The sequence below is a fragment of the Gemmatirosa kalamazoonensis genome, from assembly GCF_000522985.1.
GTDB classification, from domain to species: Bacteria; Gemmatimonadota; Gemmatimonadetes; order Gemmatimonadales; family Gemmatimonadaceae; genus Gemmatirosa; species Gemmatirosa kalamazoonensis.
Map to the genome: position 1 here is coordinate 57,672 of NZ_CP007130.1, position 57,671 is coordinate 115,342.

Consider the following 57,671-nt stretch of genomic DNA (forward strand, 5'->3'; position numbering starts at 1 on the left):
GGCATCCCGGCGGACAAGCAGCGCTCGATCTTCGAGCCGTTCGTGCAGGTGCGCGCGGATCTCACGCGCACGGCCGAAGGCACGGGGCTCGGCCTCGCGATCAGCCGCGACCTCGCGCGCGGCATGGGCGGCGATCTCACGGTGGCGAGCGCGGTCGGCGAGGGCAGCACGTTCACGCTGACGCTTCCGCGAGCGTGGAGCGTCGAGCGTGGAGCGTAGAGCGTAGAGCGGGGAGAAGACGTCGCTCCACGCTCTACGCTCTACGCTCTACGCTCAACGCTAGGGCTTCGACACGCGCGGACGCTGCTGGTACGTGATGATGAGCACGAGGTCCTGGTCGCCGAGCACCTTCATGCCGTGCGAGCTGCCCGCGCGGGTGAGCAGCGCCGTTCCGGGGCCGACCTCGCGCGTGACGCCATCGAGCGTGTACGCGCCGCGGCCGCTGAGCACGTAGTAGATCTCGTCGTCCTTGTGCTCGTGGTAGCCGATGCCGGCACCCGGGTGCAGCGCGCGCTTGCGGAACACCGTGGTGAGCCCGGGCGCTCTCGCGAAGAACGAGTAGCCGGTGGACATGCCGCCGCCACCGTGCGTCCCCGGCTCCTCCTTCGCGACGGTCGAGTCGTGCTCGATGGTGGATCCGTGGGCCAGCACCTGCGCACCCGCCGGCGCGGCGCACAGGCCTAACGCGACGAGCAGGAGCGGTCGCTTCACTGGCCCGTTCTCCGGATGCGCGCCGCGTAGCCGCCGCCCGGCGCGAGGTGGAGCTCCACGCGCGTGCCGCGCGTCACGGAGCGAGACGTCTTGCGGTAGTCGGTGCCGTCGCGGTCCGCGTTCGGTCCGTCCTCCCACGCGTCGAGCGTGTACGGGCCGTCGCCGAGGAACGAGAGGTCGAGCGCGAGCGTGCGCGCGCGGTCGTTCGTCATCGCGCCGACGTACCACTCGCTGCCGCTGCGGCGCGCGACGAGCACGTGCTCGCCGACACGGCCGTCGAGCGCGCGCGTCTCGTCCCACGTCGTCGGCACCGCCTCGAGGAACTCCATGGACTCGGCCTCGCGCAGGTACTGCGTGGGACTGTCGGCGAGCATCTGCAGGGGGCTCTCGTAGACGACGTACATCGCGAGCTGGTGGGCGCGCGTCCCCTGGCTCATCGGGCGCTCGAACACGGCGCGGAACTGCCGCGGCTGCGCGTTGATCATCGCGCCGGGCGTGTAGTCCATCGGGCCGGCGAGCATGCGCGTGAACGGGAGCGTGACGTCGTGCGTCGGCGTGACGAGCGTGCTCCACTTGTCGTTCTCGAGTCCCTTCACGCCCTCGAAGCTCAGCACGTTCGGGTACGCGCGATTGAGCCCCGCCGGCTTGTGCGCGCCGTGGAAGTCGACCGTGAGATGCCGCGCCGCCGCCTCGCGCGCCGTGCGCCAGTAGAAGTCGACGATGGCCTGATCGTCGCGCTGCATGAAGTCGACCTTGATGCCCTTCACGCCCCATCGCCGGAACTGGTCGAGCGCGGGCGTCATCTGCAGGTCGAGCGTGTGCCACACGACCCACAGGATGACGCCGACGCCCTTGCTCTCGCCGTAGCGCACGAGCTCCGGCACGTCGACGCCCGGCGTGACGGACATGAGGTCGCCGAGCTTGTACCAGCCCTCGTCGAGGATGATGTACGGGAGGTGGTACCGCGCCGCGAAGTCGATGTAGTACTTGTACGTGTCGGTGTTCACGCCGGCGCGGAACGGCACGCCCGTCACGTTGAGCGCGTTCCACCAGTCCCACGCCACCTTGCCGGGACGGATCCACGAGACGTCCGTCAGGCGGTTCGCGGGCGCGAGCCGGTATACGAGCTCGCTCTCGAGCAGCTCGCGGTCCTCGTCGGCGACGAACAGCACACGCCACGGGAACGTGCGCCGTCCGGCGGTGCGCGCGAGATACGGAAAGCGGTCGGTGACGTCGACGTCGCGATCGTTTCGTGCATGCTCGGCGCGCGCGGCCTGCGGGAAGACGCCGTGCAGCGTGCCCGGTCCGCCGCTCGCGAGATACATCCCGGCGTAGCTCTCGAGGTCCGACTCGGTGATGGCGACCTTGGCGGCGCCGACGTCGACGAGCAGCGGCAGGAGGCCCATCTTGCGCCCCGCGATGCTGTCGATCGGCACGCGGCCCCACGCCGGCTCCTGATGCGTCATGAACGTCGAGTCGAGCCCCACCACCGCGGTCGGGTTTCCCTCGAAGCGGAACGTCGCCTCCTCCGACTGCACGGTGACGCTGTCCGGGAGGCTCGTGATCCACCGGTACGCGACGCCGTCGTCGTACGCGCGTGCCTCGAGCGCGTAGCCGCCGCGGAAGTCGACGTGCACCTCGCCGTACCGCTCGCCCACGATCGCGTTCTTGACGGCGACGACGGGCCTGACGGAGTCGCTGACCTGCCGCGTGCGCGCCCCGCTCGGGCGTGCGTCGTGGCCCAGCACTCGGCCGTCGCCCAACGTGAGCGAGATCGGCGACGGCGCGACGAGCGTGCGGCCGCGATGCGTCACCGTGTACGTCACCTGCGGTCCGACGGCGAGGGCGATCACCGTCTCGCCGTCTGGGGATCGCGCGGAGTAGGTGCGGGGCTGCGCGCCGGCCGTCGCGGCGGCGAGGGCGAGCGAGGCGGCGCAGCGAATCGATCGGAGTCTCATCGTCTCACGAGGCTGTGTGGTCTCACGCGGAGGCGCGGAGAACGCGGAGAACACCAACGACCAAGCAGTGGTGTTCTCCGCGTTCTCCGCGCCTCCGCGTGAGACAGCTTTCATCGGGTGATGCGCAGCAGCTCCGCCTCCGTCCACGGCTTCTTGCGGCCGGCCGTCGCGGCGCGGATCTCCTTCACCTGCGTCGGCTCGATCGGGTCCGCGTCGTTCCCCCACGAGCGCCGCACGTAGGTGAGCACGTTCGCCACCTGCTCGTCGGTCAGCGTGCCGCCGATGGGGGGCATGAGCATCTCGCCCTCCTTGCCGTTCAGCACGATGCGGATGAGCCTAACGGGAGTGCCGAGCACGAAGCGCGAGCCGACGAGCGGCTTCGCGACGCCGGCGAGGCCGCCGCCGTTCGCCTGGTGGCAGCCGGCGCACGTCGACGTGTACTGCTGCCGCCCGGCCTCGTAGCGCGCCTGCTCGTCCGCGGTGAGCGCGCGGGCCGCCGGCGCGGCGGCGCCGCCCTTGCCGGGCCACGTGAGCGCGTCGGCGACGGCGCGGGCCTGCGCGCGGATCGCGCTGTCCGGGCTCTCCGCCGCCGCGAGGAGCGCCGCAGGTCGGTTAGGCAGCGCGATCGGTGGCGCCGCCGTCGGACGTGGTGGCCCCTCGGGCGCCGCGCCGCTCGCCGCGCCGCCCGCCGCGGCACCGGCCGGCGGCTCGAAGCTCGGCCGCGGTCCACGCGGCGCCCGCTGTCCACTGCGCGGGTTCGCGCCGGTGAGCAGCGCGAGCCGCTGCCAGCGCGGGCGCGACGGCTGGCCGGCGAGCGTGAGCAGCCGGCCGATCGCCGCCGCGTCGCGGGAGCGCACGATCGACGCCGCGATCGACTGCACCGCGGCGGCGTGCTCGCCGCGCGTCGCGAGCAGCTTCTCGAGGAACGCCGTCTCGCGTCCGCGCACCGCGCCGGCGACGAGGTCCGTCACGATCGGGTCGTCGCCGTAGCGGCTCGCCACCGTCACGAGCGCGGCGTCGCGCCGCGTCGCGGTGAGCTCGCCGAGCGACGCCGCGAGCTGGCGGCGGACGAGCGGCGTGCGGTCGTCGGCGAGGCGCAGCACGGCGTCCTGCAGCGGGTGCGACGCGCGCGCGAGCCACGGCTCGCTGATGCGCACCGCCGCCGCGCGCACGTACGGCGACGAGTCGGCGAGCGCGGTTTCGATCGTCAGCGGGTCCGACTCGCCGAGCCCGTCGAGCGTCCACAGCGCGTGCAGCCGCGCGCGGTCGTCGCGATGCGAGCGGATCATCGCGCGCAGCGCGTCGGCCACCGAGCGGTCGCCGCGCTCCACGAGCAGCTGCTGCGCCTTGAAGCGCCACCACCCGTTCGGGTGCGCGAGCAGCGGCACGAGGTCGGCCGCCGACGCACGCGACAGCTGCGGCGCCGGCCCGCGCTGGGTGCTCGTGTGCACGATGCGCCAGATGCGGCCGAGGCCGACCGGCTGCTCCATGCCGCGCTCGCGGATCTTCTGCTCGAGGTAGTCGGTGATGTACGCGCGGTGCTGGATGATGCCCCGGTACATGTCGACGACGTACAGCGTGCCGTCGGGCGCCGACGAGAGGTTGACGGGGCGGAACCGCTGGTCGCTCGCCGTCATGAAGTCGGCGCGCTCGTACGCCTTGCGCGCCCGCGCGAAGCCGTCGCCGCTGTCCTCGATGACGAACCGCGCGACGAGGTTCCCCGCCGGCTCCGTGACGAACACCGACCCGCGCAGCTCGTCAGGCAGCCGGTCGCCGACGTACACCGTGGGGCTGCCGGCGGACGTGAACATCGCGAGCGAGCTGTCGCCGCGGAGCACGCCCTCGCGGTAGCCGCGGTTCACGGCGGGTGTCTTGTGGTCGGGCCACACCGACGTGTTGCGCGTCACCTGCTCGTACACGCCGCGCCGCAGCCCGGCGTTGCCGCCGCGCGCCGCGTAGTGCTCGGGGATGTAGTCGGTGCGGAGCGGGTCCTCGTTGCTGTTGCGGAACAGTCGCCCGTAGTCGTCCGACGACACGCCCCACTGGCCTTCCTCCGGCGCCGGGCGGAACGCGAACGAGCCGTCGGGCTGCAGACGGAACTCGCCCGCGTAGTTCGCGTTGTGCAGCCAGTTGTCGAGACCCCACAGCAAGCCGTTCGCGTTGTGCTCGGGGTTGGAGCTGAGCGTGCCGTAGTCGCCGCGCACGAGCGTGCGCACGTCGGCGCGCAGGTCGGCGTTCGTGTCACGCGCGAAGTACAGGTTCGGCGGCGCGCCCACCAGCACGCCGTGCTGCATGACCTTGATGGTGCGCGGCAGCACGAGGCTGTCGAGGAACACGGTCTTGCGGTCCATGACGCCGTCGTCGTTCGTGTCCTCGAGCACGACGACGCGCCCGATCGGCCGGTCCTCGCCCTTGCCGTCGATGTTCGGCATGAACGCGCGCATCTCGACGACGTACATCCGCCCGTCGGCGTCGAAGTCGATCGCGACCGGATCCTGCACGAGCGGCTCCGCGGCCACGAGCTCGGCCCGGTAGCCGTCGACGAGCCTGAACGTGCGCGCCTCGTCCTGCGGCGACCGCACCGGCGTCACGCCAGTGTCGACGTACAGCGCCGCGAGCGGGTTCGCGGCGGGCGCCGGTGGCGCGGTGGACGCCGGGGTCGGCATGGCCGCGGCTGGCGCGGCGGCGGGCGCGGGTTGCGGCACCGGCTCGTGCCGGCAGCCGACGAGCAGCGACGCGACGAGCAAGGCTCCGCCGAACGGGCCGGAGCGGAACGACATCTCCATCTTCATGTCCACGACTGGTTGATGAACGTCGCGCCTCGCGTGACTCCACGTACGAGTGTGGGTGGGACTGAAGCAGGGACTGAAGGAGGACTGAAGAAGGACCAAACAATGCTTTCTTGCGGGTGGTCCTTCTTCAGTCCTCCTTCAGTCCTTCTTCAGTCCTCCAATAAGAACGTACGTGGAGCCATGCCGGGCGCGTCTCACAGCCGGATCTCCTGCCGCCCCGCGTGCAGCGGCGCTTCGCGGCCACGCCATACAAAGGTACCGGAAAGACCGGCCGGCAGCGTGACCTCGCCGCGGACGCCCGTCGCGCCGACGCGCTCCAGGCGCACCTCCACGTCGCCGAGCGGGTGGGGCACGCGCCCCTCGGCGCGGTGCAGCGGGCCCAGGCTCGGCGCCACCCGCACGCGGCGGAATCCGGGCGCCGACGGCCGCACGCCGAGCACCGTGGCGAGCAGACCGTAGTTCGGATGCGCGCTCCACGCGTGCGAGTCGGAGCGCGTCGGCTCGGGCGTCTCCGGTGTCGTCGTGAGGCCTAACGCGAGCATCCCCCGCCACGGCGCGAGCTGCTCCACGTAGCGCTCGCCGAGCCCCGCCTCGCGCAGCGCCTCCAGAACGTAGAAGCCGTAGTAGTAGCTCGCCCGCACGAGCGTCGTGTCGGCGAGCACGCGCTCCATCACCGTGCGCCGCTCGGCCGCCGGCACCGCGCCGGACAGCACGGCCATCACGTTCGTCTGCTGGCTGAACGAGGCCGAGTCGGGTGCGTCGGCGAACAGGCCGCGCGCCGGGCGCCACGTCCGCGCGCGCACCGCGGCGGTGATCCGTGCGGCGAGCGCGCGCTCGCGCGAGCCCTCGGCCGGAAGGCCCAACGAATCCTCCATCTGCGCCGCGCGCTGCAGCGCGTAGACGAACAGCAGCGACGTCATGGCGGAGTGCCCGCGGTCGGCGCCGGGCGGAACGCCGTTCCGCCACGCAGGCGTCCAGTCCACGTAGTTCCACCACGGCGTCGGCCCCACCATGCCCGTGGAGTCGACGTGCCGCTCGTACCACGCGAGCACGCCGCGTACGCCGGGCAGCAGCGCGCGCACGAACGCGGGCTCGTCGCGGTGCATCCAGTAGTCGTGCACCATCGCCACCCAGATCAGCGAGAACGGCGGGATGATCTGCACGAGGCACGACGGGTACCGGCTCTGGGTGATCCCCTCCGGGAGACGCGACCGGTCGAACTGCACGATCGCCTCGCGCATCAGCCGCGCGTCGCCGCCCACGTACAGCGAGATGAGCGACTGCACGCGCGTGTCGCCGACGTACTGCAGCTGCTCGTAGTACGGCGTGTCGAAGTACGTCTCCCACGCGTCGAGGCGCGCGCCGCGCCAGTTCATGCGCCACATGTCCGCGAGCCACGGCAGGTCGCTCGCGAAGCGCGCGCGCTCCACGAGCGGGTAGCCGGTGAACACGCCGCTGACGTCGTGCACGCTGAGCGGCTCGGCGGCCGTCTCGACGTCGAGCTGCACGTAGCGGTAGGTGCGGAACCACAGCGCGCGGAAGCGCCGTCGCTCGGCGCCGCCGCCCGGGCGCACGACGTCGCGCACGCCGGCGATCGTCTTGCCCTCCACCGAGTCGCGGTTGCCCTTGCGTCCCTGCGCGTCGCGCAGTGCCTCGGCATAGGTGAGCGTGATCGAGCTCCCCGCGCCGCCGCTCGTCTCCACGACAGGATACGCGTTCGTGAGCTGGCCGTTGTCGAGCAGCAGCGTGGCGCGCGTGCGCGCGGGGATGACGAGCGCCCCCGTCCCGCGCAGGAACGCGTCGCCCGCGCTCACGCCCTGCGCGCGCCGCACCGACGCGAAGCGCACCGGCGCTTCCTCCATCGGCGGGATCGTGCGCGGCTGGAGCTGCCACGGCGCGGTGCCCGGCGCGCCGAGGTCGCCGACGCCGTAGAGCTGCACGCGTCCGATCACACCGCCGCCCGCGCCGGTCGCGATCGTGCGCCAGCGCGCGTCGTCGTAGTCGACGCGCTCCCATCCCCACGGGTACGCCGCGCCGTCGACGTTCTCGCCGGGCGGGGCGGCGTAGTAGCCGCGCACGTCGGCGAACGAGATCGGGATCGGCCGATACGCGGAGTCGCGCAGCACCTTCCATCCCGGCCCCGTGTTCGCCGCCGCCTCCGCCGCGCCGTCGCCCTGCACGAGGAAGCCGGTGCGCGTGCCGCACTGCGCCACCGGGCGATACGCGCCCCAGTTCCACACCTCGGCCGCGAGCACGTTGCGCCCCGCGCGCAGGAACGGCGCGAGATCCACCGTCTCGTAGCGCCAGTGCGGCACGTCCGAGCGCTGCGGGCCGCTCGCGACCGACGTGCCGTTCACGAACAACCGATAGCGGTTGTCGGCCGAGACGTGGACGACGAATCGCGACGGCGCGGCGCGGAGGTCGAGCGCGCGGCGGAAATGGTATACGCCGTACACGTCGCCCGGCGCGTCGGGGTCGGCGATCCAGCTCGCGGGCACGGCGAACGGGCGCGGGACGTCGGTCGTCTGGGCCGCGATCGGCGCCGTGCCGAGGGCGATCGTTAGGCAGATCGTCAGGAAGGGACGCGGCGAGTACGTCTGGGGATCTCTGGGATCACGAGGATCTCGCGATGGAGCAAAAGCGAACGATCCCAGGATCTCGTCGATCTCGAAGATCCCCAGAAGCACTCGTCTAGGATCCCATCCCTCATCGCTCCCGGTCGGCCCTTTCATCGCTTGTAGACGCGCACGTAGTCCACGACCATCCGCTGCGGGAAGCTCGTCGTCGCGTCCGGATCGCCCGGCCACGCGCCGCCGACGGCGAGGTTCAGGAGCACGAAGAACGGGTGGTCGAAGACCCACTGCGACGTCGCCGGGATCACGCCGCTCGTCGTGCGGCGGTACTGCTGCCCGTCGACGAGCCATCGGATCTCGCCCGGCTCCCACTCCACCGCGAAGACGTGGAAGTCGTCCGCGAACGCGCCGCGGTCGAGCGCGTACGGCCCACCGATGCCGTTGCCGCCGGAGTAGCCGGGGCCGTGGATCGTGCCGTGCACGACGTTCGGCTCCTTGCCGATGTTCTCCATGATGTCGATCTCGCCGGAGCGCGGCCAACCCACGGTGTCGATGTCGCGGCCGAGCATCCAGAACGCCGGCCAGATCCCCTGGCCGCGCGGGATCTGGATGCGCGCCTCGAAGCGGCCGTAGGTCTGGTCGAACAGTCCCTGCGTCTTGAGCCGCGCCGACGTGTGCGTACACGCGCCGTACCAGCACCGGTAGCCGGACGTCGGCGACTCGGCGCGCGCGGTGATGACGAGATGCCCGGCGCCGTCGAGCGACACGTTCTCGGGGCGCGTCGTGTAGAACTCGCGCTCCTGGTTTCCCCAGCCGCCGCCGCCGGTGTCGGCGGTCCACTTCGCGCGGTCGAACGTCGCGCCGGCGGGGCCGTCGAACTCGTCGCTCCAGGCGAGCGCCCACTGCGCGGGCGGCGTGGCGGGGGTCACGGGCGTCGTCGGCGTGCTCGTCGTCGTCGTCGTGGCGTGCGGTGCCGTGCTCGACGCGCACGCGGCCAGCACGGCCCCGGCCAGCAGGGTGGCGAGCGCGGCTCGGGCGATGGTGCAGCGCGGCATGTTAGGCAGGGGCAGGGAGACCGGGCGAGGGACGCCGGAAATCGGGCCCGCGGTCGAGCGGCGCGCAAGCCCGGCGCAGCGCCCGCGCAGCGCCCGCGCGGGGCACTCGCTTGACACCCCGCGGTCGCCGGGAATCTTGTCCCGTTGTCGCACATAGGGAAGTTCGTGAGCAGATGTGCGTTCACCCCGGTCGGTGGTGTCCATGCGGATCGTCCTCCTCGCCCTGCTGGTGACCACGGCGTGCGCGTCCGGGCGCGCGGGTGGCCCGGCCAGCCGGCCTAACGATCCCGACGCGCGCGCGTGGATCGACCTGTTCGACGGCCGCTCGCTCGCCGGCTGGACGCCGAAGATCGCGAAGCACGACGTCGGCGAGAACTTCGCCGAGACGTTCCGTGTGCGCGACGGCGTCATCCAGGCGCGCTACGACGGCTACGGTGGGAGCTACGGCAACCAGTTCGGGCACCTCTACTACGACCGCCCGTTCTCCTACTATCTCCTGTCGCTCGAGTACCGTTTCCTCGGCGACCTGTATCCCGGCGCGCCGTCGTACACGCTGCGCAACAGCGGCGTCATGATCCACTCGCAGGACCCGCGCACCATGCCGCGCGACCAGAACTTCCCGATCTCGGTCGAGGTGCAGTTCCTCGGCGGGCTCGGCGACGGCAAGGCGCGGCCCACGGGCAACATGTGCTCGCCGGGCACCGCGGTGGTGTTCAACGGCCGCCTCGACCCGCGACATTGCATCAACTCGACGTCGAAGACGATCCACGGCGACGCGTGGGTGCGCACGGAGGTGCTCGTGCTCGGCGACTCCATCGTGAAGACGATGATCGACGGCGACACCGTGCTCGTGTACGAGAAGCCGCAGATGGCGGCCGGCGTCGTCACGGGATTCGACCCGAAGATGCTCGTGCCCGGCAAGCTCCTGACTGGTGGCTTCATCGCGCTGCAGGCCGAGGGGCATCCGGTCGACTTCCGGAACGTGCGCGTGTTGAACCTCGAGGGGTGCACGGACCGGCGCGCGACCAATTACAAGTCCTATTACGTGCACTCGAACCCGTCCGCCTGCACCTACCGATGAGACTCGCCCGCTACCCCCTGCTGCTCGCTCTGCTCGCGACGCCGGCGCTCGCCCAGCCGCGCGGCAACCCGACCGCGCGCCCGGCGACGATTCCCGCGAGCGGCGCGGTGCCGCGCGAGCCCGCCGTGGAGCAGAAGCTGCGCGACGAGGTGAAGGCGCCCGACGGCTTCACGCTCACGCTGTTCGCCGGCCCGCCGGTGGCGATGTACCCGACGTGCGTGGCCGAGTCGCCCGACGGCGCGCTGTTCGTCGGTGTCGACCCGAACCTGTCGCTGTCGCAGCTCAAGGGCGTCGGCCGCGTGATGCGCCTCGTCGACGACGATCACGACGGGCGCGCCGACCGGTACACGACGTTCGCCGAGATGGACAGCCCGCGCGGCGTCGCGTTCGACGGCAGGACGCTGTACGTGATGCACCCGCCGAACCTCACCGCGTATCGCGACACCGACGGCGACGGCGTGGCCGACTGGCAGCAGAACATCGTCGAGGGGCTCGGCTTCGACCTCGACTTCCGCGGCGCCGACCACACGACCAACCAGATCGCGTTAGGCATCGACGGCTGGATCTACGTCGCGGTCGGCGACTACGGCTACCGCAAGGCGGTCGGCACCGACGGCACGCAGATCTCCCACCGCGGCGGCTCGGTGGTGCGCGTGCGCCCCGACGGCACGCACCTCGAGATCTACGCCACCGGCACGCGCAACATCTACGACGTCGCGATCGATCCGCTGCTCCACGTCTACGCGCGCGACAACACGAACGACGGCGACGGGTGGGACACGCGCCTGCACTACCTCGCGCCGGGCGCGAACATGGGCTACCCGACGCTCTACCAGAACTTCAAGACGGAGCACTTCCCGTCGCTGTACGACTACGGCGCGGGCGCCGGCGTGGGCTCGGTGTTCGTGCAGGATCCGTCGCTGCCGCCGGAGTACGGCAACACGCTCTACACCGGCGACTGGACGAAGAACCGCATCTACCGCCACCCGCTGTCGCCGAAGGGCGCCAGCTTCGACGCGCGGCAGGAGGAGTTCCTCACCGTCGTGCGCCCGTCGGACATCGTCGCCGACGCGCAGGGGAGCCTGTTCGTCGCGAGCCTGTCGGGCGGCCAGTTCACGTACAACGCGGACACGGTCGGCTACGTGTTCCGCGTGCGCCGCAGCGACGTCGCGCCGGCCGCGCTGCTGCCGATCGACAAGGCGCCCGACGCGCAGCTCCGCACGATGCTCGCCTCGGGCAACGCGCTCGTCCGGCTGCACGCGCAGCAGGAGATCCTGCGCCGTCCGGCATCCGACGCGACCGTGCGTGCGCTGCAGAGCGCCGTCGCCGACGCGAAGGCGTCGGCCGAGGCGCGCGCGGCGGCGATGTTCACGCTGAAGCAGCTCGTCGGCGCGCGCGCGAACGCGGCGCTCGAGCAGGCGGCCGCCGACGCGAGCGCGCCGGTGCGCGAGACCGCCGTGCGCGCGCTCGCCGACCGGCCCGACCAGGCGGAGGGCGTCCACACCGCGCTGCTCGTGAAGGCGCTCGGCGACGCCGACGCGCACGTGCGCGTGCAGGCGCTGAACGCGCTCGTGCGGCTCGGCGCGACCGACGCGGCCGACGCCATCGCACCGCTCGTGGGGAGCGACGACCAGGCGCTGCAGCACCTCGCCGTCCACGCGCTGGTCGCGTTGGGCGCGCGCGACGCGGCGCTGAAGGTGGTCGACGGCGGTACGCCGGCGGCGCGCGACGGGGCGCTGCGAGCGCTCGCCATGATGTACGACCAGCCGACGGTGACCGCGCTGCTCGCGCGCCTCGACCGCGCCGATGCGGCATCGCGCGAGCCGCTGCTGCACACGCTCGCGCGCCTCTACGATCGCGAGGGCTTCTGGGCCGGCGACTGGTGGACGACGAAGCCGGCCCATCTCGGCCCGTACTTCGATCCGACCCCGTGGGAGGGGAGCGCGCGCATCCGGCCGGCGCTCGCCCGCGCGCTCACCGCCGCGCGCGGCGACGCGCTCGACCGGATCGCGAAGGACTTCGCGGCGAACCAGGTGCTGCCGCGCGGCGCGCCGGCGTTCCTCGCCGCGGTGCCCGCGAACGAGCCGCTGCGTGCGCAGGCGATCGACGCGCTCGTCGGCCGGGCGCAGCTCGACGCCGAGTCGGTGACCCTCGCCCAGCAGCTCGACGCGCGTGGGCCGGCGCTGCGGGCCGCGGTCGCGCAGCTGCTCTCGGGCGAGAGCGCGCTCGGCGCGGGCACGCTGCCGCTCCTGCGCACCGTCGTGCTCGACGCGAAGCTCGACGCGGCGGTGCGCGGGCAGCTGCTGACGGCGTTGAGCCAGGTCCCCGGGCCCTCGGCGCGCGACGCGGCCGCCGAGGTGTTCGGCCGGCTGATGCCGGTGCCGGGGCTGCCCGCGGCGGCCACCCCGGCCGCGGCCGCCTCCGCGGCGCCCACGCCGCCCGCCGGCTCGGCCGGCGCGGGCGATCCGGTGGAGTCGGCGTGGCGCCGCTACGTCGGCGACCGGCGGCGGCTCGCCGATCTCGACTGGTTCATCGCGCAGGCGCGCTCGGGCACCCCGGCGCAGCGCACGCTGGCCTACGCGGTGCTGGTGCAGTCGGTACGCACGCCGCGCACGCCGGCCCCGGTGCGGGAGAAGGTCGCCCCGGTGCTGGAGGCGGCGTGGCGCGACCCCGCCTCGACGCCGAGCCTGGTCCAAGCGATTACACTCATGCACGTCGAGAGTCAGTACGCCGACAGGCTGCAGGCGGTCGGCCAGCAGCAGAAGAAGCCGTGACCGGCCCCCGGCCCACAGAGGAGGAGTGATGAGCGAATCACGCACGAGCCGTCGGTCGTTCCTGGTGGAGCTGGCGGGCGTCGCGTTAGGCGGCGGCGCGCTCGCGGCGTGCGCGAAGCACGCGTCGGGAGGGGTGCGCCCGTCGCCGGACCGCGTCGGCATCCAGCTCTACACGGTGCGCGACCTCATGCAGCAGGACTTCGAGGGCACGCTGGAGCGCGTCGCGCAGGCCGGGTACAAGGAGATGGAGTTCGCCGGCTACTACAACCGCACGCCGGAGCAGGTGCGCGCGGTGCTCGACCGGCTCAAGCTCGTGTCGCCGAGCGCGCACATCGGCGCGCAGCTGCTGAAGGAGAACGTGCAGCGCGAGATCGCGAGCGCGAAGACGATCGGACAGTCGTACATCACCATCCCGTCGTACGGTTTCCCGAGCAACGCCGGCGTCGACGCGTGGAAGGCGGCGGCGGCGGAGTTCAATCGCTGGGGCGCGGCGTGCCGCGACGCGGGGCTCAAGCTCGCGTACCACAACCACAACCGCGAGTTCGCGCCGATCGACGGGGCGACGTCGGGGTTCGACGTGCTCGTGCGCGAGACCGATCCCGCGCTCGTCGACTTCGAGCTCGATCTGTACTGGGCGACGTACGCGGGGCAGGACCCGATCGCGCTGTTCGGGCGCTACCCGGGCCGCTTCGCGATGTGGCACGTGAAGGACATGCGCGACCCGCAGGGCGCGAAGACGATGGCGCCTGTGGGGCTCGGGACGATCGACTTCAAGAGCATCTTCGCGCACGCGTCGCAGTCCGGGATGCGCCACTACTTCGTGGAGCACGACACCGCCGCGCAGTGGCCCGGCGGCGCGATCGCCAGCATCACCGAGAGCGCGCGCTACCTCAAGCAGCTCCTCGCATGAGACGCGCGCTGCCGCTCCTCCTCGTCGCCCTCGCCGGCTGCGCGAGCGCCCACGGCGCCGCGCGCGCGACGACCGACCCCGACGCGCGCGAGTGGATCCAGCTCTTCAACGGCCGCGACCTGAAGGACTGGGACATCAAGTTCGCGAAGCACGACCTCGGCGACAACTTCAACGACACGTTCCGCGTCGAGGACGGGCTGCTGAAGGTGCGCTACGACAAGTGGACCGCGTTCAACGGCGAGTTCGGGCACATCTTCTACAAGAAGCCGTTCTCGTACTACCTCGTCGCCGCGGAGTACCGCTTCGTCGGCGACCAGGTGACCGGCGCGGGGCCGAGCCTCGCGTGGGCGAAGCGCAACAACGGCATCATGATCCACGGCCAGAGCGCGGAGAGCATGGGGAAGGATCAGGACTTCCCGATGTCGCTCGAGGTGCAGCTGCTGGGCGGCCTGAGCGACGGCAAGCCGCGGTCGACGGGGAACCTGTGCACGCCGGGCACGAACGTGCACTTCGGCGAGAAGCTCATCACCGCGCACTGCACGAACTCGCGCTCGAAGACGTACGACGGCGACCAGTGGGTGCGCGTGGAGGCGCTCGTGCTCGGCGACTCCGTGATCAAGCACATCGTCATGGGCGACACGGTGCTGGAGTACCGCAAGCCGGAGATGGGCGGTGGATCGGCGAACAACATGAAGCCCGGCGTGAAGATCGACGGCACGCCGATCACCGGCGGCTCGATCTCGCTGCAGGCCGAGACCGCGCCGATCGACTTCCGCAAGGTGGAGCTGCTGAACCTGGAAGGGTGTATGGACGCCAAGGCCTCGAACTACAAGCGCTACTACGTGAAGGCGGACCCCGCGGCTTGTCGCTACGGTGGCGGAGCGCGGCCATGAACGCGCGCGTCGCGCTGGTCGCGTTAGGCACCGCGCTCGCCGCGACGTCGGCGTCGGCGCAGGCCCCGTCCGACGGCAAGAAGATCTTCGGTGCGACGTGCGCCGCGTGCCACCAGGCGACGGGCGAGGGCGTGCCGGAGAAGTACCCGCCGCTCGCCGGCAGCGAGTGGGTGACCGGCGACGAGGGGCGCCTCGTGCGCGTGATCCTGCACGGGCTCCAGGGCGACGTGGAGGTCGAGGGCGAGACGTTCAACGGCGCGATGCCGGCGTGGGGCCCGACGCTGAGCGACCCCGACATCGCCGCGGTGGCGACGTACATCCGCGCGAGCTTCGGCAACAAGGCCGCGCCGGTGAGCACGGCCACCGTCACGCAGATTCGCGCCGCCACGAAGTCGCGCGCCACGCCGTGGACGGCGCAGGAGCTCGCGCAGGTGCTCCAGGTGAAGAAGTAGGCGCCGGCGTGCGTCGCTGGTCGGGCCGCGCGCTGCAGGTCGTCGCGTGGCTCCTCGTGCTCTGCACGATCGTCCAGATCTTTCTCGCCGGGCTCGCCGTGTTCGTGGGGCCGCAGTGGTGGCCGCGCCACCGCGCGTTCGTCGACGGCTTCCAGTACCTCGCGCCGCTCGCGCTCGTGCTCGCCTACCTCGCGCGCACCACGCGCGGTCCCAAGGTGATAGGCTGGGTCATGCTCCTGCTGCTCTGGCTGCAGTACACGACGATCGAGCAGCGGCTGGTGCCCGGCCATCAGGCGTGGGCGGCACTGCATCTCGTCGGAGGCGTGCTGATCTTCTGGCTCTCCACCGAGTTGGCCCGGCGCGCGACCGTTCGTCCGCCGTACCACGACTCCACCACGAGGGGGCCTTCATTCAACGAATCGGGAGAATTCGAGGAACCTCCGCCGGTCCCGAAGGGGGTTCCTTGAATTCTCCCGATTCGTTGAATTGAAAACGATAGAACGTGGAGCCGTGCCGGCGCGACGGACGGGAGCGCTCGCACATCATGTCGTCCCTCATCCGGTGCCCACGATGTTCATGACGTCGAGACGATTTCTCCTCGCGGCGGCCTTCTCGGCCGGCCTCGGCGCGCCCGCCCAGGCCCAGTTCGGGCAGCCGAACATGGGGACGGGCCCGAAGCTGCCCGCGAGCGGCGCGATCACGCGCGACACCGCGTACGAGCGCAAGGTGCTCGAGAACATCACGGCGCCAGCCGGCGCGACGATGACGCTGTTCGCCGGACCGCCGATCGCGATGTACCCGACCGCCGTCGCGCCGTCGCCCGACGGCTCGGTGTACGTCGGCGTCGACCTCAACCTCGCGCAGGGGGCGGTGAAGGGACGCGGCCGCGTCATGCGCCTGGTCGACACCGACGGCGACGGGCGCGCCGACCGGTACACGACGTTCCTCGACGTCGACAGCCCGCGCGGCATCGTCGCCGACGGCAAGACCGTGTACGTGATGCATCCGCCGAACCTCACGGCGTACCGCGACACGAACGGCGACGGCATCGCCGACGACTCGACCGACATCGTGAAGGGGATCGGCTTCGGGCTCGACGTGCGCAGCTCGGACCACTCGACGAACAACATCACGCTGGGACCCGACGGCTGGATCTACGTCGCCGTCGGCGACTACGGCTACCTGAACGCGACGGGGAAGGACGGCAACACGATCACGCGCCACGGCGGGAGCCTCGTGCGCGTGCGCCCCGACGGTACGGGGCTCGAGATCGTCACCGTCGGCACGCGCAACATCTACGACGTCGGCATCGATCCGTTCGGGCACGCGTTCACGCGCGACAACACGAACGACGGCGGCGGGTGGGACACGCGCTTCCACTACCTGGCGCCTAACGCGAACATGGGCTACCCGTCGCTCTTCCGGTACTTCCGCGAGGAGCACATGCCGTCCATCGCCGACTACGGCGCGGGGTCCGGCACCGCGGGGCTGTGGATCCAGGATCCGGGCGTGCCGGATCAGGTGAACAACTCGCTGTTCACCGGCGACTGGACGACGAACCGCGTCTACCACCACGTGCTGACCCCGAAGGGCGCCAGCTTCGCGATCGAGCAGCACGACTACATGACCGTGCCGCACGCGATCGACATCGCGATGGACGACCGGTCGCACCTGTACGTGGGCAGTCTCATCGGCGGGGTGTTCAACTACGCCGGCGATACGGTCGGCGCGATCGTGCGCGTCTCGTTCCCCGGAAAGACGCCGTCGAAGCCGCCGACCTGGGCGTCCGCCAGCGTGGCGCAGCTCGTCGACGCCATCGTCTCCGACAACGCGGTGCACCGCATCTGGGCCCAGCAGGAGCTCGCGCGCCGCGGTGCGTCGGCGGCGACCGTCACGCGGCTCGGCCAGCTCGCGGGCGACCGCGCGCGCCCGGCGTACGCACGTGCCTCGGCGATCTTCGCGCTGAAGCGCCTCGCCGGCGAGCGCGCGAATCCGACGCTCGTGCGGCTCGCCGACGACCCGGTGGTGCGCGAGGTCGCGCTGCGCGCGCTCACCGACGACCGGACCCACGTCGCGAACGTGCCGGTGAACCTGTTCGTGCAGGCGCTGCAGGACACGAGCTACTTCGTCCGCGTGCAGGGGCTCAACGGCCTCGTGCGACTCGGCGCGCGCGACCGCGCGCAGGCGATCGTGCCGCTGCTCACGAGCCCCGACTCGGCGCTCGCACACCTCGCCGTGCAGTCGCTCGCGGCGCTCGGCGCGCGCGACGTGGCGCTCGCCGCGCTCACCGCCGCGGGCAGCTCGCCGGCGCTGCGCACGCGCGCGCGCATGGTGCTGCAGCAGCTGCACGACAGCGCCACGGTCGGCGCGCTGCTCGGCGCGTTAGGCAGCTCGTCGAGCGCGGACGTGAAGCACGAGGCGCTGCTCGCGCTCGCGCGGCTGTACAACACCGAGGGGCCGTGGACCGGCGACTGGTGGGGGACGCACCCGTCCACGCTCGGGCCGTACTTCGCGCCGGCGACGTGGGAGCAGAGCGCGCGCATCCGTCCCGCGCTGCGCGACGCGCTGCTCGCCGCGCAGGGCGACGACTTCCGCGCGCTCGCGCAGACGTTCGTGCGCAACCGCGTGCTCCCGGCCGGCGCCGAGGCGCTGCTCGCCGCGGTGAGCACGCCCGGCGACCCGTCGCGCGCGCGGCTCGTCGACGCGCTCGCCGGCGCGTCGCAGGTCGGCGACGCCGCGGTGGCGCTGCTGCCGGAGCTCGACCGGCGCGGCGCCGCGTTCCACACCGCGGTGGCCGAGCTGCTCGCCGGCGAGACGACGTTCGGCGCGCCGACGCTGCCGCTCGCCCGCGCCGCGGCGCTCGACACGACGCTGAGCCCGGAGGTGCGCGGGCGGCTGCTCACCGCGTTCAGTCAGCTCTCGGGCGACGCCGGACGTGACGCCGCGGTCGCCGTGTTCGCGCTCGTGACGCCGCGCACGGCTGCGCCCCGTCCGCCGTCGCCGCCGGCCGGAACGACCGGCGACCCGGGCGCCGGCGTGCCCGGCGTGGGCGTGGTAAAGAGCGGCGCCCCCGCGCCCGGCGCGGTGCCTGCCGCCGCGGCGGCGGCGGCCACGCCGACCGCGGCGCCTAACGCGCCGGCGGGCGCGCCGAGCGCGGTGGAGCAGGCATGGCGCCGCTACGTCGGGTCGTTCGACCGGTTCCAGCAGCTCGACTACTTCGCCGCGCTCACGAAGAGCGCCGACGAGGCGCAGCGCACGCTCGCCTACGCGGTGCTGCTGCAGGCCGCGCGCGCGTCGTCGCGCTCGCCGATGCTCGCGCCGGTGCGCGAGAAGGTCGCGCCGGTGATCGACGCCGCGTGGGGTGACCCGACCGCGCGCACGAGCCTCGTCGACGCCATCCACATCATGCACGTCGAGAGCCTGTACGCGGACAAGCTCAAGGTGACGAAGGAGCCGGATTGAGCGCTCGACCGACAGGAAGCCTGCCCGTTCGTTCATCCTGTCGAACGGGGTGACGGGCCTCCGCCTAACGGCTCCAGTCTGGACGCGGCCCACCCGAGCTCGCGCGTCACGGCGGTCACGATGTCCTCCCGGCGGTATTCCTCCGGGAGGACGTCCCACGTGTAGGTCTCGACCTCGAAGTGCGCGCAGTCCGACCGCTGCCGCACCGCGCGCAACAGCTCCGCGACGTACGCCTGCGTCCCCTCGAACCGACCGTAGCGGTCGCGGAACAGCGGCACGTGGAAGTGGATGCGCCACTCGCGCGGGCCCGCCTCGTCGGTGCCGCGCGCGGCGGCGAGCGCCTGCGGCAGGTCGAGGTGCCGCACGAGCGTGCCGTCGGCGCGCCGCTCGACGACCTGGTGCAGGTACACGTCGTCGGCGAACGCATCGAGCGCGTCGAGCACCGCGGCGTCGTCCGTGCCGCCGGGCAGCGCGACGCGGAGCCCCGCGCTCACCTGCACCTTCGCGACGCGGACCCCCGCGCGGTCGAGCGCGTCGAGCGCCGCCGCCGGATCCTCGAACTCCACCGCCATGTGGCAGGCGTCGAGGCACACGCCGAGGTGCTCGCGGATCGCGCGCGCGGCGTCCGCGGGCGCGAGCCCGGTCGCGCGCGCGACCGTGACGGCCGCTTCCGGCGTGAAGAGGTGGCGCGCGAAGAAGTCGACCGCCTGCGCCGTCGTCTCGAGGAAGCAGCACGGCTCCGGCTCGAGCGCGAGCGCGACCCGACGGCCGGTGGTCACGCGCAGGAGCACGAGGTGCGCGACGTGCGCGAGCATCGCGCGCGCCATGCGCTCGGCGTCGGCGTCGCCGGCCACGCGGCGCTCGAACGCGCCCGGCACGGTGCTGATCGTTCCCTCCATCCCCTCGGGCAGCAGCGCGGCGAGGAGGTCGGCCAGCCGGTCGGTGTACGCGAGCCGCTCGTCGTCGAGCCAGTCGGGTAGGTAGACGGTCTCCTTCACCGGCCGGCCGTGGAACGTCCCGTACGGGAAGCCGTTGATCGTGTAGACGAAGAGGTCGTGCGCGCGCAGCAGCCCGCGTAGCTCGGCCATCGCCTCCGGCTCCGACAACGCGTGGGCCGCCGCGCCCGACAGGCGCAGGCCGACGCCGAACGGTCGTCCGGGCGCGAACCGCTCGCGGACCGGCACGACGTAGCGCGTCAGGTTCTCGCGCACCTCGGGCCACGTCTCGCCGGCGTGGATGTTGGTGCAGTAGGTGAGGTGGGGTCGGGCGGGCGGAGCGGTCACGGTCGGAAGCGGCGGGCTCGTCGTGATGGGAGGGCGTCGTGCCGCACACTAGATTGCAGGGTGCGCCCCCGCCAGGCGCGAGGGCGTCCCCACCCATCAGGAGACCGTGCCGTGCAGCCGGCAGTGATCGCTTCGCCGAAGACGGGCCGCGAGCTCGTCGACGAGTACTTCATCGAGAACCGGACGCGGCTGCTCGAGATCGCGGCGTTCCTCGACCGCCTCGACCGCGTGGACGATACGCTGGCCCAGCGCGACTTCCGCGCGCGCGCGTTCCGCGAGGCGTTGGGCGTGCTCACCGCGGACGCGGCGACGGGCGACGCGACGCGGGTGGAACGCATCCAGATGATCTTCAGCGACCCCACGACGGAGCCGCTCGAGCGTCTCGACCAGAAGAGCGCGCGCGGCGCCTACGACCGCTGGCAGATGGGGGTGGCGTGATGCGCTACATCGACCTGCACGCGCACATGGTCTCGCGCACGACCGACGACTACGTGCAGATGGCGCTGACCGGCTGCGTGGCCGTCACCGAGCCCGCGTTCTGGCCGGGGTGGGACCGCAGCTCGGCCGACGGCTTCGAGGACTACTTCCGTCAGCTCACGGACTTCGAGCCGAAGCGCGCCGCACAGTACGGGATCCGGCACTTCACGTGGCTCTGCCTGAACCCGAAGGAGGGCGAGGACCGGCAGCTCGCGCGCGAGGTGCTGCGGCGCATCCCGCGGTTCCTCGACGCGCCTAACGTGCTCGGCATCGGCGAGATCGGCCTCAATCGCGTGACGCGCAACGAGCTCGCGACGTTCCGCGACCACGTCGAGCTGGCGCTCGAGCACGATCAGCTGATCCACATCCACACGCCGCACCTCGAGGACAAGTACAAGGGCACGAAGACGATCGTCGACGCGCTGCTGACGTACGACCGCATCGATCCGGCGCGCGTGATGGTGGACCACGCCGAGGAGCACACGCTGCGGATGATCCTCGACAACGGCTTCTGGACCGGCCTCACGCTCTACCCGCAGACGAAGGTGAGCCCGGAGCGCGCGATCGACATGCTCGAGCGGTACGGGCCGGAGCGCGTCTGCGTCGCGTCGGCGTGCGACTGGGGGCCGAGCCTCCCGGACGCGGTGCCGCACTTCGCGATGGCGATGCGCCGCCGCGGACACGACGAGGCGTTGATCGAGCGCGTGGTGTTCGAGAATCCGGCGGCGTTCCTCGGCCAGTCGCCGAAGTTCCGCGTGCCGCGCGCGGAGGGGGCGGCCGTGGCGGCGGTCTGACGCGCCATGCGACCCACGGTCGTGCTGCTCGTCGTCGGCCTGACGAGCGATCTGTTAGGCGACGACACGCCGAACCTCCGCGCGTTCGCCGCGCGCGGCGGGCTGCGGCCGCTGCGCACCATCGTGCCCGCGGTCACGTGCTCGGTGCACGCGACGTTCACGACGGGGCTCCTGCCGCGCGACCACGGCGCGGTCGCGAACGGCTGGTACTTCCGCGACACGGCGGAGGTGCGGCTGTGGGTGCAGTCGAACCACCTCGTGTCCGGCGAGAAGGTGTGGGATGCGGCGCGGCGCGTCGACCCGAGCTTCACCTGCGCGCAGCTCTTCTGGTGGTACAACATGTACAGCGGCGCGGACTACACCGTCACGCCGCGCCCGATGTATCCCGCGGACGGGCGCAAGATTCCCGACGCGTACACGCAGCCGATGGCGCTGCGCGACGAGCTGAACGCGCAGTTGGGCACGTTCCCGCTGTTCAACTACTGGGGGCCGCGCGCCGACATCACGACGTCGCGGTGGATCGCGGACTGCGCGAAGCACATCCACGACACGCGGCGTCCCACGCTGTCGCTCGTGTATCTGCCGCACCTCGACTACAACCTGCAGCGGCTGGGCCCCGACGATCCGCGCATCGGCGCCGACCTGCGCGCGATCGACGCCATCTGCGGCGAGATGATCGAGTGGGCGGAGCGCGACGGCGCGCGCGTCGTCGTGCTCTCGGAGTACGGGATCACGCCGGTGACGGGCGCGGTGCACGTGAACCGTGCGCTCCGCGAGGCGGGGCTCATCCAGGTCCGCTCGGAGCTCGGGCGCGACATGCTCGATGCGGGGGCCTCCGAGGCGTTCGCCGTGGCCGACCACCAGATCGCCCACGTCTACGTCAGGCGTCCGGAGCGCGTGCCCGAGGTGCGTGCCCTGCTCGAGCGGCTGGACGGCGTCGAGACGGTGCTCGACGAGGAAGGGAAGCGCGCGCACGGCCTCGACCACCCGCGCTCGGGCGAGCTGGTCGCGATCTCGAGCGCCGACCGGTGGTTCACGTACTACTTCTGGCTCGACGACGACCGCGCACCCGACTATGCGCGTACGGTGGACATCCACCGCAAGCCTGGCTACGACCCCGTGGAGCTGTTCGTCGATCCGGCCATCCGCTTCCCGACGGCGAAGGTCGCGGGGATCCTGGCGCGCCGGAAGCTGCTGAACTCGCGCGCGCTGCTCGACATCACGCCGCTCGACGCGTCGCTCGTGAAGGGCTCGCACGGCCGCCCCACCGACGACCCGGCGCGAGGCCCGGTGTTCATCTCCGGCGATCCGTCGCTCGCGCCCGACGGCGACGTGCGCGCCACGGACGTGAAGGAGCTGCTGCTGCGGCAGGTGTTCGCGGTGCGCCCCGACGCGGCGCGTGGGCTGGCACATGCCCGCTGACGCGATCGACGCCGGCGGGGCGCGCGAGGCGCCGCGCACCCGCCCGCGCGTTGGGCGCGTTAGGCACGCACCCGACGCGTCCGCGCCGCACCCGCTGCTGCCGTACTTCCGGCTGGTGCGCGCGCCGGCGGTCTTCTCCGCGCTCGGCGACCCGCTCGCCGGGCTGCTGATCGGCGCGGGACGGCTGCCCGCGCGCCGCGCGGCACGGCTGTCGTCGGCCGCGGCGCTGCTCTATCTCGCGGGGATGGCGCTGAACGATCTCGCCGACCGCGCCGAGGACGCGCGCGAGCGGCCGGAGCGGCCGATCCCGTCGGGGGCGGTGTCGCCGCACGCCGCGGCGCTGGTGGGCACGGCGCTGCTGATGGCCGGCGCCGTCGTGGCGCGCGACGCGGGCGCCCGCCGCACCGGCCCGGCGCTCGCCGCGCTCGTCGCGGCGTACGACTTCGACCTGAAGCACTCCGCCGCGTTAGGCCCGACGGCGATGGGCGCCTGCCGGTCGCTGTCGCTGCTCATGGGCGTGGAGGCGGCACGGCGCGTGGACATGCGGTCGGGCGCGCGGCCCCGCACTCGGCGCGGGCGCGAGGCGGCGGTGCTGTTGGGCGCGTACGTCGCCGGGCTCACGCTCGTCGCGCGTGGCGAGACCGGCGCGGCGCGGCGCAGGGAGCTGCGGCTCGGCGCCACGCTCGCGGCGACCGCGCTGCTCGCGTCGGCGTGGCGCGGCGGAGCGCGATCGGTGCCGTGGGCGGCCGCGGTCGCGGCGCTCGCCGGGCCGGCGGTCGCGCGCGCGCTGCGTGAACCGGCGCCCGCGACCGTCGGGCCCGCGGTCGGCGCGCTGATTCGCGCGATCCCAGCGCTCGACGGCGCGCTCGCCGCGGCCGATGCGCCCGGGCGCGCGCTCCTGCTCCTGCCGCTGCTCGGTCTCGTGCGCTGGGGCCGTGCGCTCATTCCCATCACGTGAGAGACGTTGCGCGCCGCGTGGTGCGCCACCCATGACTCCACGTACGCGTCTTCGTGGGACTGAAGAAGGACTGAAGAAGGACACTTGAAAGGTTCCCTCTTCAGTCCTCCTTCAGTCCTTCTTCAGTCCTGTACACACACGTACGTGGAGTCACGAACGACACATCGGAGGAGTCGTACTTGAAGATCTGGATCGTTGGAGCCCGCGGCGCGATCGCCACGACGCTGACCGTGGGGCTGCTCGCGGCGCGCCGTGGTCTGCTGCCGCTCGAGGCGCTGCTCACCGAGACGTCCCCGTTCGGCGCGCTCGACCTGCCGTCGCTCGACGATCTGGAGATCGGCGGCTGCGACCTCCGACCGGGGACGCTGGCCGAGAGCGTGCGCGCGACGCTCGACGGCGTGGGCAGCTTCTCCGCGCCGGTGATCGACGCCGTGATGCCCGCGCTCGACGAGATGCGCGTCACGCGTGGCGTCCTGCGCGGCGGCGGCCCCGCGGTCGAGGCGCTCGCCGGCGAGGACCGCGAGGCCGGCGCCGCGGGCACGGCGCGCGACGCCGTCAGGCGCATCGGCGACGACCTGCGCGCGTTCGCGGGCGGCACGCCCACCGTGGTGGTGAACGTGGCGTCGACCGAGCCGCCGCCGCATCCGTCGCTCGCGGCGTGGGACGCGGAGGCGCTCGAGCGGGCGCTCGACGCCGACGACCCGCGCATCCCTGCGTCGTGCCTGTACGCGTACGCGGCGATCACGGCCGGGCACCCGCACGTGAACTTCACGCCGTCGGGCGGCGCGGCGCTCCCCGCGCTCGCGGAGCTGGCCCGCGCGGCGGGCGTGCCGCTCGCGGGGCGCGACGGCAAGACCGGCGAGACGCTGCTCAAGACCGCGCTCGCGCCGATGTTTCCGATCCGCGCGCTCACCGTCGAGGGATGGTACGGCACGAACATCCTCGGCAACACCGACGGGCTGGTGCTCGCCGATCCGGACAACAAGGCGAGCAAGATCACGTCGAAGAAGGGCGTCCTCGAGGGCTGCCTCGGCTACGCGCCGGCGGGCGACGTCCGCATCGACTACTTCCCGCCGCTCGCCGACCACAAGGTGGCGTGGAACTTCATCCAGTTCCGCGGCTGGGGCGGGCACCGCATGCGGCTCCAGTTCACGTGGGAGGGGACCGATTCGGTGCTCGCCGCGCCGCTCGTGCTCGACGTGGCGCGGCTCGTCATGCTCGCGCACCGGCGCGGCGAGGCGGGGCCCGTCGGCGCGCTCGGGCTCTTCTTCAAGACGCCGGAGGGGAGCGACGAGATGAACCTGCACCGGCAGTACGACGCGCTGCTCCGCTGGGCGGCGGCGCCGGTGCCTAACGGAATCGCCGCGCCGGACGTCTGATGTCGGCGCGCCCGTACCGGCTCGGCTACAACACGAACGGCTTCGCGCACCACCGGCTCGAGGACGCGCTCGCGATCATCGCGGAGCTGGGCTACCGGGCCGTCGCGCTGACGCCCGACGCGAACCACCTGCCGCCCGACCGCACCTCGGCGGCCGATCTGCGCGCGGTCCGCTCGCTGCTCGAGCGCCTCGACCTCGCGGTGGTGGTGGAGACCGGCGCGCGCTACGTGCTCGACCCGCGCCGCAAGCACCGCCCCACGCTGCTCGAGCGCGACCCCGCCGACCGCGCGCGGCGTCTCGACTTCCTCGTGCGCTGCGCCGAGATCGCGTCGGAGCTCGGCGGCGACTGCGTGTCGTTCTGGTCGGGCATCCCCGCGCCCGGGGTGTCGCGTGACGAGGCGTGGAGCTGGCTGGTGGACGGCGTGGCCGAGGTGTGCCGGCGCGTCGAGCCGTTGGGCGTGCGCCCCGCGTTCGAGCCCGAGCCCGGGATGCTCGCCGAGTCGCTCGCCGACTGGGCAGCGCTGCGCGACGCCGTGTCGTCGCCCGCTCTCGGCCTCGTGCTCGACGTGGGCCACGTGCCGTGCACCGAGTCGATCACCGCCGGCGACGCGATCCGTCGGCACGGCGCGGAGCTGCGCACGCTCCACCTCGACGACTCGCGCGGCGGCGTGCACGAGCACCTGCAGATCGGGGAAGGGGAGCTGGACTGGCCCGACATCGCGCGCGCCCTGCGCGAGGTCGGCTTCACCGGCGTCGCCGCGTTCGAGCTCTCTCGCCACTCGCACGCGGCGCCCGACGCGGCGCGTGTCGCGATCGAGCGCTTTCTGGCCGCGGATCGTCATTGAACCGCAGAGGGCCGCAGAGGGCCGCAGAGAACGACCAACTGCTTTCTCACCACAGAGGACACAGAGGACACGGAGGAAACCAACAAGAGGTGGCTCTCCTCCGTGTCCTCCGTGTCCTCTGTGGTTCAAATGAAAGGCTCTGCGGCCCTCTGCGGTTCGAATCAATCCCTCGCGAACGCCGCGTCGAACGCCACGTTGCTCGGCGCGAAGTCCAGTGACTTGATCTTCGCGCACGCCTCGCGCGCCCCGAACTCGCGGTCCATCGCGCCGTCCTCCCACTCCACCGAGAGCGGCCCCTGGTACCCGATCTTGTTCAGCGCGCGGATGATCTCCTCGAACCTGATCTTGCCGCGGCCGATCGAGCGGAAGTCCCAGTAGCGGTCGCCGTGCCCGAAGTCGAGGTGGCCGCCGAACACGCCCGACGGCTTCGGCACGTCGGACCACCACACGTCCTTCATGTGCGCGTGGTAGATGCGGTCGGCGAACCGCTCGATGAACAGCACGTAGTCCACGCCCTGGTAGCCGAAGTGGCTCGGGTCGTAGTTGAAGCCGAAGGCCTCGCGGCGTCCCACCGCGTCGAGCGCGCGCTCGGCCGACGACACGTCGAACGCGATCTCGGTCGGATGCACCTCGAGCGCGAAGCGTACGCCCACCTCGTCGAACGTGTCGAGGATCGGGTTCCAGCGGTCGGCGAAGTCGCGGTAGCCGGCGTCGATCATCCCCGGCGCGTTCGGCGGGAAGCTGTAGAGCAGCGGCCAGACCGCGGAGCCGGTGAACCCGGGCACGACCTTCACGCCTAACGCCTTCGCCGCGCGCGCCGTGTTCTGCATCTCCTCCGCGGCTCGCCGCTGCACGCCGTCCGGCTTGCCGTCGCCCCACACCCGCGGCGGGAGGATGCTCTTGTGCCGCTCGTCGATGCGGTCGCACACCGCCTGGCCCACGAGGTGGTTGCTGATCGCGTATACCGCGAGGCCGTGCTTCTCGAGGATGTCGCGGCGCGACTGGACGTAGCGGTCGTCGGCGAGCGCCTTGTCGACCTCGAAGTGGTCGCCCCAGCAGGCGAGCTCCAGGCCGTCGTAGCCGAACGACTTCGCCTTCGCGGCGACCGTTTCGAGCGGCAGGTCCGCCCACTGCCCCGTGAACAACGTGACGGGTCTCGGCATCAGTGTTGAGCGTAGGAGTGATTGCTGCGTGGCTGCGTGGCTGCGTGAGCGCGTAGCTGTTACGCAGCCACGCAGCCACGCAGCCACGCAGTCTAGTGGTTCACGTCGACCCAGCGCTGCTGCTCGTGGCTCGCGAGCACCGCGTCCACGATGACGACCTCCGCGTGCCCGTCCTCGAACGTCGGGAAGTCCGCCGCGTCGACGCCCGGCTTCTTCCCGGCCGCGATGTAGCGATAGAGGTTGCGGAACAGGTTGCGCGGGCCGTCGGGGTAGCCCTCGGGATGGCCGCCCGGATAGTGCGCGTAGCCGCGCGCGTTCGCGTCCATCAGCGACGGGTCCTTGATGAGCGTCTCGTTCGGCTTGTCGCGGTAGCCGATCCACAGCGTGTTCGGCTCCTCCTGGTTCCACGACAGCGCGCTCTTCGAGCCGTCCACCTCGATCCACTGGCGGTTCTTGCGGCCGGCGCTGACCTGCGACACGACGAGCGAGCCGCGCAGCCCGCCCTCGAGCTCCGCGAGCACGAAGCCGCCGTCCTCGGTGTCGATCGGCACCTCGTCGTACTCGTGCGGGGCGCCCAGCTCCTTCCCCTTGTACGTCTCCACTTCCTGCGTCGGCTTCTTGCGCGTTTCGTGCGCGCGGAACAGGTGCGCGAACACGCGCGTGATCTTGCGCCCGGTCACGAACTGCACGAGGTCGCACCAGTGCGAGCCGATGTCGGCGATCGCGCGCGACTTGCCGCTCACCGCGCTCTCCAGCCGCCAGTTGTAATCGGTGTCGTAGAGCAGCCAGTCCTGCAGGTAGTGCCCGTGGACGACGAACAGATCCCCCAGCTCGCCGCGCTGCACCATGCCGCGCGCCTGCTGCACGAGCGGGTAGCCGCGGTAGTTGAAGTTGATCGCCGTCGCCACGCCGGCGTCGCGCGCGAGCCGCACGAGCTCCGACGACTCCGCCGACGTCATCGTCAGCGGCTTCTCCGACAGCACGTGCTTCCCGGCGCCGAGCAGCGCCTTGTTCACCTCGAAGTGCAGGTTGTTCGGCGTGCAGTTGTGCACCGCGTGCACGTCGGCGCGACCGAGGAGATCGTGCCAGTCGTCGAGCACGTGCGGGATGCCGAACTGGCCCGCGATCTCCTGCGCCCGCGGGCGGTCGGCGGACGCGATGGCGACGACGGCGACGTTGGGCACGCGCCGCAGCGCGTCCACGTGCGCCGCGCCCATGAAGCCCGAGCCGATGACCGCGACGTTGATCGGTGGCATGAGGATGTGGTTGGGCGTCAGGTGGGCGGCGCGTAGCGCGCGTCGACCCAGTCTCGCTGCCGGCCGCTGTCGATCGCGCGGTGGATGAAGTGCACGCCGCGCGCGCCGTCCTGCACGGTCGGGAAGTCGGTGTCGAACTCGCCCGGCGCCTCGCCGGCGACGCGCGCCGCGATCGTGCGCGCGACGTTGCGGTAGATGTTCGCGAACGCCTCGATGAACCCCTCGGGGTGCCCGAACGGGATGCGCGTGTTGTGGCGCGCGATCGGCGCGAGGTAGTCGTTGCCGCGCTTGTAGACCTCCGACGCGCGGTCCGCGTAGAGCAGGTGCAGGTAGTTCGGGTCCTCCTGCCGCCAGTCGAGCCCCGCCTCGGTGCCGAACACGCGCAGCCGCAGCCCGTTCTCCTCGCCGACCGAGATCTGCGACGAGTAGATGACGCCGCGCGCACCGCCGTCGTAGTGCACGAGCAGGTTCGCGTCGTCCTCCAGCTCGTAGCCCTTCCCGAACGACGTGAGGTCGGCGTTGAGCGCGGTGAGCTCGAGCCCCGTCACGTAGCGCGCGAGGTGCCACGCGTGCACGCCGATGTCGCCCACCGCCGACGAGATGCCGGCGACGCTGGGGTCGAGGCGCCACATGTTGATCCCTGCCGCCTTCGCGAGCCACCCCTGCGGGTACTCCGCGACGACCTTGCGCAGCGTGCCGAGCTTCCCCTGGCGCACGAGCTCGCGCGCCTGCTTCACCATCGGGTAGCCCGTGTAGTTGTGCGTGAGGCCGAACACGGTGTCGTACCGCTTCACGAGCCGGCACAGCTCCTCGGCGTCCTCCACGGTCGTCGTCATCGGCTTGTCGCACACGACGTGGAAGCCGGCCTCGATGAACGCCTTCGCGATCGCGAAGTGCGACACGTTCGGCGTCACGATCGTCACGAAGTCGATGCGGTCGCCCTCGGCGCGCGCGCGCTCGCGCTCGACCATCTCCTCCCACGACGCGTAGACGCGCGCCGGATCGAGGTGCAGCGCGTCACCCTGCTGCCGCGACTTCTCCGCCGACGACGAGAACGCGCCGGCGACGAGCTCGATCTCGCCGTCGAGCGCCGCGGCGGCCCGGTGCACTCCGCCGATGAACGCCCCCGGCCCGCCGCCGACCATCCCGTACCGCACCTTCCTGTTCAGTGGCATCGGTTCGTTAGGCTGTCGTTGATGGTTGCTCGGCAATGGGTCGTCCGCAGATTACGCAGAGCTCTTGGAAAGGCCTGCTGCGTAATCTGCGCAATCTGCGGACGACCCGAACAGCACGGTCACATCCGCGGCCCACTCGCCAGCGGCGTCAGCGTCGCCGGCCCGACGAGCCCCGACGTCCGCACCGGCCACGTCGACGCGTCGAACGGCTTGTAGTCCAGGTTCACGTAGTTGATGTCGCGGAAGATCTTCCACGGCACGCCGCGCACGTCCAGGTCGCGCACGCGGTTCGCCGAGAGGTTCGTCACCTCCACCTCGAGCACGTTGCCGCTCGGCTGCAGCGGTCCGGTGCGGACGCGGAACGGGCGCGCCACCAGCGTGCCGAGGTCGCGGCCGTTCAGCCGCACGCGCGCGCTCGCCTCCACGCGCCCGAGGTCGAGCAGATAGTCGCTCGCCGAGCCCGGCGCGTCGAACCGCAGCGCGTAGCGCGCCGTGCCCGCGAAGCGGTCCGCGTCCGCGTCGCCGAGCCCCGTCCACGGGAGCAGCGAGTCGGCGCTGAACCCTTTCGGGAGCGTCGGGCCGCCGTCGACGAACGCCACCGTCCAGCGCCCGCGCAGCGCCACCGGCGCCCCGGCCGGCGTGCGATACGGCCACGCGGCCCCGGTCACCGCGCGGTCGAACGCGCGCAGGATCAGCGACTCGCCCGGATCGAGCTGCAGATACGCCTCCGTCCGATCGCCCTGGCGCCGCGTGCGCGCGAACCCAGTCCGTCCGGTCATCGGATCGAGGATCGCGACCGACGCGGCCCGGACGCCGAGCGCGACCCAGCCGTCGACCGCGTCGCCGTTGCCGGTGTGGGCGACGAAGTAGCTGTGCCCCGCGTCGGTGCGTCGGCGGATGAAGTGCACGCCTGCGCGCGCCGTCATCGGCTCGCGGCGCACGCCGGCGGCGTCGAGCAGCGTGGCGAGGCTGTCGCCCACGAGCACGCGGCCGCGCCCCACGACGCCGGTTCGCATTCCGCTCGCGTCGGCGATACGGACGCGCTTCTCCTCGGCCGCGAGCGCGCCGCGCCGCGCCTCGAGCTCCGCGAGCCCGGGCACGTCGGTCGGGAGCGCGCCGAGGAACACCACCGTGGCGCCGTCGCGCGCGAGGTTCAGCAGGCGGCGCATCGTCTCCACCGGCATGTGCTGCGTCGGCGGCACGACGATCGCGCGGTACGACGCGCCGCCCGCCTGCAGCCGGCCGTTAGGCGCGGTGACGTGCGCGGCCAGCAGCCGGTCGGACACGTAGTCGAAGCCCACGCCGGTCGCGATGAGCGCCTTCGCGACGTCGCCGACCGGCTTGCCGCCGAGCCACGACGTCGTGCGGCCGACGTCGCGCACGTTGAAGTCCATGCGCAGCCCCGCCGGGTCGTGCCAGTTGTCCCACACCGGCCAGTAGAGCAGCACGTCCTCGTCCGGGCGTCCGCGCTGCAGCTCCGACTGCACGCGCGCCACGTAGCGGTTGAACGCCGGCAGGTCGCGCCAGAACGCGTTGCGCGGGTTGAACTCGGCCGACGCGTAGAACTCCCACCCGGGCCACGCGATGCCGGCGGGCGAGTACGCGGTGCCGTGGTACAGCAGGTGGTTGATGCCGCCGAGGAACATGCCGTCGGCGGCGCGCTTCACCTCGTCGAGCGCGACGGAGAAGTGCTCCTCGAGCCACGTGAACGACTCCGCCGACGCGAGCGGCTTCCCCGACACGTGCGCGGCCGACGACGCGAACTTGTTGATGAGACGGTTCGCATCGGTGGTGTCGACGGGGCCGAAGATCTCCGTCTCCGGAATGTCGACGGCGGCGTAGAGGTCGAGCAGGTTGCCGGGCGAGCCGTGCGCCTGGTTGCGGCTCAGCCCTCCGCGGGTGTGCGCCCACGCGGTGAGCGGCCCGAGGAAGTTCGCGAGCAGCATGTCGCTCAGCGTCTCGCGGTAGTCCGACTTCACGCGTGCGACGGAGTCGGCGCTGCCGCGGCCGAGCAGCTCGGGGAGGTGCAGCGCGAGATCGTAGCCGCGCAGCCGGCGGAACGTGTCGAACAGCTCCGGCGACCCGGTGCCGGTGTACTCGTACGAGTCGTGGAACCACGCCCGCACGAGCCCGTTCGGCAGCGCACGCGTGCGCTCGTCGTACGCCGCGAGGAAGTGCCTAACGGCGCTGGCGGAGAACGGATCGATCGCATGTCCCTCGCCGCCGGGCGCGGGGCGCTTCACCTCGTCCACCGGCGCGCGGGTCTCCGCGATGTAGACCGTCCACGGGCCCGCGCCGCCGGCGGGGGCCGTCCAGCGCAGCGGCCCGGCGGGAAGGCGCGCGACGAGCACCGGCGCCGCGCCCGGCGCGGTGGCCGTGACCGCCTCGATGCGCTTGCCGGTGAGATCGGCGCTCCACGTGCCGCCCGACGGGACCGGCTCCGCGGTGACGCGGAGCGACGCGCTCGCGTCGGCCTCCGGCACGAACGGGCCGCCGGTGCGCCAGCCGGATCCGGGCGGCATGTCGAGCCCCATGCCGAACCGCCGCGCCTCGGTCGCCGCGTGACGCAGCAGCTGCACCCACCTCGGCGACAGGTACGGCACGTACGCCGAGTCGGCCCCCTTGGCGCCGTAGATCGCCGTCACCTCCACGCCGCCGAATCCCGCGGCGGCGAGCCCCCGCAGCTCGCGCGTGAGCCCTGCCGAGTCGACCGCGCTCCCGAGCCACCACCAGCGCGTCCACGGGCGCTGCTCGCGGCCGACCGCGGACCATGCGAGCGGACCGGCCTGCGCGTGCGCGCGTGGCGCCGCGATCGTTAGGCACGCGGCGACCAGCATCGCGTGAACACCCCGAGCAATGAGCTGCGACATCGTCACTTGGGTCGGGAAGCGAGCGCCTCGGCCGTGCTCTGATCGGTGAACAGCACGCTGATGACGCCGGTCGCGAGCGCGGCGGCGATCGCATCGACCTTCTCGAGCCCACCCGCGACCGCCACGACGCGGCGCGCGCGGCGGAGCTGGTCGCGGGTGATGCCGAGCAGCCGCTCGTCGAGCGACGTGCGCACGCTCTCGCCGGCAGCGTCGAAGAAGCGTAACGCGATGTCGCCGATCGCGCCGGCCCGGCGCAGCTCCTTCAGCAGCCCCGGCGGAAGCGACGCGGGGTCGTTCAGCGCCGCGTTCGTCGCCAGCGCGCCGATGCCCACGTACACCACGTCGAGCGCGTCGAGCTGCTTCAGCGCGGCCTGCACGTGCTGGTCGCCGCGCAGCGCGTCGCGCACCGCGGCCGACGGCACCACGCCCGGCGCCGGCAGCAGCACGGGCGTCGCGCCGAGAAGCTGCGCCAGGCGGCGCACGAGCGAGCCCGCGTACGACGCCGCGTCGGGCGGCCCGATGCCGCCGAGCGTCTGCACCACGCGCACGCCGTCGGTGGGGAGCGGCGTCATCGCGTCGACGAGCGCGGAGAGCGTCGTGCCCCACGACAGCCCGATGGAGTCGCCCCGCTGCACGGTGCGCGCGAGGTACCCCGCGGCGCTCGCGCCGAGCTGGCGCTTCAGGAGGTCGCGCGCTTGGCGCGGTTCCAGGGCGACGACCTGCGCTTCCTGCAGCCCGAAGCGCTCCTCGAGCCGCGACTCGAGCTCGGTGTGCAGGCCGCGCGGCGGCGCGACGGTGATCTGCACGATCCCCTGTTGCTGCGCCTCCTGCAGCAGCCGCGACACCGTGGGCCGCGAGATGCGCAGGCGGTCCGCGATCTCCTGCTGCGTCTGATCGCGCAGGTAGTAGAGCGAGCTGACTTTCGTGAGGAGGTACAGATCGGGCGCGGAGCGAGGGCGAGGCATGCGGGAGGCGTTAGGCCGCGGAGCACTTGACAGCGCACCCGCGCGCACGATCTTCGGCCGAGACTCGTTTCCGAACGGATTGCATAATCTGCACATTCGTTCAGTCACGCCAGAGGGACCGACGCCCATGCGCCTCTCCACCTCCGTCCGGCGGTGCCTCGTGGCGGCCGTCGTCCTGCTCGCGGCGGCGCGCGGCGCGCCCCTGCATGCGCAGCCGGCCATGCAGGTCACCGACCTGCGCACCGAGTACCAGACCAACCCGCTCGGCATCGACGTCCTCGCGCCGCGCCTGTCGTGGAGGCTCGCGTCGAGCGAGCGGGGCGCCGTGCAGGGCGCGTACGAGATCCGCGTCGCGACCGACGCCGCGTCGCTCGCCAGTCGGCCGCTGTGGACCACCGGACGCGTCGCCTCCGACAGCTCCGTGCAGCGGCCGTACGCCGGTCCGGCGCTGCGCAGCGGACAGCGCTACCTGTGGCAGGTGCGCGTGTGGGACGGCAAGGGGCGCCCGTCCGCGTGGAGTGCCCCGGCGTGGTGGGAGATGGGCCTCCTCGCGCCGGGCGACTGGACCGCGCGCTGGATCTCCCCCGACGTCCCCGAGGACACGACGAAGTCGAACCCGAGCCCGATGCTGCGGCGCGACTTCACGCTCGCCGGCCCGGTCGCCTCCGCGCGCCTCTACGTCACGAGCCTCGGGCTGCACGAGGTGGAGCTGAACGGCCGACGCGTCGGCGACCGGCTGTTCGCGCCCGGATGGACGAGCTACGACCACCGCCTGCAGTACTTCACCTACGACGTCACCGACCTGCTGCGCCCCGGCGCGAACGCGATCGGTGCGACGCTCGGCGACGGCTGGTACCGCGGGCACTTCGGCTTCACCGGGAAGCGCAACAACTACGGCACGCGGCTCGCGCTGCTCGCGCAGCTCGTCGTGCGCTACGCGGACGGCCGCACGGTCACGTTAGGCACCGACTCGGCGTGGAAGTCGTCGACCGGGCCGATCCTCGTGTCGGACATCTACGACGGGGAGCGGTACGACGCGCGGCTCGAGAAGCGCGGGTGGAGCGCTGCGGGGTTCGCCGACGGCGGCTGGCGCGGCGTGCGCGTGACGGCGGCGCCTAACGTGGCGCTGGTCGCCCCCGCGGGCCCGCCGGTGCGGCGCATCCAGGAGCTGCGGCCGCTGAAGGTGATCCACACGCCCGGCGGCGACACCGTGCTCGACCTCGGCCAGAACATGGTGGGCTGGGTCCGGCTCAGGGCGCGCGGACCGAGCGGCACGACGATCACGCTGCGACATGCCGAGGTGCTCGACAAGGCGGGGAACTTCTACACCGAGAACCTGCGCGGCGCCGAGGCGACGAACCACTACACGCTGAAGGGGGAAGGGGAGGAAGTCTTCGAGCCGCACTTCACCTTCCAGGGGTTCCGCTACGTCGCGGTGAGCGGCTACCCGGGCGGCGACCCGCCGCTCGACGCGATCACCGGCATCGTGGTGCACTCCGACATGGCGCCGACCGGCACGTTCGAGTCGTCGAACGCGCTCGTGAACCAGCTCCAGCACAACATCCAGTGGGGGCAGAAGGGGAACTTCCTCGACGTCCCCACGGACTGCCCACAGCGCGACGAGCGCATGGGATGGACGGGCGACGCGCAGGTGTTCGCGCCGACGGCCGCCTTCAACATGGACGTCGCCGGCTTCTTCACGAAGTGGCTCGGCGACGTCGCGCTCGACCAGAAGCCTAACGGATCGGTCCCGTTCGTCGTCCCGGACGTGTTGAGCAAGGGACAGCCGACGGGCGGCGGCGCGACGGGGTGGGCCGACGTCGCCGTCGTCGTGCCGTGGACGATGTACCAGGCGTACGGCGACACGCGGCTGCTCGCGCGGCAGTATCCGAGCATGCAGCGGTGGGTGGAGTACATGCGCGCGCAGGCCGGCGACAGCCTGCTCTGGAAGAGCGGCTTCCACTTCGGCGACTGGCTCGCGTTCGCGAGCACGTCGGCGGACTATCCGGGCGCGACGACCGACAAGGATCTCCTCGCGACGGCGTACTTCGCGCACTCCACCGACCTGCTCGCGCGCTCCGCCGCGGTGCTCGGCAAGCGCGACGACGCGGCGCGCTACCGGGCGCTGTTCGAGCGCATCAGGGCGGCGTTCGACCGCGAGTACGTGACGTCGCGCGGACGGCTCAGCTCCAACACGCAGACCGCGTACGCGCTCGCGCTCGACTTCGGGCTGCTTCCCGACAGCGTGCGCGACGACGCCGCGCGGCGTCTCGCCGAGGACGTGCGGCGCATGCGCCACCTCACGACGGGCTTCCTCGGCACGCCGGCGCTCACGCGCGCGCTGAGCGAGAACGGCTATCTCGACGTCGCCTACGCGCTGCTGCTGAACGAGAGCTACCCGTCGTGGCTCTACCCGGTGAAGCAGGGTGCCACGACGATCTGGGAGCGGTGGGACGGCCTCAAGCCGGACGGCACGTTCCAGGACAAGGGCATGAACTCGTTCAACCACTACGCGTACGGCGCGATCGGCGACTGGATGTACCGTGTGGTCGCGGGGCTGAACATCGACCCCGAGCATCCGGGCTACAAGCACGTCATCGTGCGCCCGCGTCCCGGCGGCAACTTCACCTGGGCCCGCGCCGCGCTGAAGACGCAGTACGGCGACGTCGCCTCCGGCTGGAAGCTCGACGGCGGCCGCATGACGGTCACCGTGCGCGTGCCGCCCAACACGAGCGCCACCGTGTGGCTGCCTGGCGCGACGCTCGCGTCGGTCAGCGAGGGCGCGTCGCCCGTCGCGCGTGCCGCCGGCGTCACGTTGGCGACTCAGGACGGCGCCGCCGTGCGCGTCGACGTGGGAGCGGGCGACTACACCTTCGCGTACGACGCCGCTCGACGTTAGGCGGCGTCGTGGGCGGCGTGGCTCCACGTACGAGTGTTGGTTGGACTGAAGAAGGACTGAAGAGGGACTGAAGAAGGAGAACACCAACAATGTTGTTGGTCCTTCTTCAGTCCCCCTTCAGTCCTTCTTCAGTCCCCCAGAAACACGTACGTGGGACCGTGCCGGGCGCACCCGATCAGTCGCCTCGCATCGCGCTGATCGGATCGATCCGCGTGGCCCGCCGCGCGACGAGCAGGCACGCGCCCAACGACGTGACGACGAGCCCCGCGACGACGCCGACGAACGTGCGGGGGTCGGTGGCGCCGATGCCGAAAAGGAGCCCGGACAGGAAGCGCGTGGCGCCGAGCGCGGCGACCACGCCGACGGCCACGCCCGCGCCGAGCAGGCGCGCGCCGTCGCGCACCACGTGGCCGAGGATGTCCCGCCGGTCGGCGCCTAACGCCATCCGGATGCCGATCTCGCGCGTCCGCTGGGCGACCGACTGCGCGACCACCGCGGCGAGCCCCGCGAGCGCGAGCACGAGGCCGAGCGCGCCCGCCGCGCCGAGCGCGATCCCGGAGGCGCGCGACGGGAACAGCGCGAACCCGAGATGCTCCTCGAGCGTGCCCGTGCGCAGCACGAGGCTCGGGTCGAGGTGCGCGACCTCGCGCCGGATCGCGCCGAGCGCCGCCGTCGGCGTGACGCCGGCCACCTCGGCCACGATCGTCAGCCGCGCGCGATACGTCTGCCGCTCGGCGCGGAACAGGGCCGGCGTCGGACGCTCGCCGAGGCTGCGGTACTTGCCCGTCGTCACCACGCCGATCACCTGGTAGCTCGCCGGTCCCGCGCCCACGTCGACCGTGAGCGCGCGGCCGACCGCGTCGCCGTCGGACCACAGCGCGCGCGCCAGCGCCTCGTTCACCACGACCACGGGCGCGGAACGCTCGTCGTCGCTCGCGCCGAACTCGCGGCCGCGCAGCAGCGGCGTCCCCATCGTCGCGAAGTAGCCCGGGCCGACGTCGAACGTCTGGACCTGTCGCTCCGTGCCGTCGGCGCGCACGCCGGCGGCCATGCGCGTCGTGGCGAGCGGCAGATACTGTGTCGCGCTCGCGCGCCGCACGCCGGGCAGCGCGGCGACGCGCTCCATCAGGCGGCGCTGGAGCGCGCGTCCCGCGCTCTCCGTGTAGCCCAGGCTCCCGAGGTCGAGCTCTGCGGCGACGCGGTTGCGCACGTCGAATCCCGGGTCCGCCGACTGCGCGCGCCGCAGGCTCTGCCAGCACAGCGCACCGCCCACGAGCAGCACGAGCGACATCGCGATCTGCGTGACGACGAGCGCGTTGCGCAGCCGCGCGCCGCGTCGACCGCCCGCCGCATCGAGCCGCAGGATCCCCGCGAGGTCGCTCGTCGCGCGCAGCGCCGGCCCGAGGCCGAACAGCAGTCCGGTGAGCAGCGCCGTCCCCGACGCGAACGCGACCACGCGCCAGTCCATCGCGAGCCCCAGCCGCAGCGGCAGCGTCGGCGGGACGAGCCGCAGCAGCAGCGGCGCCGTCTGCCGCGCCACGAGGAGCCCCGCGATCCCGGCGAGCGCGCCGAGCAGCGTCGTCTCCACGAGCACGAGCTGCACGAGCCGCGCGCGCGTCGCGCCGAGCGACGAGCGGAGCGCCATCTCGGGGCGGCGCGTCGTGGCCTGCGCGAGAAACAGGTTCGCGGCGTTCGCGCCCGCGATGAGCAGCAGCATCACCACCACCGCCTGCAGCAGTCCCACGAACGCGCCGACGTAGACGCGGAACGGGCCGGGCACCAGCGTCGCCGGGTACACCGCGGCGTCGAACGTGCCCCGCTCGACGTCCGGCGGCGCGCCCGGCACCGGCGCCAGTCGGTCCTCGGCCGCGACCCGGCGCGCGAGCACGCGGACCTCGGCCGCGGCGCGCGGTGCCGTCACGCGCGGCGCGAGCCGGCCCACCGCCATCAGCCAGAACGTGGAGCGGCTGGCGAGGCGGCCGTGCTCGTGCCTAACGGCGTCGGTCGTCGCGAGCGGCGCCCAGACGTCGGGCGCGAGGCCGGCGAGCAGTCCGGTGAATCCTGGCGGCGCCACGCCCGCGACCGTGAACGCGACGCCGTTCAGCATGATCGCGCTCCCCACCGCGGTGGGCTCGCCGCCGAGCTGCTCGCGCCAGAAGCGATGGCTCACGACGACCGTCGGTGTCGCGTCGCCGCGCCCCTCGTCCGCTGGGAGCGCCGTGGTGCCGAGCGTCGCGCGCACGCCGAGCACCGAGAAGAAGTTGCCCGACACGAACTGCGCCTGCACCATCTCGCCCCGTCCGCCGCGCATCCAGCTCAGCGTCGCCGGGTCCCCATCGAACGCGAGCAGCCCCGTGAAGCCGTGCGCGTGGTCGCGGTAGTACGCGTATGCCGGATAGCTCAGCGGGACGAAGCGCTCCATCGGCGAGCGCGCGCCGCGGTTCACGTTCCACAGCTGCAGCAGCCGCTCCGGCGCCTCCACCGGTGCCGGCTGGAGCAGCAGCGCGCTCACGAAGCGGAAGATCGTCGTGTTCGCGCCGATGCCGAGGGCGAGGATCGCGACGGCCACCGCGGTGACCGTCCGGTTGCGGCGCAGCGTGCGCGACGCGTGCACGATGTCGCGGGCGACGTTCTCGATCCGGGGGCGGACCATGCGGCGCTCCTGTCGCGAGGATGCCGGTCCGTACGGGTGGTGGGCGCTCGTCGTTTCGACACGCTCGGCACGGGCATGCTCCGCGGCTCCGCGTGAGAAGATCAGTAGCTCTTCCGCGCGACCCGCGCGAGCGTCACGTCGGCGAGCGGCGCGGAGTCGCGCACGCGCACGTCCTCGACGCCGCGCAGCTCGAGCAGCGATGCGCCGGACGCGCGCCGCGCCCGCACGCCGCGCAGATCCACGCCGCGCACGTCGTCGAGCACGAACGCGGGACGCGTGTCGGGCTGCTCCCAGCTCACCTGCACGCCATCGAGCCGCACGCCCCTCGCGTGGCGCACGTAGAACCCGTACGCCGGCAGCACGCCGAACATGCTCGGCTCCGGGTACATCGCGGCGCGCTCCGGTACCGTGAACGGCTCGCGCGGGCCGCTGCCGTCGGGCGGACGGAAGAACGTGTTCACGAGCTCCGACGGTTGCTTCGCCGCGTGCTCGAGCGACAGGCCGCCGCGGTAGACGAGCCGCACGTCGCGCAGCGTCACGTCCTCCACCGGATGCCCGGGCAGGCCCGCGATGATCGACGCGTAGCGGGGGTCGGCGCCCGAGGCGACGACGTTGCTGATCGTCACGCGCCGAATCGCGCCGATCTGCGTCCCCGCCGGGCCGCGCAGCCGCGCACCGATGCGCAGGAAGATCGGCGCGGTGGTCACCTCGCGCATCGTGACGTTCGTGATCGCCACGTCCTCGATCGTCGCGCCGTCCACCGTCTCCAGCGCGAGGCCGCGCGACCGCTCGAAGACGACGTTCGCGATCGTGATGTTGCGGAACGCGCCGTTCGACTCGGTGCCGAGCTTGATGCGCCCCGTGGGACCGTCGCGGTCCGGCGCGCGCTCCGTGGTGCGGCGGTACGTGCCGTCGAGCACCGAGCCGACGTCGAAGCCGCTCACGACGCTGTTCGTGATCGCCACGTCCTCCGTGGCGCGCGGCGCGCCGAGCGCGTAGGAGCTCTTGAGCACGATCGCGTCGTCGTTCGGCGCGTTCACGCTCGTGTTCGAGATCCGCACGTTGCGGCACGCGTCGACGTCGATGCCGTCGCGGTTCGTGTCGATCGTGAGGTCGTCGATCGTCAGGTTGTCGACGCCGGTGGCGAGGATGCCGAAGTGGCCACCGCGATAGATCGTGAGGTCGCGCAGCAGCACGTTGCGCGCGCGCTTGAGGGCGATCGCCTTGTTCGCGAGCCCCGGCACGTCGCGCGACAGCTCGCGGCGCAGCGCGGCGCCGTCGATGCGCCCCGGCCCGACGATCGACACGTCCTCGACGTCCTCGCCCCAGAGGAGCGAGTTGTGCCAGTGGCTGTGCCCGAAGTCCTGATACGCGTTCCCCGCGCCGGGCTCCGCGGGGTCGAACCCGCGGCCGTTCGCGGTGTCGGCGGCGAGGAGCGTGGCGCCGCGCTCGAGGTGCAGCGCCACGTGGCTCCTGAGGCGCACCGAGTGGCTCGCGTACGTGCCGGCGGGGAAGTGCACGGTGCCGCCGCCCGCCGCCGCCGCCGAGTCGATCGCGCGGTTGATCGCGTCGGAATCGATCGTGTGTCCGTCGCCCGTCGCGCCGAACGCGCGCACGTCGAACGTGCGGGCCGGTGCCTGCGCGGCGAGCGGCGGGGCGAGCAGCGCGAACGCCAGAAGAGACGTCGCGATCGAACGTCCGTAGGTCGCAGGCGAGGACTTCATGGGGATCCAAATGCGAGTGAACGGATCTCGGGATAGCCTCGAGACTGTAGCCTGTCGCCTATCGTGAGATCCGTTCGAATCGCTCGTGGATCCCCATCGTGTTCTCACCTCGCGCCTCGGTCGAGATGAAACACCTCGCGCAGGTGCGGAACGCATTGCGGATCATGCCTAACGGAGGTACGGCGCCACGGGACTGTTCGGCAGCCGCCGCAGCGCGTCGATGGCGATGCGCGCGCTGATCGCCGCGCCGTCGCGGTTCGTGTGCGTGTGGTCGGCGGGGAAGAGCGCGTGCACCCGCTCCTCGCCCATGGCGTCGTACTCGCGCGCGATCAGCTCGTTGAGGTCGATGAACGGAACGCCCTCGGCCCGCGCGACGTCGCCGGCCCACCCGGCGAAGCCGCCGAGGCCGCGGCGCACCCTGCCGTCGTCCCACGCGTCCTGCGGTACCGACGACGCGACGATCGGCGTGGCGCCCTTCGCGCGCGCGTCGGCGATGAGCTTCCGCAGGTACCAGCCGTAGCTGTGCACCGTCTCGTGCCGGTGCGTGACGCCGTTCTCTATCTCGACCGAGTCGTCGCCGATGCCGTGCAGCGTGCCGCGGGCGCGCGTCGTGTCGTTCACGGGGCTCGCGTCGTTGTGGCCGAACTGCATGACGACGACGTCGCCCGTGCGGAGCTGCGCGAGCACCGCGTCCCAGTAGCCCTGCGAGATGAACGTGCGGCTGCTCCGTCCGCCGAGCGCGCGGTTCACGACGTGGACGCGCGTCGTGTCGAAGTACGACGCCGTCAGATCGCCCCATCCCCACTGGCCGTTCCCGCCGGTGCCGTTGCCGTTCCGCACGGTGGAGTCGCCGATGTAGAAGACCGTCGGCAGCGCGTCGCGCCGCGCGGGCTGCGCGACGAGCGGCGCGCGCACGCTCGCGGTCGGGTCGGGCGGGAGCTGCGCGCGCGCCACCTCCACGGCGTACGAGTCGCTCCGCCCCTCGAAGTTCGCGCGGAACACCACCCACTTCCCGTCGGGGGAGAAGTGCACGTTCGGCTCGAGGCGGTAGTCGTGCGCGCGCATGTCGACGAGCTTCTCCGACACGAGCCGGTCGCCGTCGGGACGGAACAGGTAGAGCCACCGGCCGTCCTTCGCGCGGGCCACCTGCGACGAGTCGCCGCCGTCGCCCGCGAACAGGAGCGGAGCCACCGGCGACTGGTTGAAGTGGATCGACCACTCGTCGCGCGTGAGCGCGTAGCGCGTCGTGCGGCCCGTCGCGACGTCGGCGCCCGCGAGGTAGAACGTCACGCCGCGCGGGATCTGCAGGTCGTACCAGATCGTGCGGCCGTCGGGGCTGAAGAACTCGTGGCCGGCGATCTCCCGCTCCATGGAGCGGTGGTGGATCTGCTTCACGTCGCCGCGGCGCACGTCGATCGTCCAGATGCGGTCGACGAGGTGCCACGGTCCCTCGTGGCAGAACATCAGCAGATCCGGATCCGTCGGCGAGAACTGCACGTGCCCGATCCAGGTCCGCTCCTCGTGGATCCGCCGGAGCGCGCCGGTCTTCAGGTTGACGACGAACAGCGTGTGCCGTGGGTGCGCGGCGAAGATGCGGTCGAAGAAGTCGCGCTTCGCCGGATACTGCGCGAGGATCTCGCGCACCTCGGGACCGGCGATGACGCCGCCGAGCAGCGTCTCGTCGGCGTTGAGGGTGGTGACGCTCGCGTGCAGCGTCGGGGGCAGGGCGGCGAGCAGCCGCGTGCGGCGCGTGTCGAGGTGCGTCGCGAACACCGAGTCGCCACGCTGCCACACCGCCTCGCGGTGCCGCGGCGCGACGATCTCGCCGCGCGCGCCCCCCGGCTCGTCGGTGAGCTGCGCGATCGCGCGCGTCGCGAGGTCCACCGTGAAGAGCTGGCGCCCGTGCCCGGTCGTGCCGGCGAAGACCATGCGTCCGCCGCCGTCGCTCCGCCGCGGCACGAACGGGTCGTTGTGGAAGTAGAAGCTCTCGCTGCTCGCCTCCCGGTGCGTGAGCCGCACGACGCGATGCCCCGTCGCGCGGTCCACCCACTCGTCCGGCATCGCGCCACGCGTCTCGAGGGTCGGCGCGCGTTGGGCGCCGGCCGACGCGAGCGGGAGAACGACGATCGAGGCGACGATCCAGGGGAGGCGCATGTGGCGAGATCTCGGGTTCCGGCGCGCCGTCTCCGGACGCCTCGGCGGAGACGACCCCTCTCGTCTTGTAACGGATCGACGGATCGGCGGATCGTTCGATCCGTTACCGAAGACGAGGGGCTCTCGCGGTGGTGTAGTCGTGAGATGGCGCGCCTAACGGGTCACGCGCAGCAGCACCACGCCGTGCGCAGGTACCGTCGCGGTGTGCTCGGACCCGGGCGACACGTCCTGATGCGCCCACAGGTCGCGCGCCTGCCGCGCGCGGACCCCCAGCGACGCCCAGCGCGCGGTGATCGACGCCGGCGCGTCGCCGCGGTTGAACAGCGCCACGGCGCGCGACCCGTCGGCCAGCTCGCGCGTCCAGATCTCGCGGTCGCCGTCCTGCCACGCGCGCGCGCCCTGCTTGCCGCCGGCGTCCTGGTCGATCGCGATCACCTCGCGGTTCAGCAGGATGTCGCGGATCTCCGGCGTCATCGCGCGCAGGTCGTTGCCGGCGAGCAGCGGCGCGGCGAGGATCGACCACAGGCTCATGTGCGTGCGATACTCGTCGGCGCTCATGCCGCCGTTGCCGATCTCCAGCATGTCGGGGTCGTTCCAGTGCCCGGGCTTCGCGAAGCGGGCGAGCGAGTCCTGCGCGAAGCCGATGCGCGTCATCGAGTCCCACGTGTCGCGGATGTCGCCCGTCGTGCGCCAGAGGTTCCCGCCGACGTCCGCGCCCCACGTCCACACGTCCTCGCGGCCGTACTGACAGAGGCTGTAGACGATCGGCCGCCCCGTCGCGAGCAGCGCGTCGCCCATCTTCTGGTAGACCGCGGGCATCTCCGCGTCGGTGTAGATGTTCCGCGCGCCGCACCAGTCGTACTTCAGGTAGTCGATCCCCCACGCCGCGTACGTGCGCGCGTCCTGCGCCTCGTGGCCGTAGCTCCCCTCGTAGCCCGCGCAGGTGTTCGGCCCCGGCGACGAGTAGATGCCGAGCTTGAGGCCCTTCGCGTGCACGTAGTCGGCGAGCGCCTTCATGTCGGGGAACTTGCGGTTCGTCGTGATGTTCCCCTGCGCGTCGCGCTCGCCCTCCCACGTGTCGTCGATGTTGACGTACACGTAGCCCGCGTCGCGCATGCCGTTCGACGCCATCGCGTCCGCCATCGCGCGCACCGCCGCGTCGTCCACTCGGCCGGCAAACTTGTTCCACGAGTTCCAGCCCATCGGCGGCGTGCGTGCGAGGCCGTTGTCGCGCACCGCGTGGCGCGCCGGCGGCTCGATGCGTGCCGGCATCGCGCCCTCGCCGGCCGGCGCGCGCACCGCCTTCGACTCCGTCATCGGCGACTGCGCGTTGCGCCGCGTGAAGAGATGCAGCGTGTCGCCGACCAGCTTCCCGGTGTACGTCGCGCGCCGCTCGCTCGCGCCGTCGCGCATCACGCCGGTGATCTGGAACGAGTCCGCGGTGCCCGCGCCGATCACCGTGCGGTAGAAGAACTGCGTCGTGCGGATCGTGCCGCCGATCGAGTCGCCGCGCTGCGTGAGCGCGAAGTAGCTGTTGCGCGACGTCCCGTCGCCCATCGGCTGGCGCACGACCCAATTGCCGTTCAGCCCGACGTCCGGCGTGGGCAACGGCGCGGGGTGGTGCGCGCAGGCGCCGACGAGTAAGGCGGCGATCGCTGGGAGTCGACGGTCGTGCATCTCAGGTTTCGTGGCAGGTGGACATGGGCGGGCCGTTCATGACTCCACGTACGAGTTTCGGGTGGGACTGAAGGAGGACTGAAGAAGGACCGGCGCCGGAGCGTGCCTAACGTTTGACCGTGCCCCCGTCGATCTCGACGACGATCACGGTGCCCATGAGGTCGTCGATCGCGAGAAACCCCGGACGGTCGGCGGGGAAGCGGGGCAGCACGATCTGGCGCGCGCCGGCCGCCGTTGTGCGCACCTCCATCGGCGCGCCGTCGCTCAGGCGGTACGCGCGCTGCACCGCGTTCGGCATCGCCGGCAGCTCGAACGTGCCGCCGGGATCCCTGAAGAACGTGAAGAAGAGCTTCCCGGGCTTCGTCGTGACGCGGTAGTCGGTGCGCGCGAGGAACGCCGGCTGTCCGCGCGCGTCCTTCGCCTTCGTCGCGGGCTCGCCGAGCTCGTCGCCGAACGGCGTGGGGCCCGCGCCGTACACCGCCTCGCCGTTCTTCTTGAGCCACGCGCCGGCCGTGGTGAGGATGTCCACCGCGGCCCGCGGCATCTCGCCGTTAGGCATCGGGCCGACGTTGAGCAGGTAGTTGCCGCCCTTGCTCACGACGTCGACGAGCTTGAAGATCACGTCGCCCGGGGACTTCCAGTCCGCGTCGTCGGTGCGGTAGCCCCACGTGTGGTTCAGCGTCGCCGGCACCTCCCAGTACTCCCCGCGCACCGCGGACGGGATCGCGTTGTCGCCCGTGCTCACGTAGTCGCCCGCGGCGCCGAGGCGGCCGTCGATGAGCGTGTTCGGCTGCAGCGTGCGGACGATGTCGGTGAAGCGCTTCGCGCGCTCCGGCGTCATCATGCGCGGCGTGTCGAACCAGATGAGCGCGACCGGCCCGTAGCGCGTGAGCAGCTCGCGCACCTGCGGCTCCGCCTTGCCGCGCAGGTAGGCATCGTAGTCCTTCAGCGAGTCGGGGCCGAAGTCCCACGTGTTGCCGGCGCCGTTCGGCTCGTGCCAGTCCTGCGCCTGCGAGTAGTAGAAGCCGAGCCGCAGCCCGTACTTCGCGCACGCCTTCGCCAGCTCGGCCAGCACGTCGCGCTTGAACGGCGTGGCGTCGACGACGTCGTAGCGGCTCACGTCGGACCGGAACAGCGCGAAGCCGTCGTGGTGCTTGGAGGTGATGACGACGTACTTCATCCCGGCGTCGCGGGCCATCCGTGCCCACGCGTCGGCGTCGAACCGCGTGGGGTTGAACTGCCGCGCGAGCTGCTCGTACTCGCGCACCGGGATCCGCGCCCGGTTCATGATCCACTCGCCGATGCCGGGGATCGTCTTCCCCTTCCACTGGCCGGCGGGGATGGCGTAGAGCCCCCAGTGGATGAACAGCCCGTACTTCGCGTCCTTGAACCACGCGAGCCGCGCCTCGCGGGCCGAATCGACCTGCGCCCGGGCAGGGGACGCGAGCGTGAGTGCGATCGCGAGGAGCCTGAGGTGACGTCGCATGCTTAAACGATTAAGGAAATCGCTCACGCGGAGACGCGGAGAACGCGGAGAACGACCAAGTTACGTCGGTGTTCTCCGCGTTCTCCGCGTCTCCGCGTGCGATGCCGAGCCGTCGGAGCGTCAGCCGAGCGACGGCACCTCGAACGGCTTGCGGTAGTCGCGCTTCAGCATCGCGTTCGCCTGCGCCGAGTTCGAGCCCACGAAGCGCTCGTGCGCCGCGTCGATCTGCAGCGGCACGCCCTGCGTCAGCGGCGTCTTGCCGAGGTCGACCTTGTTCGCCGCGAGGTGCTCGAGCATCCGCCCGTGCGCCTCGAACAGCTTCGCGTCCGACTTGATCGACGACGTGAGCACCGCCTCCGACTGCGCCTTGCCGAGCCGGTGCGAGATGTTGCCGAGGTGGCAGAGCGCGCTCGACACGTGCCCCTCCTCGACCGGCCCGAAGAGATCCTGCGACCGGCGGCTGCGGACGACGTCGATGAAGTTCTGCATGTGCGTGTCGCGGCCCGTGAACTCCTTGATCACGGTGCCGCTCTTGTCGACCACGCGCGCCGTCGTGTAGCTCGGCACGATCACGCTGCCGCCCTCACAGTCGATGACGTTGCCGATGTCGACGCCGCGGTAGTTGTCCATGTCGCGCGCCGCGGCGCCGCCCTGGTTTGCCGCCGGGTCGCCGCCCGCGCCCTGGACGCCGGCCGCCTTCGGCAGCCCGCGCACCTCGAAGATGAGCGGCGCGGTGGCGTAGTCGTGGATGACGACCTGCGTGTTCGGGGTCTCGCCGTCGTCGACGTAGCCGAGGCGGCCGCCGATCGACATCGTGTGGCGCGGCAGCCCCTCCTCGCCGAGGAACCAGCGCGCCACGTCCATCTGGTGGATGCCCTGGTTGCCGACGTCGCCGTTGCCGTACAGCCAGATCCAGTGCCAGTCGTAGTGCACCGGGCCGTTCTTCGTGTTGCGGTGCGGCGCGACGAGCGGCGCCGGGCCGCTCCACAGGTTGTAGTCGATCGTCGACGGCACCTGCTGCGGGCCGCCGCACAGGCCGATCGAGTCGCGGCGCTTGTAGCAGAAGCCGCGCGCCGCCGTGATCTTGCCGAGCTGACCCGACCGGACGTACTGCACCGCCTGCTGCAGCCCCTCGCCGGAGCGGATCTGCGTGCCGACCTGGATGACGCGGTCCTTGTACTTCTTGGACGCGTTCACGAGCTGGCGCCCCTCCCAGATCTCGTGCGAGACCGGCTTCTCGACGTAGACGTCCTTGCCCGCCTGCATCGCCCAGATCGCCGCGAGGCTGTGCCAGTGGTTCGGCGTGGCGATCGTCACCGCGTCGACGTCCTTGTCGTCGAAGAGCTTCCGCAGGTCGGTGTACGTCTTCACGTCGCCGCCGTTCACCGTCGGCTTCACCTTGTCGAGCACCGCCGTGTCGACGTCGCAGAGCGCGACGACGCGGACGCCCGGGATGCGCGCGAGGCTCTGCAGGTGGTTCCGGCCGCGGCCGTTCAGGCCGATCACGGCGACGCGGATGTCGGCGTTGGCGCCCGGGATCCGGGCCCACGCCTTGGCCGGCAGGGCGGCGCCGGCGGCCGCGAGGGCCGAGGACTTGAGGAAGGTACGACGCGAGAAGGAGCTCATGGCACGGGCGGCGGTGAGGGGGCTGCGGAGCCGGACGATCGGCCGGAGCGGGCGCTGTCCACGTTGCTGTAACGTTCAAGCACCTCGGAGCGCTGATGATGGGGGGGGAAGCCGAAATCGGCAACCGGCGCCCGGTCCAGCCTCCGCGCCGGCCCCCGCGCGGCCCCCGCGCGGCCCCCGCTAGCGGGTCAGCTGGACGCCCCAGTGGGCGGCCAGGTAGCGCTCCAGGATCCGCGCCGTCGCGTCGCCGAACCGGGTGCGGCTCGCCGCGTCGTCGCGGACGCCGGTCAGGTTCGTCTCGATCTGCACGGCGCACAGCGTCCCGCCGTCGCGGCAGCCGTAGCGCTCGACGTTGAAGCCGCCGTTGAAGTACGGATCGCCGCCCGGCGATCGGTCGGTGACGCTCGGCACCGCGCGAAATCCCTCCGCGGCGTACATCGCACCGAGGCTCGTCGGACCACGCAGCAGCGCGGAGAACGACCGGCTCGTGTCGTCGTGCGAGATCGTCCGGATGGTGCTCGAGTCCTCGAACGCGGTGCCGGCGTCGAGCGCGGCGTCGGAGAGGGCGAGCGTCGCGGCCGAGAGGTCGTAGCCGATCTCCAGACGCTGGATCGCGTGGCCATGGCCGTGCATGTCCATGTACCAGCCGCGCGCGCCGTTCGCCGTCACCGCCTGCCTCGCGACGTCGAGGAAGCCGTGCCACGCGACCCACGCGGCCGTCGCGTTCGCATCGCCGCACGTCGCTTCCTGCACGTCGCGGTTCGCATCGAGCTTGCTCCGGCTCAGCCGATTGATCACGACGTGCGGGAACCGTCCGGTACGGTTGAAGAACGACTGCTGCATCTGTCGGACGAGCTCCTCGGTGTTCAGATCGGTCGTGTTCGTTCCGCAGGTGCGCGTCGCGATGTCGGCCGGCGCCAGCGTGCCGCCGTGCGGCGCGCTGAAGATCACCGGCGCGTTCCCGGCGATGTACTCGATGTAGTCGTGCTGACTGAAGTACGACTGCCCGGGCACGTACGGTCCGGGCGGGAGGATCGGCGGCGGCTGCGGCCCGCAGGCCCACGCGGCGAGCACGACGACGACGATGCGCGTGGCCGACGCGCGGCGAACGTTCGTGGCGCGGTCGTGCTCGTGTGAACGCGACATGGGCGCACCATCGCGGTGTCCGGAACGCCGCCGATTCTACGTATGTTGGATGGGGCGATGGCCGCACGTGTGCGCCGACGCTGGCGCGTGCGACCGGGGCAGCGCATCATGGTCGCTCGTTTCGATGGACCGCGCTACCCCGGCGGTCGCGCATCGCAGGACATCGCGAGTCGGGCGCATGGCCATCCGGACCGCCATTCTCGGCGAGGTTCGATTGTTTCGCGACGGCCTCGCGAGCCTCCTGCGAGGGTCGCCTGCCGTCGACGTCGTCGCCACCGCGGCCACGCTCGCGGAGGCGCTGCAGGTCATCGAGCGCGACCAGCCCGAGGCCCTGCTGCTCGACATGGCGATGCCTAACGCGCTCGAGCAGATCCGGGCGCTCGCCGGCGCGTCGCGCGACCTGAAGATCGTGGCGCTCGGCGTGCCCGAGACCGCCACGGATGTGATGCCGTGCGCCGAGGCCGGCGCGGCCGGCTACGTGCCGCGCGACGCGTCCGTCGACGACCTGATCGGCGCGCTGCAGGCCGCCGCGCGCGGCGAGCTGCGGTGCTCCGTGCGCATCGCCGCCGCGCTGCTGCGCCGCGTCGCCGAGCTCGCGCGCACGCGCACCGGGATGCGCCCGGGCACGCGCGCGACGGCCCCCACCGCGCTCACGGCGCGCGAGCTCGACGTGCTGCGGCTGCTCGAGGCGGGACGCACGAACAAGGACATTGCGCGCGAGCTCGGCATCGAGCTCGCGACGGCGAAGAACCACGTCCACAACGTGCTCGAGAAGCTCGGCGTGCGCGGCCGCGCGCAGGCCATCGCGGTCGCATCGCGCTGGCTCCCCGGCGCCCCGAGCGGACTCGGCGTGCCCGTCGGCGGCTGATCGCGCCGAAATCAGCTGAACCCTGCTGAATCCTGCTGAACCCAGGATTCACGCGGTGCTCGGCACGCGAGGATGTGCCCCGACTGCATCTCCGCCTGAGCCCAACTTCGCTCCTTCGGCTCATGGCGTCGCGCGCCGCCGACATCGATCGTGGGCCTCGTCTCTCTCGGAGCCTGCCGGAGATGATCCGTGGTCCGACGGCGCGATCGCGCGTCCTGGTCTGGATACCGCCGGGAGTGTTCCGGTCGGTCATCATGGAAGCGCTGAAGGACGCGGCCGACATCGCCGTGCTCGACGCGGTGCCGCCGTGCGACGGTCCGACCGCACCGAGCGCGGTGGCGTTGCGCGACACCGCGAAGCGCCTGCAGCCCGACGTGATCATCGTCCGCACCCCGGACGCGGACCTGCGGCGGCTCGTCGGCGACGCGAGCGAGATGTCCGCGGTGTTCGTCTCGACCGACGGCCGCCGCGCGCTCGCCTACGATCGCGACGTGTCGGCGAGCTCGCTGCTGGGTCTCGTGCGGTCGGTCGCCGAGAGCGCCCTTCGTCAGTGATACCACGAGGCCGGAGGAAGCCATGGCTGCGAACGACTGGCGCCTGACGTCGACGGAGTATCCCGCGGTCCGCCGCGTCATGGGCCCCGACCGGATGGCGCTCGACGACGATGCGCTCGAGGCGCTGCTCGCGCGCACGTTTCCCGGGACGCCGGCGGAGGACGTGGAGGACTTCATGGGCACGATCCAGCGCTTCGGGCGTGACGCGGCGCCGATCGTCCAGCGCGCGCTGCCGGGCGTGGTGCAGGGCGCGGCCCAGGGCGGCGCGGTCGCCGGCCCGTGGGGCGCGGTCGCCGGCGGCATCATCGGCGGCGGCTCGGCGCTCCTCGGCGGCGGCGGTGCGCCGAGCGCCGGGGCGCGTGCGGCACCACCCGCACCGGCTCCGACGCCCAACGCACCCGCCGCCTCGCCGCCTAACGCGACGCCTAACGCGACGCCTAACGCGACGCCGAACGCGCCGCCTAACGTGACGCCGAGCGCACCGCCCGTGGCGTCGTCGAACGGCGCGCCGAACGCGCCGGCCGTCGCCCCGCTCGGCACGACGTCGAGCCTCACGCCCGACGCGGCGGCGATGCAGCTCGTCGCGCTGCTGACGCGGCCCGAGACGATCCAGGCGCTGCTCGCGCTCGTTCTCGCCGCGGTGGGTCGCCAGACCATCGCCGTGGGCTCGCGGCAGGTCCCGCCGACCGCGTTCGCGAACGCGATCGCCGAGCTGGCGTCCGTCGCGGCATCGGACGGGCCGGCGGTGGAGGACTACGCGGCCGAGCACCTCTACGACGACGTCGGCCAGCCCCGCGGCGACATCGCGAATCCCGCGGAGCGCGCTGCGATGCTGCTGACCGACCTCGCCGCGGTCGCGATCATCGACGCCGACGGCGAGGCGATGGACGACGCCGAGGCATCGGGCGACGCATGGGACGACGCGTGGGACGATGCGTGGGACGACGCGTGGGACGAGTCCGACCCCATGGCCGCGTTCGAGGCGGCCACGCGCGACTGGCGGGAGTGGCCCGATGTCTGACCCCACGCGCGCCGACGATCCGACGGGCGAGGGGCCATCGGGGCAGGGAGCGGGAGCTGCCGCGCTGCCGCTGCTGCTCGGCCTCCTCCAGGGCGGGGGCGGCCTGCCGTCGCTGATGATGGCGCTGGCCGAGGCGCCGCTCACCCCCGAGCAGCGCGCGGTCATGGAGCTCCTCGGCGCGCTCGGCAGCCGGCGCGACGACGACGACGACGATGACGACGATGACGACGACGACATCGACGAGCCGCGCCGGCGCGCGGCATGGCGCGCCGCGCGATACGGCACGCGATACGGCGCGTCGCCGCCTGTGAGCGAGCCCGTCGTCGACGTGCCGTTCTACTCGCCGCCCGAGCCCGAGCCCGACCCGTCGTCGTCCGATCCGTCGGCCGACGAGATGGTGTGCGTCGACGTGCGCACGCTCGCGCGCATGCGTCAGGAGCTCGCGAGCCTGCGCGAGGTGAACGACACGCTCGCCGCGGCGCTCGGCGCGTGCCGCGCGTGCTGGGGCGGCGAGGCGCACTGTCCGTTGTGCGGCGGCCACGGGAGCAGCGGCGCGTCGCCGCCGGACCCGCCGCTGTTCGAGGCGCTGGTGGTTCCGGCCGTCCGGCGCATGCGCGCTCGCGCGCACCCCTCCCCTACCACGGAGGATTCCCCATGAACGCCGAGGACTACGAGACCATGGAGACCGACGAGAGCTACGGGCCTAACGTCGCGGAATACGACCACGGTGAGGTGGACGAGATGCTCGACTCGCTGATCGACGCGGCCGGCGGGGAGTTCGGCGAGGCGCGCCGCGGACGCGGGCGTGGCCGCGGCCGCACGAACGGCCGCCCGGTGCCGACCCCCGACGGTCGATCCGCGTACCGCGACCCGACCGGCGCCGGCAACGGCCCGGTCACGCAGAAGCAGTACAAGGAAGGGATGGACAAGGTCGCCGCCGAGTTCGTGCGCACCGCGAAGGGCATCCAGGAGATCAACGCGCGGCTCGGCACGATCGATCGCCGCGTCGACGGCGTCGTCACCGTCGCGACGGCGCAGAGCCGCCAGCTCACGCGGATCGAGAAGCTGAACAAGGCGGACGGCGCGCTGGAGCTTGTCGAGGCGCTGAACGGCACCCAGCTGAACGTGTTCCAGCTCCTGAAGGGGGCCGTGAAGCTGGGCTTCCTGGGCGACGGCAAGGGCGCGCTCGGCAACCCGGTGGTGATCGGCGGCATCGGACTGCTGCTCCGCAATCCGGGCATCCTCGGCGGTCTCGCGAACGGCTTCAACGCGAACGCCGCCGGCACCCCGTAGCACATCGTCCCAACGGAGGCTCACAACATGGGCGTGACCATTCCCATCGGCGGCGGATCCGCCGGGTCGGGCGCCGCGGCCGGGATCAACATCCCGCTCGGGATCGGCGTGCCGGCGTTAGGCACCGGCGCCTCGACGCGCGAGACGCAGATCCTGCGCGCGGTGGCCGCTGCCGCCGCGCTCGAGGACCCGGCCAACGCGCTCGAGCTGGCGCGGCAGGCGAGGGACGACCCCGGGTCGGTCGTCGCGCCGACGATCGACGCGGCGAAGCTCGCGCTCGTCGTCGACGCGGTCGACCGCCGGCGCACGGACGGCACGGGCGCACCGTCGATCACGGCATTGCACACGGCGGCGGCGGGCGCGATCGGCGCGAGCGCGGCGCTCGTCGCCGCGGGCGACGCCGTGCTCGCGGACCGCACCAACGGCTCGCTGCCGCAGGCGCTCGCGTGGGTCGCCTCGATCGACGCGACGCTGCTGGAGCGCGCGGCGCTCGCCGGCGAGCGCCGGCGGGAGCTCGATCGGATCGCGGCACCCGCTGCCACCGTCGTGAACGATCGCATCGACCAGCTCGAGACGCGCGTCGGCACGATCGACACGCGCGTGACGTCGCTCGACACGCGCGTCACGAACCTCGACACCCGCCTCACCGCGCTCGAGGCGCGCGTGACGGCGCTCGAGACGAGCTAGTCCACCGGTGGCTCGGCCAGTAGCGCGTCCAACGAGTACGCGAGCAGTACGTCGACGCCGCCCCCGCCCGCCACGTCGAAGGGAAAGAGCGCGTCCGGCGCGCAGCAGGCCGGCCAGCCGTGACGCAGACAGTCGACACGGCGGCGTAGCGATCCTCGCGGCGACGGCATCACCGCGCCGCGAGGGCCGCGCGCCGGTCCGCTCACCACGGTGCAGCCGATGGCCGACCCGCAGGCGGAGGTTCGCCAGTACGACCCGGCGCTCGCCGAGGTCGCGCGCGAGGGCGACGGCGACGACGAGATCTCGCTCATCGCGCGCGTGCCCGACGTGACCGCGCTGCCCCCGGGCGTGCGCGCCGTCACGCGCTTCGGCGACGTGGTGACGCTGCGCGCGCCCCGCTCGCAGCTCGTCGCGCTCGCCGAGAGCCCCGCGGTGGTGGAGATGGAGGCGGCGTTCCACCTCCTGCCGTCGATCGAGGTGCTGGACGCGCCTCCGTCAGGCATCGACGCGTCCGACGCGGATCCGTTAGGCGCCGACGACGCGCTGGGCGACCTGCCGATCGCCGAGGACGCGCCCGACGACTCGCCGTACACGCGCCGGCCCGCGGGGCTCGTCGCGACCGGACGCGGCGTCGTGATCGGCGTGCTCGATTGGGGCTTCGATTTCGCGCTCGACACGTTCCGCAACGGCGACGGCTCGACGCGGCTGCTCGCGCTCTGGGACCAGCGCGGCGACGCCGGCTCGGGGCCCGACAACGTCTGGGGCTACGGGCGCATCCACACCGCCGCGGAGATCGATCGCGCCCTCGCCGCGCCCGACCCGTACCGGACGCTCGGCTACCATCCCGCCGACGCCGACGCGCCCGACCGCGCGACCCACGAACGATACGGCACGCACGGCACGCACGTGCTGGACATCGCGGCGGGCAACGGCCGCGGTGCCGCAATGAGCGGCGTGGCGCCCGACGCACGGCTCGTGTGCGTGCACCTCGCGCGCACGTCGGACGTGCTCGGCCCGCGCAACCTCGGCGACTCGGCCAGCCTGCTCGAGGCGCTCGACTTCGTGTTCCGCGTCGCGAACGGTCGGCCGTGCGTCGTGAACATGAGCGTCGGCGCGCAGGGCGGGCCGCACGACGGGTCGACGATGGTGGAGCAGGGGATCGACCGCGCGGTGTGGCTCGAGCCGGGCCGCGCGGTGTGCAACAGCATCGGCAACTACGCCATGGCGGGCGCCCACCAGCACGGGCGGCTGCGCACCGGCGAGGAGGCGGTGCTGCGCCTGACCGTGCCGACGCACGACACGACGCCTAACGAGGTGGAGGTCTGGTACGCGCGCGGCGATCGGTTCCTCGTCACGATCGTCGGGCCCGACGGCGCGCAGCTCGCCGCGGTCGCGCCGGGCGCGGAGGCCCCGCTCACCATCGGCGGCCGCGGCGTGGGCTACGTGTACCACGTGCGCACCGCGGGCACGGGCGAGCACCAGGTGGATCTGTTCCTCTATCCCCGCGCGCCCGGCGGCACGTGGGAGATCCGGCTGCGCGGGGACGCCGCGCCCGACGGCCGCTTCCACGCGTGGGTGGAGCGCAAGCGCGGGCCGCACCCGCGGTTCGCCGACTCCGCGGACGGGCCGCTGTTCACGACCGGCACGCTGTGCAACGGCCGCCTGTCGATCGGCGTCGGCGCGTACGACCCGCACGACGCGTCGCGCCGGATCGCGCGCTTCTCGAGCGCCGGGCCGACGCGCGACGGCCGGCTCAAGCCGGAGGTGTGCGCGCCCGGCGTGAGCATCTCGGCCGCGCGCTCCACGCCGCCGGGCGAGGCGCCGTCGGCGCGCGCCGTCTCGAAATCCGGCACCAGCATGGCCACGCCCCACGTGGTGGGCGTCGTCGCCGTCATGTTCGAGGCGATCGGCCGGCCGATCGAGATCCTGGACACGCGGGCGCTGCTGCTGGCGAGCACCGACCACGCGGCGATCGACGACGACGACCCGGACGCGAACCTCGACGTCCACCGCATCGGCCACGGCTACCTCGACCCCGTCGCCGCCGAGCGTGCCGCGCGGCGGTGGGCTCGCGACGACTTCTCCGGAGACACCGCCATGAGCTCGACCTCCGACGCATGGGCCCGCGAGTCGCTCGACGACGCGCTCGACGACGCGCTCGACGACTCGGTCGTCGCGACGTCGCCGTCGCTCGCGGACTTCGCGTTCCTCACCGGCGTGCCTAACGCCCCGGTCGTGCCTGACGGTACGGACGTCGCCGAGGACGACGGCGGGCCGGGACACGCGATCCCGCGCGCGGTGGTGAAGGACGTGCTCGGGAACCGCATCCTCGACCTGCTCTGGGAGCCGATCGCCGACGACGACGCGCCGCGCGTCGTGCGCCGGCTCGGCGACCTGCGGACGCTGTTCGACGCCGTGCCGTCGGGGCCTAACGCGTGCCAGCTGCTCACCCGGCTCAACCCGGGCGGCGACCTGCAGCGCGACTTCGACTACCGGCTGATGACGTCGACGCGACGCGAGCTGCGCGAGAGCCTGCGCGTGCGCTGCCATGCGCCACCACCCCCACCGCCACCGCCGCCACCGCCGCCACCTCCTCCGCCACCACCTCCGCCACCACCGCCGCCGCCACCCCCACCGCCGCCACCGCCACCGCCACCGAAGCCCGCGCCGAAAGCGCGGGCGTGGCAGCTGGCCGGCGAGTACGTGTTCGCGACGAAGGACCGCGTCGTCAAGCGGTTCAAGTACTTCACGGTCCTCGGGCACATCGAGGTGCAGATCGTCGCCACCGTGAACGCCACCGACGACGAGCTGGTGAAGATCAAGGCGCGGTGGGTGAACGGCGACTACAAGCCGCAGGTCGAGGCGGGCCTAACGGATTACCTCGGCTTCGACGTGAAGGCCGAGTCGGCGAAGGGGAAGTACAAGATCCAGTTCAAGCGCGACATCGGCGTCGGCCCGATCGAGGTGACGCCGGCGATCCAGTCGAGCCTGACGGATCCGTTCCAGGTCAAGGTCAAGACCCCGAAGGTGACGCTGCCGATCACCATCCTCGGCAACGAGTTCCGCCTCGCCGCGAAGGCGATGATCGTGCTCACGCTGCACTTCGAGTGGGGGCAGTATCTCAAGGACCGCGTCAAGCGGACGATCAAGGACATCCTCGAGGATCTGCTGGGCGACGTGGCCGAGTTCTTCGGCGGGCTGTTCGGGCACTCGATCCTCCGCTCCATCCTCGCGGGTCTCATCGGCCTCGTCGCGGTGAAGCTGCTGTGGGACAAGGACGACGGCGGGGAGATCCCGCTCCCGCAGCTCGACGACGTGCGCGGGCACAAGGGCGCGCTCAAGCTCGCCGGCGGCAGCGGCGACGCCGGAGCCCGTCTGCTCAAGGAAGCGGAGGCGTACCGCAAGGCGTTCGCAATCGGCATCGGCGACACGCTCGGCGAGCTCACCGAGGCGACGTGGAAGACGAGGCTCGCCACCGTCACGACGACGGTGCACGTGCCCAGCCTGGCGAGCCTGCCCGCGGTCTCCGCGGAGCACGAGGTGTGGGTGCGCTGGGCGCCGAGCGCCGCCCGCATCGGCAGCGAGGCGGTCGATCTGACGAACGACGACTACGTCGCGCGCTACCGACTCTGCGAGAAGGCGCTGATGTACGCGTACGCCGCGTACTACGCCCGCCGGTTGTCGAAGAAGGATCTCGACGACGTGCGCGGGGTCGTGCATCAGCAGGCGACGGCAGCGGGCATGGCGGCCGCGGTGATGCACGTGCACGCAACGATCGCGCGCGAGACGTACGTCTACATCGACGAGACCGGCGCGTCGCAGCGGGCCGACGGCATCGCGGCGTGGGACGCCATCGCGGGCATCGCTCGCGACGCCGCGCCCGATCGGATGAACCGGCAGCGTCGGCTCGCCGGCCTGGTGACCGATTTCCTGCCACGCCTCGGCGGCGCCGCGCTGCAGGAAGCCGCCGACGACACCGATGCCGTGCGCGACGACGGCGCCGGCGCGGACGCGAGCGGCCTGACAGCCGAGGCCCAGCCCAACGCCACCGTGGCGCACGTCGTCGGCACGAAGCGCAACCCGAAGCCCGCGCGCCCGACGAAGGTGATGCCGGAGTCGGCCGAGGAGGACGCGGGCGACGATCGCTCGTTCCGCGAGCGCCTGCTCGAGCGCGCCGCCGACGCGACGCCGCGCGACGCCGCGGGGCTCCTCGCGCTCGCGGCTGCGCTGCTCGGGCGACGGAACGCGCTCACGCCGCTGTCGAGCCCCGGCATGCAGCTCTCCGAGGCGCCGCGCGCCGGCGACGTGCTCGTACGCTCGGCACCGAGGCAGGGCGTGCGCTACAAGGCCGTGATCGTGTCGGAGCGGCCGGAGCTGGCGTGGGAGATCAAGCGCCGCGGCGTGACGGTGGAGGCGAGCGGCGACGGGCTGTACGTCGAGGTGGCGGAGGTGCCTAACGACGGCGGCGACGTGCGGACGGTGGGCCGGCGACTCACGGATGCGTGGCGGCGGCTGCCCGCGGGCCAGGGCGTCTACCGCTTCCGCGACGCGCACGACGAGCAGTACCGCGAGGACGACGATGCCGACGACGACGACCGGAACCCGCTCCACGACTGGGTCGCCGACCGTCAGTCC

The 57,671-nt window shown here is 72.4% G+C and carries 40 protein-coding genes (2 of these 40 cut by a window edge); 22 read left to right on the forward strand and 18 right to left on the reverse strand.

Features of this window, described 5'->3' with window-relative positions; genetic code table 11:
* Positions 1-219, forward strand: the end of a protein-coding gene (locus J421_RS28190; RefSeq protein WP_025414464.1) for an ATP-binding protein. Its footprint begins 1,905 nt before the window's first position; the window shows 219 of its 2,124 coding nt (coding positions 1,906-2,124); its start codon lies beyond the left edge, outside the window; the stop codon is at positions 217-219.
* A gap of 60 nt (positions 220-279) precedes the next feature.
* Here J421_RS28190 and J421_RS28195 read toward each other — a convergent pair whose 3' ends face one another.
* The 5 genes from J421_RS28195 to J421_RS28215 form a co-directional block, all read right to left on the reverse strand.
* Positions 280-711, reverse strand: coding sequence for a cupin domain-containing protein (locus J421_RS28195; protein ID WP_025414465.1), 432 nt, complete (start codon positions 709-711; stop codon positions 280-282).
* Positions 708-2,669 carry a glycoside hydrolase family 97 protein gene (locus J421_RS28200; protein ID WP_025414466.1) on the reverse strand — a complete coding sequence of 654 codons (1,962 nt, stop codon included), beginning with the start codon at positions 2,667-2,669 and terminating at the stop codon, positions 708-710. Before J421_RS28200 ends, J421_RS28195 begins: the two co-directional genes overlap by 4 nt.
* 110 nt (positions 2,670-2,779) lie before the next feature.
* A complete protein-coding gene (locus J421_RS28205) occupies positions 2,780-5,461 on the reverse strand; it encodes a DUF7133 domain-containing protein (RefSeq protein ID WP_148306593.1) in 2,682 nt (893 codons plus the stop codon).
* Positions 5,462-5,655: 194 nt separating this feature from the next.
* Positions 5,656-7,959, reverse strand: a complete 2,304-nt coding sequence (locus tag J421_RS28210; protein WP_025414468.1) for a family 78 glycoside hydrolase catalytic domain — start codon at positions 7,957-7,959, stop codon at positions 5,656-5,658.
* A gap of 230 nt (positions 7,960-8,189) precedes the next feature.
* Entirely contained in the window at positions 8,190-9,089 is a 900-nt protein-coding gene (locus tag J421_RS28215) for a glycoside hydrolase family 16 protein (protein ID WP_104023431.1), read from the reverse strand.
* A gap of 202 nt (positions 9,090-9,291) precedes the next feature.
* Between J421_RS28215 and J421_RS28220 the strand changes: the two genes are divergently transcribed.
* The 7 genes from J421_RS28220 to J421_RS28250 all read left to right on the forward strand — a co-directional run bounded on the left by J421_RS28220 (position 9,292) and on the right by J421_RS28250 (position 18,661).
* Positions 9,292-10,170 carry a 3-keto-disaccharide hydrolase gene (locus J421_RS28220; RefSeq protein ID WP_025414470.1) on the forward strand — a complete coding sequence of 293 codons (879 nt, stop codon included), beginning with the start codon at positions 9,292-9,294 and terminating at the stop codon, positions 10,168-10,170.
* Positions 10,167-12,944, forward strand: a complete 2,778-nt coding sequence (locus J421_RS28225) for a DUF7133 domain-containing protein (protein ID WP_025414471.1) — start codon at positions 10,167-10,169, stop codon at positions 12,942-12,944. Before J421_RS28220 ends, J421_RS28225 begins: the two co-directional genes overlap by 4 nt.
* A 28-nt stretch (positions 12,945-12,972) precedes the next feature.
* The gene (locus tag J421_RS28230; protein ID WP_104023432.1) at positions 12,973-13,854 is read left to right on the forward strand and encodes a sugar phosphate isomerase/epimerase family protein; all 882 of its coding nucleotides are present in this window, start codon (positions 12,973-12,975) and stop codon (positions 13,852-13,854) included.
* Positions 13,851-14,747 carry a 3-keto-disaccharide hydrolase gene (locus J421_RS28235; protein ID WP_025414473.1) on the forward strand — a complete coding sequence of 299 codons (897 nt, stop codon included), beginning with the start codon at positions 13,851-13,853 and terminating at the stop codon, positions 14,745-14,747. The genes J421_RS28230 and J421_RS28235 overlap by 4 nt, the downstream gene beginning before the upstream one ends.
* A complete protein-coding gene (locus J421_RS28240) occupies positions 14,744-15,199 on the forward strand; it encodes a c-type cytochrome (protein WP_025414474.1) in 456 nt (151 codons plus the stop codon). Before J421_RS28235 ends, J421_RS28240 begins: the two co-directional genes overlap by 4 nt.
* Positions 15,200-15,207: 8 nt before the next feature.
* Positions 15,208-15,666, forward strand: coding sequence for a DUF6220 domain-containing protein (locus J421_RS28245; RefSeq protein ID WP_025414475.1), 459 nt, complete (start codon positions 15,208-15,210; stop codon positions 15,664-15,666).
* Positions 15,667-15,775: 109 nt separating this feature from the next.
* Positions 15,776-18,661 (forward strand): DUF7133 domain-containing protein, encoded by a 2,886-nt coding sequence (locus J421_RS28250; protein WP_148306594.1) that lies wholly within the window; start codon positions 15,776-15,778, stop codon positions 18,659-18,661.
* A gap of 32 nt (positions 18,662-18,693) precedes the next feature.
* Here J421_RS28250 and eboE read toward each other — a convergent pair whose 3' ends face one another.
* Entirely contained in the window at positions 18,694-19,944 is a 1,251-nt protein-coding gene (gene eboE / locus J421_RS28255) for a metabolite traffic protein EboE (protein ID WP_025414477.1), read from the reverse strand.
* A gap of 111 nt (positions 19,945-20,055) precedes the next feature.
* Between eboE and J421_RS28260 the strand changes: the two genes are divergently transcribed.
* From J421_RS28260 to J421_RS28285, 6 genes are all read left to right on the forward strand, one after another.
* Positions 20,056-20,382 carry a hypothetical protein gene (locus tag J421_RS28260; RefSeq protein ID WP_104023434.1) on the forward strand — a complete coding sequence of 109 codons (327 nt, stop codon included), beginning with the start codon at positions 20,056-20,058 and terminating at the stop codon, positions 20,380-20,382.
* Positions 20,382-21,215, forward strand: a complete 834-nt coding sequence (locus J421_RS28265; protein ID WP_025414479.1) for a TatD family hydrolase — start codon at positions 20,382-20,384, stop codon at positions 21,213-21,215. The genes J421_RS28260 and J421_RS28265 overlap by 1 nt, the downstream gene beginning before the upstream one ends.
* 6 nt (positions 21,216-21,221) lie before the next feature.
* Positions 21,222-22,637 carry an alkaline phosphatase family protein gene (locus J421_RS28270; protein ID WP_025414480.1) on the forward strand — a complete coding sequence of 472 codons (1,416 nt, stop codon included), beginning with the start codon at positions 21,222-21,224 and terminating at the stop codon, positions 22,635-22,637.
* The gene (locus tag J421_RS28275; protein ID WP_148306595.1) at positions 22,627-23,595 is read left to right on the forward strand and encodes a UbiA family prenyltransferase; all 969 of its coding nucleotides are present in this window, start codon (positions 22,627-22,629) and stop codon (positions 23,593-23,595) included. Before J421_RS28270 ends, J421_RS28275 begins: the two co-directional genes overlap by 11 nt.
* 179 nt (positions 23,596-23,774) lie before the next feature.
* A complete protein-coding gene (locus J421_RS28280; protein WP_025414482.1) occupies positions 23,775-24,974 on the forward strand; it encodes an inositol-3-phosphate synthase in 1,200 nt (399 codons plus the stop codon).
* Positions 24,974-25,819: a sugar phosphate isomerase/epimerase family protein gene (locus J421_RS28285; RefSeq protein ID WP_025414483.1), complete on the forward strand. Its 846-nt coding sequence runs from the start codon at positions 24,974-24,976 to the stop codon at positions 25,817-25,819. Before J421_RS28280 ends, J421_RS28285 begins: the two co-directional genes overlap by 1 nt.
* Positions 25,820-25,980: 161 nt before the next feature.
* Here J421_RS28285 and J421_RS28290 read toward each other — a convergent pair whose 3' ends face one another.
* The 5 genes from J421_RS28290 to J421_RS28310 form a co-directional block, all read right to left on the reverse strand.
* Positions 25,981-26,982, reverse strand: coding sequence for a sugar phosphate isomerase/epimerase family protein (locus J421_RS28290; protein WP_025414484.1), 1,002 nt, complete (start codon positions 26,980-26,982; stop codon positions 25,981-25,983).
* Between the two features lie 92 nt (positions 26,983-27,074).
* On the reverse strand, positions 27,075-28,238 hold the full coding sequence (locus J421_RS28295) for a Gfo/Idh/MocA family protein (RefSeq protein WP_025414485.1): 1,164 nt from the start codon (positions 28,236-28,238) through the stop codon (positions 27,075-27,077).
* A 17-nt stretch (positions 28,239-28,255) separates the two neighbouring features.
* Positions 28,256-29,413 carry a Gfo/Idh/MocA family protein gene (locus J421_RS28300; protein WP_025414486.1) on the reverse strand — a complete coding sequence of 386 codons (1,158 nt, stop codon included), beginning with the start codon at positions 29,411-29,413 and terminating at the stop codon, positions 28,256-28,258.
* A gap of 119 nt (positions 29,414-29,532) precedes the next feature.
* The gene (locus J421_RS28305; protein ID WP_104023435.1) at positions 29,533-32,283 is read right to left on the reverse strand and encodes a glycosyl hydrolase; all 2,751 of its coding nucleotides are present in this window, start codon (positions 32,281-32,283) and stop codon (positions 29,533-29,535) included.
* 2 nt (positions 32,284-32,285) lie between these two features.
* Positions 32,286-33,248, reverse strand: a complete 963-nt coding sequence (locus tag J421_RS28310) for a sugar-binding transcriptional regulator (RefSeq protein ID WP_025414488.1) — start codon at positions 33,246-33,248, stop codon at positions 32,286-32,288.
* Positions 33,249-33,375: 127 nt separating this feature from the next.
* Between J421_RS28310 and J421_RS28315 the strand changes: the two genes are divergently transcribed.
* Positions 33,376-36,147 carry a glycoside hydrolase family 78 protein gene (locus J421_RS28315; protein WP_025414489.1) on the forward strand — a complete coding sequence of 924 codons (2,772 nt, stop codon included), beginning with the start codon at positions 33,376-33,378 and terminating at the stop codon, positions 36,145-36,147.
* Between the two features lie 175 nt (positions 36,148-36,322).
* On the opposite strand, the gene J421_RS28320 is transcribed toward J421_RS28315, so the two are convergent.
* From J421_RS28320 to J421_RS28350, 7 genes are all read right to left on the reverse strand, one after another.
* Positions 36,323-38,800: an ABC transporter permease gene (locus J421_RS28320; RefSeq protein WP_025414490.1), complete on the reverse strand. Its 2,478-nt coding sequence runs from the start codon at positions 38,798-38,800 to the stop codon at positions 36,323-36,325.
* A gap of 101 nt (positions 38,801-38,901) precedes the next feature.
* The gene (locus tag J421_RS28325) at positions 38,902-40,524 is read right to left on the reverse strand and encodes a rhamnogalacturonidase (RefSeq protein WP_025414491.1); all 1,623 of its coding nucleotides are present in this window, start codon (positions 40,522-40,524) and stop codon (positions 38,902-38,904) included.
* 168 nt (positions 40,525-40,692) lie between these two features.
* Positions 40,693-42,678 (reverse strand): oligogalacturonate lyase family protein, encoded by a 1,986-nt coding sequence (locus J421_RS34205; protein WP_025414492.1) that lies wholly within the window; start codon positions 42,676-42,678, stop codon positions 40,693-40,695.
* 153 nt (positions 42,679-42,831) lie between these two features.
* On the reverse strand, positions 42,832-43,950 hold the full coding sequence (locus tag J421_RS28335) for a glycoside hydrolase family 27 protein (protein WP_425485860.1): 1,119 nt from the start codon (positions 43,948-43,950) through the stop codon (positions 42,832-42,834).
* Between the two features lie 511 nt (positions 43,951-44,461).
* Positions 44,462-45,841 (reverse strand): alpha-L-fucosidase, encoded by a 1,380-nt coding sequence (locus J421_RS28340; RefSeq protein WP_025414494.1) that lies wholly within the window; start codon positions 45,839-45,841, stop codon positions 44,462-44,464.
* A 120-nt stretch (positions 45,842-45,961) separates the two neighbouring features.
* On the reverse strand, positions 45,962-47,467 hold the full coding sequence (locus tag J421_RS28345; RefSeq protein WP_025414495.1) for a Gfo/Idh/MocA family protein: 1,506 nt from the start codon (positions 47,465-47,467) through the stop codon (positions 45,962-45,964).
* A gap of 180 nt (positions 47,468-47,647) precedes the next feature.
* Positions 47,648-48,613: a hypothetical protein gene (locus tag J421_RS28350; protein ID WP_148306596.1), complete on the reverse strand. Its 966-nt coding sequence runs from the start codon at positions 48,611-48,613 to the stop codon at positions 47,648-47,650.
* A gap of 178 nt (positions 48,614-48,791) precedes the next feature.
* Between J421_RS28350 and J421_RS28355 the strand changes: the two genes are divergently transcribed.
* The 7 genes from J421_RS28355 to J421_RS33410 form a co-directional block, all read left to right on the forward strand.
* Entirely contained in the window at positions 48,792-49,481 is a 690-nt protein-coding gene (locus J421_RS28355) for a LuxR C-terminal-related transcriptional regulator (RefSeq protein WP_025414496.1), read from the forward strand.
* A 254-nt stretch (positions 49,482-49,735) separates the two neighbouring features.
* Entirely contained in the window at positions 49,736-50,035 is a 300-nt protein-coding gene (locus tag J421_RS28360) for a hypothetical protein (protein ID WP_148306597.1), read from the forward strand.
* Positions 50,036-50,057: 22 nt separating this feature from the next.
* Positions 50,058-51,056, forward strand: a complete 999-nt coding sequence (locus tag J421_RS28365; RefSeq protein WP_025414498.1) for a hypothetical protein — start codon at positions 50,058-50,060, stop codon at positions 51,054-51,056.
* On the forward strand, positions 51,049-51,714 hold the full coding sequence (locus tag J421_RS28370; protein WP_025414499.1) for a hypothetical protein: 666 nt from the start codon (positions 51,049-51,051) through the stop codon (positions 51,712-51,714). Before J421_RS28365 ends, J421_RS28370 begins: the two co-directional genes overlap by 8 nt.
* A complete protein-coding gene (locus J421_RS28375) occupies positions 51,711-52,349 on the forward strand; it encodes a hypothetical protein (protein ID WP_025414500.1) in 639 nt (212 codons plus the stop codon). The genes J421_RS28370 and J421_RS28375 overlap by 4 nt, the downstream gene beginning before the upstream one ends.
* Positions 52,350-52,382: 33 nt before the next feature.
* Entirely contained in the window at positions 52,383-53,036 is a 654-nt protein-coding gene (locus tag J421_RS28380) for a hypothetical protein (protein ID WP_148306598.1), read from the forward strand.
* Positions 53,037-53,255: 219 nt separating this feature from the next.
* Positions 53,256-57,671, forward strand: the 5' portion of a protein-coding gene (locus tag J421_RS33410) for a S8 family serine peptidase (protein WP_025414502.1). 2,346 nt of this gene lie beyond the right edge of the window; the window shows 4,416 of its 6,762 coding nt (coding positions 1-4,416); the start codon lies at positions 53,256-53,258; its stop codon lies beyond the right edge, outside the window.

Bases quoted from the DNA above. Each gene is read 5' to 3' on its own strand.
- J421_RS28290 (WP_025414484.1), bottom strand. From the start codon at position 26,982: ATGCCGAGACCCGTCACGTTGTTCACGGGGCAGTGGGCGGACCTGCCG.
- J421_RS28250 (WP_148306594.1), top strand. From the start codon at position 15,776: ATGACGTCGAGACGATTTCTCCTCGCGGCGGCCTTCTCGGCCGGCCTC.
- J421_RS28350 (WP_148306596.1), bottom strand. From the start codon at position 48,613: ATGTCGCGTTCACACGAGCACGACCGCGCCACGAACGTTCGCCGCGCG.
- J421_RS28295 (WP_025414485.1), bottom strand. From the start codon at position 28,238: ATGCCACCGATCAACGTCGCGGTCATCGGCTCGGGCTTCATGGGCGCG.
- J421_RS28355 (WP_025414496.1), top strand. From the start codon at position 48,792: ATGGCCATCCGGACCGCCATTCTCGGCGAGGTTCGATTGTTTCGCGAC.
- J421_RS28325 (WP_025414491.1), bottom strand. From the start codon at position 40,524: ATGAAGTCCTCGCCTGCGACCTACGGACGTTCGATCGCGACGTCTCTT.
- J421_RS28315 (WP_025414489.1), top strand. From the start codon at position 33,376: ATGCGCCTCTCCACCTCCGTCCGGCGGTGCCTCGTGGCGGCCGTCGTC.
- J421_RS28220 (WP_025414470.1), top strand. From the start codon at position 9,292: ATGCGGATCGTCCTCCTCGCCCTGCTGGTGACCACGGCGTGCGCGTCC.
- J421_RS28265 (WP_025414479.1), top strand. From the start codon at position 20,382: ATGCGCTACATCGACCTGCACGCGCACATGGTCTCGCGCACGACCGAC.
- J421_RS28275 (WP_148306595.1), top strand. From the start codon at position 22,627: ATGCCCGCTGACGCGATCGACGCCGGCGGGGCGCGCGAGGCGCCGCGC.
- J421_RS28335 (WP_425485860.1), bottom strand. From the start codon at position 43,950: ATGCCGGCACGCATCGAGCCGCCGGCGCGCCACGCGGTGCGCGACAAC.
- J421_RS28240 (WP_025414474.1), top strand. From the start codon at position 14,744: ATGAACGCGCGCGTCGCGCTGGTCGCGTTAGGCACCGCGCTCGCCGCG.
- J421_RS28360 (WP_148306597.1), top strand. From the start codon at position 49,736: ATGGAAGCGCTGAAGGACGCGGCCGACATCGCCGTGCTCGACGCGGTG.
- J421_RS28370 (WP_025414499.1), top strand. From the start codon at position 51,049: ATGTCTGACCCCACGCGCGCCGACGATCCGACGGGCGAGGGGCCATCG.
- J421_RS28200 (WP_025414466.1), bottom strand. From the start codon at position 2,669: ATGAGACTCCGATCGATTCGCTGCGCCGCCTCGCTCGCCCTCGCCGCC.
- J421_RS28235 (WP_025414473.1), top strand. From the start codon at position 13,851: ATGAGACGCGCGCTGCCGCTCCTCCTCGTCGCCCTCGCCGGCTGCGCG.
- J421_RS28205 (WP_148306593.1), bottom strand. From the start codon at position 5,461: ATGAAGATGGAGATGTCGTTCCGCTCCGGCCCGTTCGGCGGAGCCTTG.
- J421_RS28365 (WP_025414498.1), top strand. From the start codon at position 50,058: ATGGCTGCGAACGACTGGCGCCTGACGTCGACGGAGTATCCCGCGGTC.
- J421_RS28320 (WP_025414490.1), bottom strand. From the start codon at position 38,800: ATGGTCCGCCCCCGGATCGAGAACGTCGCCCGCGACATCGTGCACGCG.
- J421_RS28300 (WP_025414486.1), bottom strand. From the start codon at position 29,413: ATGCCACTGAACAGGAAGGTGCGGTACGGGATGGTCGGCGGCGGGCCG.
- J421_RS28270 (WP_025414480.1), top strand. From the start codon at position 21,222: ATGCGACCCACGGTCGTGCTGCTCGTCGTCGGCCTGACGAGCGATCTG.
- J421_RS28305 (WP_104023435.1), bottom strand. From the start codon at position 32,283: ATGTCGCAGCTCATTGCTCGGGGTGTTCACGCGATGCTGGTCGCCGCG.
- J421_RS28310 (WP_025414488.1), bottom strand. From the start codon at position 33,248: ATGCCTCGCCCTCGCTCCGCGCCCGATCTGTACCTCCTCACGAAAGTC.
- J421_RS28215 (WP_104023431.1), bottom strand. From the start codon at position 9,089: ATGCCGCGCTGCACCATCGCCCGAGCCGCGCTCGCCACCCTGCTGGCC.
- J421_RS28225 (WP_025414471.1), top strand. From the start codon at position 10,167: ATGAGACTCGCCCGCTACCCCCTGCTGCTCGCTCTGCTCGCGACGCCG.
- J421_RS28230 (WP_104023432.1), top strand. From the start codon at position 12,973: ATGAGCGAATCACGCACGAGCCGTCGGTCGTTCCTGGTGGAGCTGGCG.
- J421_RS28285 (WP_025414483.1), top strand. From the start codon at position 24,974: ATGTCGGCGCGCCCGTACCGGCTCGGCTACAACACGAACGGCTTCGCG.
- J421_RS34205 (WP_025414492.1), bottom strand. From the start codon at position 42,678: ATGCGCCTCCCCTGGATCGTCGCCTCGATCGTCGTTCTCCCGCTCGCG.
- J421_RS28345 (WP_025414495.1), bottom strand. From the start codon at position 47,467: ATGAGCTCCTTCTCGCGTCGTACCTTCCTCAAGTCCTCGGCCCTCGCG.
- J421_RS28340 (WP_025414494.1), bottom strand. From the start codon at position 45,841: ATGCGACGTCACCTCAGGCTCCTCGCGATCGCACTCACGCTCGCGTCC.
- J421_RS28375 (WP_025414500.1), top strand. From the start codon at position 51,711: ATGAACGCCGAGGACTACGAGACCATGGAGACCGACGAGAGCTACGGG.